This is a genomic window from Piscibacillus salipiscarius JCM 13188, from assembly GCF_001311865.1.
GTDB lineage: Bacteria > Bacillota > Bacilli > Bacillales > Alkalibacillaceae > Piscibacillus > Piscibacillus salipiscarius.
Genome location: NZ_BBCD01000006.1, coordinates 1 through 55,661 on the forward strand (window position 1 = coordinate 1; position 55,661 = coordinate 55,661).

Genomic DNA, 55,661 nt, shown 5'->3' on the forward strand with positions numbered 1-55,661 from the left:
AATTTGTTATTTCAAAACTGATAAATAAAGAGGTGCTCTAAAACACCTCTTTATACCACTTGGTAACTCCCATATTTACCACTAAAAAAGCTAAAGGACTACCATCTGTTAGTTTCAACTCTAGTACTTCCCCAATAAATAAAGTGTGATCACCAGCTTCGACACTTTTATCTACTTCACATATGACTGATGCTAATGAGTCTTGGATAATAGGAATCCCATATACCTCATCAAAGCTTACGACATCTGGATTGTCTTTTTGTCCTGCAAAATGCATCGAGACTTCTTTTGTTCGTCTTTTAAAATGCTAACAGCAAACTTCCCAGATTCTTTGATATAATCTAGCATTTTTGCATTATTGTCGATTGATATTGTAATGAGCTGAGGATCTAATGATACTGACATAAATGCATTTGCTGTCATCCCATGTGTTTGATCATTTACTTTAGTTGTAACGATCGTTACCCCCCGTTGCAAATTTTCCCATTGCATCTCGAAATGTACGGTTCTTCATCTGTTTGCCTCCTTCATATCAAACTTTTCGTTTATGGCTCTATAAAACTTAATTTCAGCATACTGTTCACAAAGTAACTTCTTACCAAACGTTTCTAAAAAATGGCCATCTGATGAATGACTTGTTTTCTTATAGATAGCTGGTATTTTATTTTTCCCTTGTATAATCATTACGTCGTAGTAGGTATCTTTTAGACAGTTTAAATAATCAGGTACCTCTAGCTTATAGACACCTTCTTTCTCTGTTGATTGAACAACTGGTTTAATAGAATATTGATTCCCTAAATAATACGGAATCATCTCAACCGCACCACTACTAATCAATTCTCTTATTCTAGTTGAACTTATTTTTTCATTATTAACTTTTTTCTTATCGATCACTGATAATTGATAGTCATACTGATCTTTTAATTCTCCTAGTAACTTGGCATTACCTGATGCTTTAAAACCGAATGTAAAATCAAATCCCACAACGACATGTTTAACAGTTAGTTTACATATATAGTTCTCTATAAAGTCCTGAGGTGAAAGAGAAGCGAAATCCATATTAAACGGTACTATATATAATCGTTCAACTCCGAGTGATTTCAACTTATCGATCTTTTCCTCAAGTGTCATAATATATTTGATGGAACCTCTACCTTTAATGACTTCATTTGGGTGAGGGGTAAAGGTCATCGCAGAAAATGTTAGATTGTTTCTCTTAGCTTGTTTATTCGCTTCATTTAAAAGCTCTTGATGGCCTAAATGAACACCATCGAAAAACCAATGGCCATTGACTGAGGTGACATCTCTAAAAAATCCTCTTTATACTGTAAATACACCATTTCCATCTTGGAATACCTCCAGTCGAACTAAACTTTTAGCTCTTGCTGTTCTGGGTTAAACCATGTGTTAGATGTCCAACCATTCAAATCATAGTCACTTAAAGCATCATCTACAAATTGTTTAAACAGGTTCATTTGACCATTAGATTCTGCGATCTTCAAGTTATCTAAACGTATCGCATCCTGATTACCAGCATAATTAATCTCATAAAGTTCATTTCTTCCACCAAATTCAGTTCCTATTGCATCCCAAACCATTTTTAGTAATTTCACTCTCTCTTCAGCTGAAATACCTCCAGACCCTTTATAATACTGGTCAAGATATGGGCGTAGTTCAGGGTTTAAAAAGTCTTTAGAACTTGATGGCAATTGTATTAAACCTCCTGCGACAACTTGTTCAAAAACTTCTTTAACTTTAGGCCAAACCATCGGGGCAAATGTACGATAAGCTGTAGCATACGTTTTATTAGGTAAGACGTAGCCTCCTGGGGCCTCTTCAGGATCAGTTGCCATTGCAGTTGAAATAGACCAGAACATATTTCTCCAGGCAATGACTTCACCAATTGCGGCCTGAACTCCTCTAAAGTTATTTGAGCCTGCAGATTCAGTCGCTTTCATTAACAATCCGACCATGAAATCCAGTTTTACTGCAAAACGTGTGCAGCCTTGGAAGGTATAGCGGTTTAACCAACCTGTTTGAGGTCTAAAACCATTTGTAATCTCAATATTTTTATAGGTTAAAACGTCTTCCCAAGGAATAAAAACATTGTCTAAAACGATAACTGCGTCATTTTCGTCAAATCGACTTGAAAGTGGATAATCAAAAGGTGATCCAGCTTTAACGGCAATTTCTTCATATGATTGCCTGCTGATGACTTTAAGACCTTGTGCATTCATTGGAACAAAGAATATTAAAGCGTGACTATCGTCACCTGGCATTAACGGCGCAAAATTAGCTACAAAGTTATAATGCGTTAATGCAGCTGATGTACCTACCATTTTGGCACCGCTTACAATTATGCCATCATCACGCTCCTCAACTGCACGAACAAACGTCTTTATTTTTTCAAGAGGTTCACTTCGATCCAATTGAGGATTCACAATGGTATGATTACAAAACGGAACTTCAATTTGGCCTTTCTTATACCAACGTCTTGCATTGTCCTCAAAACCTTCATAGAAATCTGCAAAAGGGCCGAGTGACCCTAAAAATGCGGCTTTATAATCAGGAGTTCTGCCCATAAAACCATAACTAAGCTTAGACCATTCTGCCATCGCGTCGCGTGCTTCCAATAATTCTTTTGAATTTCTTGCCGCTTTGAAAAATTTATGTGTTTTCGTACCATAGTCTGAATCTGTTGTTAAAATGTCTTTCTTATCAGGAGCATGTAAAGCATCATATAATAAAGAAACTGATTTAGCTGCATTTCGATAAGCAGGGTGCGTCGTTACATCTTCAACTTTTTCACCGTTTAAATATACTTCACGGCCGTCTTTAAGACTTTCTAGATATTCTTTACCTGTGTACATCCGATAACCTCCTAAATATTTAGAAAATTCTAATTAAAGGTTATCAAATAAACACCCTTCATTCTACGACATAAAATGTTCAAGTTAGGTCATTTAATCAAACAGAAATTGTCTAACCTATAATTCGAGTTCACCCTCACTTATTAAAAATTGCAAAGTGATGTAAAGTTGATGAGTGATTTCTGGGTTGCGTAAGTTATGTCCAGTAAGTTGTTCAATTCGTTTAACTCTATAACGAAGTCCACTCAGTGATAATGATAAGTCTCTCATGGTCTGCTCTAAGTTCCCTCCATTAGATAAGAACACATATAATGTTTTAAGGAGTTCACTTGAATGATGTTCTGCATGATATATAGGGTCTAGGAGTTGTTTAGCCTTAAATCTAACCGCATCTTTATTTGAAGAATCTAGTAACAGTCCAATGACACCTAGTTCGTCAAACTCTGTTACTTTGTTATGACCTTTTGTCATTTGCAAAGCCACCTTAGCTTCATGGTATAGATGGCTGGCTTGTTCAATTTGGTTATCTATTGTGCTAATTCCTATTGAATAACTTAATTCGGGTTCAGCTTGCTTTAAGTAACTAATAAGTGAGGAGAACTTTTCATAAGGTTCAGATTGAACCAGAACAATGATTTCACTTCCTTTTTGACCAATCAGTATATCTTTAGATTTTTTTAAAATAGTCTCTGACCCAACTAATTAAACGATCATTAATAGTAAATCGTGATCCTCAGCAGTCTGGATGTTTGAATATTTTAGAATGGCGATTTGAAATGGTTTGCTTAAGTCAATGCTTATAAAGGACCCACGTTTTAATATTTCTTGTTTAGTTAATGCTTGACCCGAAATAATCTGTTCTAAAAATTGACCTTTTACGCGTTCTGTTGCTTCAAACGCATTTTTCTCATTTAATAAATATAAAGAACAAACAGTTGCTACCCTTTCTAATATCATTTGGTCGGCCTTTGATAATTGCACTTGATCTTCCTGAATGAATGAACAGTAACCTAAAAGTTGTTCTTTTAAATAAATAGGAGTGACCATCCTGCAATGACTTCTTGTTTCTATGATCTCTGTTTGATCGTATTTTTCTACTATCTCATGTTCATAAATTTCTATAAGTCTGTCTTCCTGAATTCCTGAGTAAGCTATCGGATTAAAATGGACATCTTCTATTAATAATGGCACTTTCGTTTCATTATGTACGACACTCGCCATGTCTTGGAGGTCACTACCGTTAGCAAGTTCATCTGTTAGCAGTTTATGAATATGAAAACTACGAGATATAATGTTTTGTTCTTCAATTAGTTGTTTATACGTTTTTTTCTAACTCTTTTACGATAGCTTGATCTTGGTAGTATCTTAGCTCCTCCTTAATATCTTCCCCCCCACTCTTGCAGGGTTTTTCCTACATAAGAACAATGGGAGTCTCCCATTCCTTTACAGCTTACTTCTTTAAAGTAAACGGACTTTTGACAGATTTCAGAGTAATACCCACTTGCATAACCAACTAGTGTGTGACATACCGGAGAATTCGAGCAGCCAAACTGTTTAATGTATTCTTCAGCCTCATATGAATTTAGCCATTTACCTTCGACATGTATACATTGAACAGATTGATCTGAATTATAGTCAATACTAAAATGAGTTCTAACTACCTCTGTATAACCACGCATCATATGCAAAGTGGGGCCTTTTTTAAATGATTCTCTAGTGATAGCTTGTGATTTTTCTTCATTTTTTAGCGTCATTGACTCCTAAGTTCCATCCATATCGAATCATAAACCCTTTCATTCTCGACTCTGAAATGTTTTCTGATAAATCTTTAACCAAAGTTCCAAATACTGAAGGAGAAGTCAAGATCATACGTTCACCATCAACCATAATCTCTCCACGTTTATTAGATGTCATCTCAAGTTTATTATTACCCAAACTCAAACTCCCCCTATTCTTAATTGGCTGGCAAGAAATTGTGAACTTTCAACTTTATAAATAAAAATAAAATAATCGGTATTATAATTAAAAACAGTGATGATACTCCATACATCTCGGCAAAACCTAAGCTCTTTACGATAAAACCTAGCATCACTGAACCTATCGCCATCCCTAAATCCATGCCTGTTAAGAACATTACATTTGCAGTACCCCTCTTCTCTGCTGAAACTGTACTAACCGCGAACGCTTGCAGAGTAGGGTGCATAACTCCGTATGCGAATCCGTAAAATGCTCCCGCAACAACTAAAAACCAATCGAGTCTACGGACATTAATATAGCTAAGCCTAAAAACCCTGTTAGACTCGAGATGTAAATAAGTTTAATTCCATAACCACGATCGAATAATGAACCAGCGAAAAGCCTAGCTCCGATTATTAGTGCAACAAATGAAACAAAAAACCAAGTGATTTGGTCCTCTAAGTTTATTTCTCTACCTAAACCTTCTATAAAATTGAAAACACTACTAAACGTTATACATAACAAAACATAAGCGCGCAAGGCAGTATAGCCCGCTTATCAAACAACATTGTTAATTTATTATTTAAGGACTTTTGAGTTGCTGGGGTCTGAAAAGACTTTACGAAAATTAAGAACACAAGCATTAATACTACCAATATTGTAGTCACGATGATTACTGTATTGAACGAACTAGAATGGAATAACATTATGGCAAGCGCCGGACTTAAACTAGCACCTAAAGTCGTAGCTAATGCAAAATAGTTAAATCCCTTCCCTGTTTGTTTGGTTGGGATTATATATGAAACTTGTGTGGCTAAGATCGTGGAAATGATACCAAAATTGACTCCTTCGATGAATCTAATTAAGAGTAAAAAATAAATAGACTCCCGATCATAGCTCAACATAAGGCATATAAATAATAGAATGAGATTCAATATGATTGTTTTTCTAAAATTAATATTCAAAATATACAAGGATAAAACAAATCTAGTTACGATCGCGGCGGACATAAATGCAGTTAACATTAATCCTGCAATGGTAGGATTATTTGAAAAGCTCATGACATAAATAGGAAACACTGAATTAATAACATGTATCGAAAGAAAAAATAGAAGTGTGATAGAAATGATAACGATATATTGTGGTGTCCAGAGCTTACTGTTAGTCATGATCATAACCTACTCTCAAACATTCTTTATATGTATAAAAAGAAGCGGATTTTCATCCACTTCCCTATAACCCTAACGAAATATATTTCGTCTCCAAGTATTCTTCTATGCCGTAATACCCACCTTCACGACCTAATCCACTTTCTTTGAAGCCACCAAAGGAGCTTGTGGTGTCGATGGTGCACCATCATTTAATCCGACGATTCCAAAGTGTAGGGCTTCGCTAATTCGGAAAGCGCGGCTAATGTTTTCAGTAAATACATATGATGCTAAACCGAACGGAGTCTGATTCGCACGCTTGATCACTTCATCTTCAGCTTGAAAAGTAGTGACTGGTACTAGTGGCCCGAAGGTTTCATCATTCATGCACACCATGTCGTCATTTACATTTGATAGAACAGTTGGCTCAAAGTAGAACCCTTTGTTATCCTCGATTTTGGATCCACCTATTTCAAGTTTCGCACCTTGATTGACGGCATCCTGAACATGTTCATCTACTTTCTTCATTGCATCTTCATCAATTAATGGGCCAATGTCGGTTCCGTCGTCTAAGCCGTTGCCTACTTTTAGCTGTCTCACTTCTTCTTTTAATAGTTCTAAAAAGTCTTGTTCGACTGATTCATGTACATATACACGGTTAGCGCAAATACATGTCTGACCTGCATTTCTGAATTTCGACTGAATAACACCCTTAACGGCTTTCTTTAAATCAGCATCTTCCATGACAATTACTGGAGCGTGACCACCAAGTTCTAGCGACACTTTTTTCATCGTGTTAGCCGCATCACGCATAAGTAACTTCCCTACTTCCGTTGATCCTGTAAATGTCAGTTTGCGAACTCTGGAGTCATCTGACCAGGCTTTTCCGATTTGACTCGAACTACCTACAACTATATTGATGACGCCTTTAGGAATGCCTGCTTTTTCAGCAAGTTCTACTAGTTTTATAGCCGTTAGCGGTGTTTGAGTAGCTGGTTTAAACACAACGGTACAACCTGCTGCTAATGCTGGTGCCACTTTTCTTGTGATCATGGCAGCCGGAAAATTCCACGGTGTAATCGCAGACACCACGCCGACTGGCTGCTTTTGAACCAAGATTCTTTGTTTGGATGTGAGGCAGGGATAATGTCACCATAAATTCGCTTACCTTCTTCGGCATACCATTAATAAAACCATTCGCATACTTTACTTCACCGATGGCTTCTTTAAGAGGCTTACCTTGTTCTTCCGTCATGAGCTTACCTAACGTTTCCCTCTCATCGTCTATTAATTGATGCCAAGTTTCTAAGTATTGTCCTCGTTCTTCCGCTGTTAACTTTGACCAACTTTCTAAAGCCGCTTCTGCAGCATCAACAGCTTTAACGGCATCATCCTTTCCCGCTTTAGGTACCTGAGCAATCACTTCCTGGGTTGCAGGGCTCACGACATCTATTTTGTCTAGGTCCTGACCAAACCACTTTCCATCAACATAAAGCTCATATAACTTCGTCAATTCTCTCACCCTTTCTTTTTATAACGTTCATGAATATTATTTTTCTTATAGGTCGGAAACGTAAATTCATAGAGTTCTAGTGAAAAAGCTAAGTACCGTTCATCAAATAAATGACCGAGTTCTTTGGTAACAACATTATAAATCTCATCACAGAGTAATTTCTTCTCATCATCAGTTCGCCCCGTGCCGAGCTTAAGCGTACCGTGAATAAAGGCATCATTCTCTTCCCCATCTGCAACAACATAATGAGACAGTTCAATAGCTCTTGATCTTAGGCCTCCGATTGGAACGATATGGTCATGTTTAAGAAGTGCTTGATTGATTTTTAATAAAAGGCTTGATACGTCGATCTCTTCTTTTAGGTTATTCGTATATTCTAAAGTGAAATGCGGCATGGGATCACCCTCCTTCTGCCTTATTCGCCTACAATCGTATTGACCAGTCTTCCGATTCCTTCTACTTCCGTTACGACTTCGTCTCCTACTTTCGTGTCTACCGAACCTTTTGGTGTCCCTGTTAAAATTAGGTCACCTTCATTTAATGTCATAAAACTACTTAAGTATTCGATTAACTCGGCCACACCTAAAATCATGTCTTTTGTGGAGCCTTCTTGAGTTTTTTGACCATTCACAAACGTTCTAAGCTGCAGGTTCATAGGGTCGTCAATATCATCCTTCTCAACCATCCATGGACCAACCGGCGTGCAGCCATCACGGTTCTTCACTCTTAAGTTCGGGCGAAAATAGTTTTCTAGATAATCACGAATCGCATAGTCATTAGCGATGGTGTAACCTTTGACGTAGTCTAATGCATCTTCTTTGTTGACATTCTTAGCACTTTTCCCAATCACAACTGCGAGTTCACACTCGTAGTGCATAAACTCGACATCATTCGGTCTAACAGTTTTTCCAAGGTGACCGTTTACCGTATTTTTACCTTTAAAGAATACAAGCGGTTCTGGTAAGGGACTCGTAAATGAAAGTTCCTTGGCGTGATCAGCATAATTTAATCCAAGCGTAAAAATCGTTTGCGGTTCTACGGGTGCTAACCATTCGACTTCCTGTTCATCAAGTAATCTACCATCCCGTAATTGTACTTTCCCATCAACTTCAACGACATCGTGCACTCTTGATTCATACATTACCCTACCGTACTTCATCTGCACTCACCTCACGTGTATAAACATCGCTCTCTTTTACGACGTCATGTTCTAAAAAACCTACGTGTTCAACTTCAATTTTTACTCGGTCTCCTAGCCTCGCATACGGCTGATGTTCGGGAACCCCTACAAGCAGAACATCTCCTTCATATAACGTCATAAACTCAGTCACGTCTTCTAATAATTCAGGAATAGTTCGAATTAGATTATTTGTATTGTTTTCTTGTTTTAACTCACCGTTTACCCACACTTTAGTGGTTAATTGGTGCGGATCTTTTATTTCATCCCGTTTAACAATCCACGGCCCAATTGGGCAAAATCCATCTCTTGCTTTTTGCTTAATAGCTGGCCTGTAAACACTTGCAAAAGGCAAACTGACATCATTAACGACCGTGTAGCCCTCAATGTAATCAAGTGCGTCTTCAGCTTTAACCTTTGTCGCCGTTTGTCCAATGACTAACCCTAATGCAGCTCCAATTTGAACTTGCTCTTCTCCCTCAGGTAATGGAATGGGCTTCTGATGCGACGAAAATGTATTAACAGGTTTAATATAAAGAACCGGTGCCTCAGGCGGTTTTTGGTATGGCTTTTCATCCATTTCGGGTTTTAATAGCTCATATTCCCCTTTATAGTTGAGGACCGTTCCGTATAATGTACCTGATATGGGATTATCAAATGTTAATTGATTTATAGAATAGTTTTGGCCATTTAGTATCACTTGTGAGTTATCTAAATCTAATTTGCCTTCTTTTATTTGAGGAAAGCCTTGAAGCTTGAATTTTATGCGTGTCATTGAATGATCACCTCTTTCACATTATGTAAAAACATTTGAGGTAAGCAGGCTAACCTTAGCCAGCTTACCTAATAGTTTAAATTAATTTATAATCCTTTAGCGTCTGACGAATATCATCTTGAATACTTTCAGATGGTAGATCCATCGGCAATCTTAAGACAGGTTCAATTTTACCCATCATACCTAATGCCGCTTTAACTGGCGCAGGGTTGGTATCTTTAAATAACACGTCATTTAATCGCATCAATTCATAATGTAATTCTTGCGCTCTTTTTACGTCACCATTAAACCATGCATCGTGCATTTCGGCCACTTTCTTTGGCTCAACGTTCGCTGTTGCACTAATGGAACCTGCTCCGCCTATTGCTAGCATTGGATAACAAAGTAGCTCGATTCCAGAGAATAATAGAAAATCTCTTCCGCAATTCAGGAGCACTCGGTTAACATGTTCAAAGTCCTTATTCGATTCCTTAACACCTATAATATTTGGGCAATCCTTCGCAAGCTTAGCTAACGTTTCAACCTCTAAGTTTTTCGCGGTACGACCCGGTATGTTATAGACAATAATCGGAATGTCTACTGAATCCGCTACGGTTTTAAAATGCTTATAAAGCGCCTGTTGATTTGGCTTATTGTAATATGGAACGATTACCATCGCAGCATCTGCGCCCATTTCCTGCGCTTTCTTTGTTAAGTACATCGTCTCATCGTGGTTGGTTGACCCTGTGCCAGGCGCAAAAGGCACACGACCATTAATCGTTTTAGCTGCATTTTCCATAACTTGAACGCGCTCTTCAATCGTTAATGAACTTGGTTCCCCAGAGGTTCCTGTTACTGAAATAGCATGCGTCCCATTTTCTAACTGGTACTCGATCAGTTCTGATTGTTTTTCAAAATCAACTTCATAATTCGATTTAAAAGGGGTAATAACGGGCGTAATAGACCCTCTTAATTTCTGCTTAATCTCTTCATATTGCTTTGACATACTTAATCCTCCTAACTAGTGTTAAATCATAAATTGAGGTTTGGTCTTTTTAAGCTTCGGCTCACCTGTTTCAACCGGCTCTTCCGTGTGGACATCTAAAACAATCGACGCTTCATCAAACCAGCTATCAGGCGCTTCATGTCCCCAGAACGTTTGACGTAATGGGTCATTTAAGTCCCACTTAATTGGTTTAAAATCAGGATCACTGGTTAAATAATCTCCATTGTAGAGTTCAATGCGGTGACCATCAGGGTCTCTTAGGTATAAGAAAAAGGCATTTGATAAACCGTGCCTACCTGGTCCACGTTCAATGTTTTTCGCATAGCCCATTGAAGCTAAAACGTCGCAACCATCGATTAAACTCATTGGATCTTTCAACCAGAACCCAATGTGGTGTAAACGCGGGCCACTCCGTTCATAAACGCCACATCATGTACACTCGGCTTACGATGAAGCCATGCTGCCCAAATTTGTTCTTGATCATCAACGGTATATTCCGAACAAGCAAAACCTAAGTTATTAATGTAATAATCATAATTTTCTTGAACGTTTGTTACGGCACAGTTAAAGTGATCAATGCGTTGTACTTTGGCACCTTTATATAAGTCATAGCGTTGTAGTAGCCGATCAACTGAATCCATCTCAGCATAAAACTCTACAGGCAAACCTTGAGGGTCTTGAATGCGGAAAGAACGACCCAAAGCGTGCTGAGTTCCTTTTTCAAGCCATCTAACTTTTGTGCCTTCGTTTTCGAAGTAGTTTGCTAGTTTATCGAGATCCTCATCTGAATAAACCTTATAGCTCATGACTTCAAGCACAGGTTTTTCACGCTTTTTTAGGAGTAAACTATGGTGATTGTGTTCTTCAAGTCCTCTTAAAAAAACGCTTTCAGAATCAAGTTCAGTAACGATAAAGCCTAATGCTTCATAAAATTCTTTTGAACGCTCTAAGTCAGTTACGTGTAAAACGGCACGGCCACAACGAATAATATTTGAATTCATAACACTTTCTCCTTCCCTGTTTTATTTACCAAACTGCGGAATATGATGGTCTTTGACTGAAACATGAATAATCTGAGTCTCAGTATAAAATTCGAATGCGTAAAAGCCACCTTCACGGCCAATCCCACTATGTTTAGAGCCACCAAATGGCGTACGTAAGTCACGAACATTTTGTGAGTTCACCCACAACATCCCTGCATCAATGGCTTGAGCAACTCGGTGACCACGCTGAATATCTTTAGTCCAAACGTACCCTGCAAGACCATAACGGACATCGTTGGCTTTTTCGATGACTTCTTGTTCATCTTTAAACGTCATAACGGCAATGACAGGTCCAAAAATTTCCTCTTGGACAACTCGCATATTTTGATCAGCATTTAAAAGTAACGTTGGCGCAACGTAATTTCCTCTACTAAACTCTTCAGGGACCTTTCCACTATAAACCTCACAGCCTTCTTCTTTAGCAAGGTCAATGTAACCTTTAACATTATCGTAGTGATTACGATGCACTAATGGGCCAACTTGAGTGTCAGGGTCCATTGGGTCACCGACACGAATGTTATCAACACGTTGTTTAAGTTTATTAATGAAATCATCGGCAATATCTTCATGAAGATAAACTCTAGAGTTAGCCGTACAACGCTCACCATTAAAGGAGAATACTCCCCATGTACATGCGTCTAGTGCACGCTCTAAGTCAGCGTCATCAAAAATAACAATTGGCGACTTCCCGCCTAACTCCATCGAGAATTGTTTTAGTGCATCTGCACCATTTTTCATAATTTCTGAACCTGTCGTTGTTTCACCTGTGAATGAAATTAACGGAACATCTGGGTGTCTAACTAAAGCAGCACCCGCCGTTTCACCATATCCGTGAACGACGTTAAATACACCTTTTGGTAGACCTGCTTGATCAATCACTTCAGCAATGCGGTTGGCCGAAAGTGGCGACCACTCAGCTGGTTTTAATACGACTGTATTACCTGTTGCTAATGCCGGGGCGATTTTCCAAGTTTCAAGCATAAATGGCGCATTCCAAGGTGTAATAAGACCTGCCACACCAACGGGCTTGCGCACCGAGTAATTAATAAATTCATCATCAACTTGATAAGCTTCACCGTACAGGTGACTTTTGACCATATCCGCATAAAATCTAAAGTTTTTAGCTGAACGGGCTATCATTTTTCTCGTCTGACTAATTGGTAAACCTGTATCATACGACTCTAGCATCGCGATCTCTTCACTATGTTGTTCAATTAAATCACCGATTTTGTAAACGTAATCCAAACGCTCATCTAGTTTAAGCTGGCCCCACTCACCGTGAAAGGCATCATTAGCAGCAGCTACAGCTCGGTCGATATCCGATGCATCCCCTGATGCTACTAAATTAATTTTTTCATTTGTGTAAGGACTTAAGTTTTCGAAAGTTTCCTTGCTGCTAGCTTCGACAAACTCACCGTTAATGTACACCGAAATATCGTCGAGTTTCTGTTGTGCTGGTGCTTGATATTGAGTCACACGATCCTCTCCTTTTAATTGTTTGACAATTCTAACTATTATTTAAGTGTATTATATATGAAATTATATATGATTTCAACTTTTGTTTAGTTATTAAGTAGTGCGAATAAGTTGGGCATAAGAGTTGAGCGCAGGTGACGACTCCAGGTCGGCTAAAAGCAGCCACCGAAAGCGAATTACAATATATGCAAGGAAAACTAATTAACATAAAGAAATGCCCAGCTCAAGCGGGTGTTTAGATTAGAATCCCGCTTAATGCTAGAGCATTTCCTTTTCACTTAAACAGGTTGATAACTCCCATACTTACCTTCAAAAAGGCTAATGGGTTCCCGTCTGTTAATTTAATTTCTAACACTTGACCGATAAATAACGTGTGGTCACCAACTTCAAATGATTCTGCGACATTACACACAACGGCTGCAAGGGCATCGCGAATAACAGGAATCCCACTAATATAATCAAATTCAACAACACTTGGGTCATCTTTTTGCCCAGCAAAATGCATGGAAACTTCCTTCTGTTCATCCGTTAAGATGCTAACAGCGAACTGACCTGACGCCTTAATTCGCTCATACATTCTGGCGTTATGATCAATTGAAATAGTAACTAGCTTTGGATCTAATGATACGGACATAAACGCATTAGCGGTCATGCCATGAGTATCATCACCGACTTGTGTTGTTACAATCGTGACACCTGTTGCAAAACGTCCCATCGCATTACGAAATGTACGATCATCCATTGTCATCCTCCTCAGTCAGTTTTTATACGTTCAGTTTATTGCCAATGGCACTTGGTCTTGCGATATCTTCACGCTTCAAGAAATCTTTAACCATGTCTTTGTATTTTTCTTTATCATACTGATCAAAATAAGCCATCCCCATTTTGACCGGATCTCCGAAGAAGTAATATTCGTAATGAGTTTGGCGGCTACCAAAGGCACTCATTGTTAAATCCCAAGCTAAGCGGAAAATTTGAACGCGTTCAAAGCCTTCCACATTTTTACCTTGCATAGCGCGGTGTAAAATCGGTCCAATTTCTTCTGAGTTGAAGTCATCGTAGCTTGGAATACCCATCATGCCTGAAGCACCAAGGATTCTTAAAATTTCAGCTAATCGAGGGTACACTCTTGGGTACCAGTTACGAGCTGCATTTAACGCTTCAAAGTCTGGAGTCATCACACCCCACTGGTCCAGTTTAGCGTTGTGTTCAGCACGGAATAAATGGGATTTCATGTTCTCTAACGTCAGCATAATTTCAGTACCCTTGTCTTTGACATGCTGGAATCCATCAATTCCAATCGAGTCCATTAATGTTAATACAACACCTAATAAGAACTCTGTTTTAGCAATGTCTTTTGCTACTACCTGATGCGTCATGTGTACAACTGCATTTGTTTCAGCAAAAGCCCTGTTACAAATGGTTGAATCTTCTAATATAAAAATACGATCCCAAGGGACTAGCACATTGTCAAAGGCAACAATCGTATCTCCTTCTTCAAATTTAGAGCCTAACGGGTGATCATAGCTGTTTTTACCATAATCAAACGTCTCACGACTTAAGAATTTTAAGCCTGGCGTATTATTTGGAATCGCAAAAGCTAATGAATATGGATCATCTTTTTCTCCAGCTTTTTTTACTGTTGAAGGAAACACCATAATTTCATCCGTAATACCACCTTGAGTTGCAAGTAGTCTAATGCCATCCACAACTACGCCGTCATCGTTTTTCTCAACAACATGTAAGGCGACATTGGCATCTTTTGTTCAGCCTGAATTTTTGCCCGGTTAACCTGCGGGTGGATTAATGTATGCGTTAAGCTTATGTCATTCTCTCTTGCGTACTCTGCATACTTTCTAGCATTTTCAGCGAATAGTGGATTACTTTGACCGTAAAATTCATAGGCTGCTTCCATCGTCATGACTTCTGCATTTAAGTAGTCTGGAGATCGTCCCATGACACCTTTTGTGAAGTCTTGCCACTCCATAATCGCTTCCCTTCGTTCGATTAAGTCGTCAATCGTTTTTGGAAGCATAAACGTTTACTGACTAAATCGCCTGTCGTCGGGGATTTATACAACATTTTTTTCTGGTTTTTCGTGTTGAATATCGTAAAGTTTAGCCATTGATTGGACAACGTTTTTGAAGGCAGGATGTTCCGTCACGTCCTCTACACGTTCTCCTCCGATATAAACATTGTTTTTAGCTTTTTTAAGTCGTTCGATATACTCTTTACCCGTTTTTGCTGGCATAAGATCTCCTCCTCAAAACTTTGTAAGCGCTTTTAATACTTTATATTTTGAATATTAGCACGACTTTTGGTATATTAAAAATATCAATTATGTTATATATCTATATAAAAATATATGGGAGCTGAGTTAATCGATGGATTTCAAACGTTTAAAGTACTTCCATACGATTGCAATAGAGGGTCAAATTACGAAAGCCGCAAAAAACTTCACATTCAACAACCTCCCCTAAGCAAAAGCCTCAAAGACCTTGAAAACGAACTAGGAGTGACTTTGTTTGACCGTCAATCTCGCAAACTTGTTTTAACTGAAGCAGGTGAAGTTTTATTTAGAAAAGTAGAAGCAATTTTTTCGCATATGGATGATGCTGTAACAGAAGTTCGGGATGTAGGAGAAGGTTATGCTGGCCAGCTTGCGGTCGGCTGTGTTAAAACTTGCTTTTCTTATATTCCAGACAAACTTAATTTATTTAGGTCACAATTCCCAAACATTTCGTTCAGGTTAAAAGAGGGCGATTCTTATACTCTAGCTGAACATCTATTGAATCATGAACTTGACTTCGCCATCATAAGACTCCCATTAGACCTTGAACCTTTTGACTACCTGCACTTACCCGATGAAAATTACGTAGCTGTTTTACCAGAGGAATGGAATGAGCTCCATGATGCGTCTATAACGATGCAGCAATTATCAGAACATCCATTGATGTTATTGCACCGCATTAAAGGGGTAGGCCAATACGAAGTGATTTTAGATAAATTTAAAAGGCGAGGACTAAATCCTAACATTATATTGGATTGTCCAGATGTGGATATGATTCTAGATTTGGTTCGCTCAGGAGTTGGTGGAACCATAATTCCAGAATCGACTTATCACCATAAAAATGTTAGCGGGATTAACATGTTAAAAATTGAAGATGAGGAAATCCCGTCTAAATCAGCAATTATTTGGTCAAAGGATCGTTATTTAACGAAAAGTGCAAGGCGTTTTATTGATATGTTTGAAATGGATACAGCTCAAATAAAAATATAACCACACACAAGGGATTCGTTCACCCTTGGGCGCGGCTTAAACTTGACGTAAAATCATTAAAACTTGACGATTATTTTGAAAAACTTGACGTAAATCTCTAAAAAGTTGCCGATACAATTAAAAAACTTAACGATAACTTGCGAAAAGTTGACGTAAATTCTGCAAAAGTTGACGTAAACCTACCAACCAATCTTATCTAAATCTACAAAAGTAGGAATTAAAGAGTCATCATAAACGTCTCTAATATGGTTCGCTACTTCTTCTGTTTGATAAATGTCTACGATTTTCTGGTACGTTTCATTGTCCGCTTCACTCGACTGCGCGGCAATGATATTAATGTAAGGTGTCGCTGTGTCGTCCTCGACAAAGATTGAATCGTTAACAGGGTTGAATCCCGCTTCAACAGCTACCCCATTATTAATGACAGAGATTGCAACATCCGGTAATACTCTTGGTGTTTGAGCTGCCACGACAGGTTCAAACTTGAGATTTTTCGGGTTTTCTTGAATTTTATCTATGGATCCATTCCCGTCAAAACCTTCTGGAAGTCCGATCAAACCAGCCTTTTCTAGTAATAGCAAGGCGCGTCCCATATTCGTCGCTTCTTTTGGAAGGGCTACGGATGCTCCTTCTGGAATCTCTTCAACACTTTTGTATTTTTCAGAGTATATCCCCATTGGCGCAATGAGCGTTGCCGCAATCGGCTCTAAGTCTAAATTACGCTCTTCAATAAATGCATCAAAGTAAGAAACCGTTTGGAAAGCGTTAAGGTCAATATCTCCGTCAGCTAATGCTAGATTTGGTCTAACATAATCCGCAAATTCTACTAACTCTATTTCTATGCCTTCTTCAGCAGCTAGTTCTTTTACTTTTTCCCATATAGGAACACCAGAACCGTTTAACCCTACTTTAACTGTATCATCTGAATCAGACCCTGAACCGCACCCTGCTAAAACAATTGCCGATATTATTAATGCTAGTGTGATGTTAATTAATTTTTTCATGAATGTTTCCCCCTAAAGTTATAATCTTCGTAGTTTTTTTGATAAAAAGTTTCCAATCATTTGAACGAATTGCACAAGGACAACGAGTAGTACGACCGTCACAATCATAATATCTGTTTCAAACCTCTGATAACCGTATGCAATCGCTAAGTCACCGAGGCCACCGCCTCCAACGAAGCCAGCCATAGCTGAAGCCCCAACTAGTCCGATTGTTGCAATCGTTAAATTTAAAGTAATTGAGCTTAATGCTTCAGGTATTAGAACTCGATAAATAATTTGCCAGTTGGTCGCACCCATCGCTTGAGCCGCTTCAACCACACCTGTATTCACCTCAAGCAAACTACTTTCAACTAGTCTTGCGACGAATGGTGCTGAGAAAAACACAAGCGGAACGACAGCCGCCGCAGTCCCAATAGATGTTCCTACTATGAATCTAGTAACTGGCAAAATGGCAACGAGTAAGATAATGAATGGGACTGACCGAAATATGTTTACAATGACATTGAGTACATTAAAAACAGGTCCATTTTCTATAAGCCCACCCTCTCGAGTAACGACTAACGCAATGCCGAGTGGTATTCCAATTAAACATGCTAGAGCTAGAGATATAAACACCATTAGTAACGTTTCATTTGTTGCTTCAGCAATTCTTGGCCACATTTCAATAATATTAACGTCCATCTGACTTCACCTCCTGGATGATCACTTGTTGTTTGATATATTCTAATGCTCTTTGGATCTCATCATCATCACCTTGGAATTCGACGATTAAATTCCCGAACGGTGAGTCCTGAAGTTCCGTAATTTGGCCGTAAAGCACGTTCACTTCTAAGTCAAATTGTTTCGCTACATTGGATAAAACCGGCTGACTTGCTGATCCGTCCGTGAACGTCACACGGTAGATATAGCGTGTTTCAACTTGGTCTAAAATAGATTTTGGTATTTCGTCATTCATCACTGTCTGAACAAATTTTTGTGTTGTCGGATGTTTTGGTTGTGAAAATAGGTTAAAAATCGATCCCGCTTCAACCACTTTTCCATCCTCCATCACGGCTACTCGGTCACAAATTTCCTTAATAACATTCATCTCATGCGTAATTATTAAAATAGTTATGTTGTATTCATCACGAACTTTTTTTAATAAATTAAGAATGGATTTTGTTGTTTCAGGATCAAGAGCAGATGTTGCTTCATCACAAAGTAAAATACTTGGCGATGTCGCTAAAGCTCTAGCAATTCCGACGCGCTGCTTTTGCCCGCCAGATAACTGGTCAGGATAATGATTCGCGCGGTCGCTTAAACCAACGAATTCGAGTATTTCATTGACCCTTTCTTTGACTTTTCTTTTCGGTGCCCCAGCAAGCGTAAGTGGAAATGCGACATTGTGAAACACCGTTTTCGTCTCGAGTAAATTAAAATGTTGAAAAATCATTCCGATTCCGCGCCTAATGCTACGAAGTTTTCCTGATGATACTTGAGACATATCTTGGCCATCAATTAAGACTTTTCCAGAACTCGGTCGTTCTAATTGGTTCACAAGCCTAACTAACGTACTTTTACCTGCACCACTGAAGCCAATCACGCCAAAGATTTCACCTTTTTGAACCTCTAAATCTACCTGATTAACCGCCTTAAATGATGTTCCTTCGTGGTCAAATGACTTGGTGACTTGATCAAATCGAATCATCTATGTACCTCCTAAACAGTAAAAAACCCTCTCCCCTTATCCAATAGGAATAAGAAGAGAGGGTTGCCATCGTGTATGTAGCCCAGCTCTTCTTATCTTTCAAGCATTCACGACATACTTGCTGGAATTGGCACAGTGTCTGATCGTCATCAGACCCGCTGCCGAGGTTTCAAAGGGCCAGTCCCTCCACCTCTCAGGATAAGAAGAATATATATTTCGGTTTTCGTTATTTAATTTGTGATGTTATCCATCATAATCTGAATTTTAATCACTGTCAATATTTTTTTTAAAAATTATGTCGAAGCTATTCCGTTTGGGGTATACCAACAACAAGGATATCTACCCCGTTTTTCAGTTGATCTACCCCATTTAAAAATATATCTACCGTGAAATTTGTCGACGGAGTAAAAAACGCTTTTTAATCCACCCTATATAGCGAGATACTAACCGAAAGATAAAAAACTCCGCTCAGTGCGAAGTTTTTTTCTAGTATTTATTTACTCTTAGAGAGATAATCTACAATTCCCATGGCGCATACTTGAAGATCTAAGCTTAAATACTTATAAACCGTATGGCTGCTTGGTATGTTGTGTTCAACTAGATGCGTTGTGACAATATTGCTTAAACCATCTTCTACAAGTTTAGTTTTTTCTTCAAAAGAAGCATTAGGATGATCTTCAAAAACCTTTTCCCCAACCCCAACAAACGCGGTAACCAAAAACGGATTTGTTCATACACATGTTTCGGGTCTCGAGACCTACCGAAGTGACCGAAATATATTTGATCCACATTTAGGTTTTCAATTTTCTTAAGTGATTTTAGCATAGCGTCAGGGTCGAATTGATTTGGTGATGTCGATGGTAAAACAAAGTTTAGCCCTTCTGCTTGAGGATAGTGAACCCCTATCGTATCACCAGTAAAATGCCGTTACTTAATGAATCATGGATACTTAAGTGATGCTTAGCATGACCAGGAGAGTCGTAGAACGTAAGCACTCTTCCTCCTATATCTAGTGTGTCACCCTCACCCTTCTCCACTAAACGTTCTTCAGGAACAGGTACGATTGGATCAAACAGTTCATCAAACTGATCACCATAGACTGCCTTAGCCCCTGCAATTAATTTCGCCGGGTCTGCTAGGTGCCTTTTACCTTTTGGGTGAACGTAAACTGTCGCATTTGGACAATGTTCTAAAAAGAGCCCTACACCGCCCGCATGATCTAAATGAATGTGAGTTACAATAATGTGCTTTACATCTTTAGGGTCAAGATTTAAATCTTCAAGCCCTTTTAACAAGTGAGGAACAGACGGGCTCGCACTCGTCTCTACAACCGTCAGTTCATCTGCGTGTAAGACGTAAGCCCCCGTACGTTCTGGCATACTTAAATCATATAAATCTATCAACGTCATATCATTACCTAAATCAATTGGATGTGTCATAATAACCTCCTGTTTGTTTAGTTCTCTATTAAACCTACTTCGATTTATAATAGAAAAACCTTCTTTTTTAATTTCAGATAGTAGTATAATAACGATAAAAAGGACTGAAAAATATGGAATTTATTAAAGATCATGTATTCTCAGAGGAGCGATCAATCTCATACACGCTATTAAAACAAAAAGCCACAAACTTGCTATTGTATTGCCTGGCGCTGGGTATACAAGTCAGGCCCCATTACTTTATTATTCTACTGGTTTGTTTGTGAGTAAGGGGTTTGACGTTCTTCATGTGAATTATTCATACTCGGAAAATCAGCTTAAACAAATAGGTGCTGAAGGGTTGGGCCAAGATGTCAAACGAGTCATTAATCAAGTTGTTCAATTTTACGATGAAGTGATGGTTTGCTCTAAATCATTAGGAACTCTAGCTTTATCTCAAATTGTAGATGATTATAAACCCCAACTGTGCATCTGGCTTACCCCACTTCTGCAAAGGGACGATGTTTTCCATTGTCTTAAAATTAGTGAATTTGCAGGCCTTGTTGTTATTGGAGACCAAGACCCTTGTTATATAAAAGAACGCTATTCTGAATTAGAGCATAACCCTAACTTAAATATGACTCTAGTGAGTGGGGCTAATCATAGTTTGGAACTACAAGACAAGCACCCCACTGAGTCTATCAACATCTTAAAAAAATACCTTGCTCAATTAGAAGGAATACTAAATGCCTAATTATTTGACCTGTTTGGTTTAAAAACTTAAACTAAAATAATAGTAATTTGGTAAAAGGAGTGATCGTATGGCTACAGAACGCCAACAATTCTTCGAAAAATTTAATGAAGCGTTCATGACGGGTGATCTTGAGTTTATTTTAAACAGTGTAACAGATGATGTACGATGGGAAATGGTCGGCGATGACATGATCGTAGGTAAAGAAGCACTTAAAGAGGCTTTAGGTGGTATGAACACGAATGACACGTTTAAATTAAACATTCATCATACGATCACTCATGGAACAGCTGCCTCTGTGAATGGTGTGATCACCTTCACTACCAATGAAGGCGAAGATAAAAAGTACGGCTTTTGTGACGTTTATCAGCTCAACAGCTTTAAATCCGGGAAAATTAAAGAGCTTACATCCTATGTAGTTGAAATGGATTAACAAAAAGGCTTTTGCGAGGTTTCGCGAAAGCCCTTTTTATTGAAACTGGAATTGTGACACAAAATCTATAAATTCTGCTTCTAACGTATGATCGTATTTCGTGATAGCATATGTACTTACAATTGGTAATTTTAATTCAGGAAGATCTACTTGCACAATCCTGCCCTCCAGCACTTCCCTTCTAATGGTTGACTTCGGTAAAAAAGACACCCCAAGTCCACTAACAATGAATCGTTTCGTAATATGGTTCTGCGATACTTTCATTGTTTTGGTGCGTGGGAAAAGCGTCTGAATATCAGAAAGTAATGACTCCCAATAAACGGGATGATTGTGCGTTAGAAGGTAATAATCCTGTAGAACGTGCTCTGCCATTAGCCCAGGCGCCACCTCAGCATCGAACCCATCATGTGGTACGCAAAGAACAACTGGATCATCGTAGAGCTTATGTTGATGCAGCTGATCATCTTTAGTTTTTTGTAAAGTAAATCCGATATCAACCTATTCACTCATTACAGCATCATCAATTTGATTAGACTCCATAATTTCCACAGAAATTTCAACTTCAGAGTGATTCTCTAAATACTTCTTCAAAACAAAAGGCATGATCGTGTCAGCTATGAGTGGCGAGATGGCAAGTTTTAGACTTTTTCTATAGCCTTGCGCATACGACTGAATCTTCTTCAGCCCTTCTTGGTGTAATTCGAGTAATTGACGTGCTTGTTTTAAATAGATTCTTCCTTCTTCTGTTAACCGAACAAATCGTTTCCCACGTTCTAAAAGCGACACACCGAGTTCTTTTTCAAGAGACTTGATATGAACGGTCACTGTTGGCTGGGAGACATATAAAGCTTCAGATGCTTTTCGAAAATTCCCTAATTCCGCTACCGTGACAAACGTCTTCATCCATGATAGTTCCATATTTCGCACCTACCATTAATATTTTTAATTAAATTAATTAAATATATTTAATTTTATTAATTAATATTACATCATATACTAAAAGTAGACAATGTAAGGAGGTATGAAGATGATCTATAAAGGACTAAAGGGAGTTGTGTGCACAGAAACGAAACTTAGTAAAATTGATGGAGAGCGCGGGAAACTCATCTATGCTGGTTACTCAGCTAAAGACCTTGCCATATCTCGTTCATTCGAAGAAGTTGCATACTTATTTTGGTACGGTCAGTTACCAAATGAGAAAGAATTTAAATGGATTCAGGATCAATTTAAGGACAATCGAGAATTACCGTTTCATTTAAAAAACATCATCAAAAGCTTGCCACCATCACTAGAGATGCTTGATGTACTAAGAACTGCCATTTCAGCTGTAGAAGTAACATCTAATGAGAGGCCTTCTATTGACGATTCGATTAAGCTTACTTCTCTTATTCCAAGTATAATCGCTTATCGTTTGCACGCATTAGGAGTTAGATCATTTCCAAGTATACAACGTGATTTAAATCATGTGGCTCACTACTATTACATGGTGACAGGAAGGGAACCTAAGCAAGAATATATTAAACCACTTGAAACGTATATGATTTTGACCATGGAACACGGGTTAAACGCATCAACCTTTTCAGCCAGAGTCACAACTTCAACCGAATCTGATTTAGCATCTAGTATCGCATCAGCTATTGGCACAATGAAAGGTCCGTTACATGGCGGTGCACCGAGCGGGGTTATAGAATTCTTGAATGAGGCTTCTCAATCTGACGATATTTCAGATTTAATTCGGCATAAAGTTAAAAGTGGGGAAAAGCTCATGGGCTTTGGTCACAGGGTCTATCAAACATTGGATCCACGCGCTATGGCTTTAAAACAAATCGTTCATGAAAATCAGAAAGCTGACAAGTGGTTTGAGTTAGCGTTGAAAGTAGAACAAGTTGCGATTGATGTACTAGCTGAACTAAAACCCGGAAGAAACCTTTATACGAATGTAGAATATTATGCAGCCGCCGTCATGAAAGCTCTAGACATTGATTCATCGTTGTTCACTGCTACTTTTACAGCTAGCCGAATAGTTGGTTGGACTGCCCACGTAATAGAGCAACGGCAAGATAACACCATTTTTTAGACCAAAAGCTAAGTACGTAGGACCAACATTATAGAAAGCTTACCTGCAGGTTCACATGTTTTTCCTGCAGGTTTTTTGAGTTTACCTGCAAGTTTTAATCTTTCTTTTAAAACAATTTGAATCTAATTTCAGACGATTATTAAACTTTTAGATAATTATACATATTTTTCTGTTACAATTGTGTTAAATTGGGAAAAAGGATAATATAGGATTAAGGAAACTAAAACTGAGGTGGTTCCATGTCCATTAAGCTTGATTTAACAGACTTAGAACGTCGTAAACTAAGAAGTGCCAAGATTAAGATTGCGGATCTTCATTTGCTCCGTCCTGATGAATTAGCTAAAGCCATTCAGTGCACTGCTGAAAGGGCTAGGTTTTTGACTGTCTAGCGACGTTCCAGCAAATCCCTTCCATTGGTTACCGAATGGCTTATAACTTAGTTTACTATTTATACATCTACACTCTACACGAAATTAAAGATCATGATCCCCAAGAATTGTTTGATTGCCTGGAGCAACGAGCAGACGAGAAAATTGATCCATGCGTTGAGGATCAGATTCGTTGCGTTGTTTACTACGCCAACCACCCAGATAGCACCAAACAATGGTATGATTTCACCGAGCAACGTAAAGCTGACCGGCTAGCTTAATTAAAGAATTTTACTTAAGAATGATTGAGTACGTGGGTTTTGTGGGTTATCAAAGATTTGATTCGGATCGCCTTCTTCCATGATGACACCTTCGTCCATAAAGAATACGCGATCGCCAACTTCTTTCGCGAAGCCCATTTCGTGTGTTACAACAACCATTGTCATACCTTCATTAGCTAAATCTTTCATAACTTCTAGCACATCACCAACTAACTCCGGGTCTAATGCAGAAGTAGGCTCATCAAATAACATGACTTTTGGGTCCATCGCGAGTGATCTCGCAATCGCGACACGTTGCTTTTGCCCACCTGATAAGCTTTCTGGATAAGCCTCGGCTTTATCACCAAGACCCACTTTTCCTAATAACTTAGCTCCGTATTGTTTAGCTTCCGCTTCAGGCATGCCTTTAACTTTAACAGGTCCAAGCGTCACGTTTTCTAAAACCGTTTTATGTGGGAATAAATTAAAGTGCTGGAACACCATTCCGACTTGTGAACGCACTTTATTGATATCCACTTTGGGATCCGTTAATACATCTCCGTCAATTTCAACTTCTCCAGAAGTCACATCTTCTAATAAATTTAAACAACGTAAAAACGTACTTTTACCTGAGCCAGAAGGTCCAATAACGCATAATACTTCTTGAGATTTTATTTCCGCATCGATCCCCTTTAGTACTTCATTGTCACCAAACGATTTGTGTAAGTCTTTAACGGTAATCATTTATACATCAAGCTTCCTTTCTACATTACGTAAAATAATTGATGTTGGAATGGTAATAATTAAGTAAAAAATACAAACCATGATTAATGTTTCAAAAATTTCAAAGGTTGAATTATAATACTGTTTTGCCATATAAAGTACTTCACCAACAGCAATTACCGAGAATAATGATGTATCTTTTAAACTGATAATGAACTGGTTTCCTAAAGGTGGAATCATACGTTTAAAAGCTTGTGGCCAAACGATATAACGCATTGTCTGTTTCTCTGTTAACCCAATGGCACGGCCTGCTTCGTGTTGTCCCTTGTCTATTGAGTGAACGGCACCACGCACAATTTCTGCAATATAAGCACCGGCATTTAACGTAATGGCGATAATCGCAGATGTTAATGCGCCAATATTAACAGCTGTTAACCCATAGTAAATGAATAACACCTGAGCTAAGATCGGAGTACCTCTAATTACCTCTACATAAACGGTACTGATCCATCTAAAAAATATTGATTTTAGAAAGTCTTCCAAGCCCTGCAATGGAGCCCAAAATAAAACCAAGGAAAACACCCACTACGGTGATATATAAGGTTAATTGAATACCTTCCCATAAGTAGGGAAGTGATCTATAATAAGCTGAATCTAAAAAGCTTTCTATCATTGTTGTTAGATCTCTCCCTTTTTATAAACTATGTCTAACAAATTTTTCTTCTTAAATAGGAAAAATAGCGTAACAAGGTAAAACTTGTTACGCCTTGATTTCTGTTAGTCTAAGTGGTTATTCTTTTGGCGGTGCTTCACCAAACCATTTTTCGTAAATTTCTGCATAAGTTCCGTTTTCTTTCACATTAGCTAAGCCTTTGTTAATAGACTCAAGTAATTCAGGGTTTGAATCCTTTGGCATAGCAATACCATAAGGTTGACCTTCTAATACATCGCCAACAGTTTTCAGGCTGTCTGAAGCTTGTTCTTTAATATAAAACTGAACGTTAGGTAAGTCATATAACACCGCGTCTAAAACGACCACGCTCAAGATTCATATAAGCTGTTACGATTTCAGGATAAGCTGTAATCTCTGCATCAGTGTTGTCTTGTAGATAACTCTCACTTGTTGACCCTTGACGAGCCCCAACGTTTTTACCTGATACATCTTCAATTGATTCAATATCTGAATCTTGTGGAACAGCTAAAATTAAACCAGAATCATAGTAAGAGTCTGAGAAATCAATGAATTCCTTACGTTCTTCTGTGATTGAGATTCCAGCAATACCTATGTCGTGTTTACCTGATCTCATTGAAGCTAGAAGTCCATCAAATTGCATTGTTTGGAATTCAACTTTAAACCCTTGATCTTCCGCAATAGCTCTCAATAATTCAATATCGAACCCTACCATTTCACCTGTATCTGGGTTCTTATACTCAAATGGTTTGAAGTTAGCATCAGTTGCGACTGTGTATGTAGGCGTTTCTTCGCCACTACCACCGTCACCACTATTACCACTATCTCCATTACTTCCTTCACTTTCTGATGTACCGCATGCGGCTAATACACTAATCATAAAAGCCGCTATTAATAACAACATAAACTTTTTCATGTCCAAAATTACCCCCTGAAGTTTTTAATCTTACTATTAATATATTTTCTCATGTTCACAAATAATTCGAAATTCAGATAATTCATGAAAAAATTGAGTTATTTAACATCTAGGCGAGTTTATTCCACTAGAACTCTTTCATTTATACAATATCTAATAAATAAGTCCTAAAACTTAAAATCCTTCCAGATTTAGTCCCTCTAGTTAGCGATAATGGTTTATTTAAAACTCTTAGAAACTATAGGAGTATATTTTTTATTAGATAAATAGTATTGGTTCAATATAATTAAAATTTAATCATACGAAAAATCACTATTCAATTTCGCACAATGTTTGTTAACCTATAATTAAATAGAGGTTAACAATAGGAGGAGATCTTATGAATTATCAGAGTAAAAATCTAAAAATTTTTATCAATTGTGTAGTTTTTGCAGTCATAACTGCTGTTTTAGCCCAAGTTGAAGTTCCTCTACCGTTAGTCCCGATTAGCGGACAAACACTTGCCGTCGGGTTAACAGCAACTATACTAGGAAGCAGCCAAGGTGCATTAGCTATGATTTGTTATGCTACACTTGGTGCTATTGGTTTGCCAGTATTTGCAGGGTTTAATGCAGGAGCAGAGGTTCTAACTGGACCAACGGGAGGATACATTATAGGTTTCATAGTTGCAGCCTTCTTAATGGGGTACATACTTGAGCGCACATCATTCCGGCTAACGATGGCAATGGTGGCTAACACCGTTGGAATGGTGGTCATTTTACTGTTCGGTATGATTCAACTGAAATATGTTACTGGTTTAGGCTGGGGTGAAGCTCTTGATGCCGGAGTCTACCCGTTCATTGTGGTAGGTCTGATTAAAGCCTTCCTCGCAAGCTGGATTGGTATAGCTGTAAGAAAAAGGCTAGTTCAATCCCGATTGATCAATCCTTCTGAAAAAGCTGCAGCATAAAACAAAAGGCCTGAGTTTATAATAATTAGTTTTAACTTCATTTAATAAATTCTATAACTCTAATATTTAAAGTCCTTCCAGATTCAAATCTGGAAGGACTCTTTTTATTAATCTATTACGGATTTTACAAATTTAAGTTTTTGATCTGCGTACGACTTAACATCATTCACGTATTGCTCCGCTAAATTCACTTTCAACCGTTCATATTCTTTAGCTAATTGTGGGTTGTCATTTAACCGGTCTCTGAACTGTAAATGCTCGTGCCACCACTTACCGTCATACTCTACAACATGCAAGAAGTGCGTTTTTATATAATTCTCCTCTTCAATCTTAGGAAATTTGGCAAAGACTACTTTATCTTTCACCTCTTGCTTTTTTAACCTGAAATATTGACCTTCTTGCATTGTTCTCATCTCTAAATCCTTTGCGTTGTCTAATGGTTTAAGACTGACCATGATGTCTACATCGGTTTTGCCTTAATTCCATAAATCGCTGTACTTCCAATGTGCTCAATACCATCTATGTGTTTACCAACTAGCGACTCTAATAGCGCTTTTTCTAGCTGAAAGTTTTGCTTCCATTCTGGGTTGTGTGGAACTAACTTCACTTCATCTTTTTGTAAACCTAACACAAAATCCCTCCCCATATGGTATCTCTCTATGGTAAAGGGGTACAGGCAAAATAGTAGTCTAAATTTTCTTTAAAATTTATGGTATAATAGAATTGTAAAATGATTCATGTTCTCTTGTAATGACCTTCGCTGTTTAAGGGTCATTTTTTCCTCTTCCTATCGGCTGATCCCTCTTTTCCCAAACGCTTTCGCTTCTTTTATGGCTTCACTTATAAAAAACTTATGAATCAATTCGTTCATATTAATCCAGACACCCATTTTCCACGATTTGCTAATCTATGGTTAACAATATACAATGTTAATCATTATCTGAAAATAACATACCATTGTCTTATACATATCTTGGAGGGATTAAATTGAATAAAGCATTATTTTATGGCTTAGTTATGTCACTAATTGCTATAGTTGCTGGACTGGTGACAACTAGTTTAGATTTGACGTTTTTAGTTAGTGGAGTATGCGGAGTTGGGGCTTTATTATTTTCTGGTATGCTAACGGGTGCATTTGTGAGTGGCGACCGAAACCGGGCCAATTATCATGCATCGACCAATGAAAGCAAGCAAGATCGTCATAACTTGATGGTCAATGCCTTATGGTTTTCCTTACCTAATATTGTGACTGCTGCTGCAACCCTCGGTATATACTTAAGTTTCAATTAAGGAGAAAATATGAACATTAGACCCGTTACACAACAAGAATACGAATTTATTAATGAATTGTGTGAATTAAGTTACCATAAACCTTCGCAATGGATTGGATATCCGAGGGTTGAGAGCGTGGATGTTTTAAAGGCTGAGGTTAGCGAATATAACAACACGGTTGATAACTGCGTTAAGGTAATTGAACATCAATTGAAACCTATTGGGTTTACAGGTTATTTACATGAAGTTGGTGATGACGAAGCTTATATCATCGGACCCGTATTTCTAGAAACTTACCATACTATTAAAAAACGTCAAAGAAATACTAACAAAACTTCAGATGGAGTCGCCTTTTAATCTATTAAGAATAACAACACCTTCAAATAATACCGTAACTAATGCTGCTATTGATGGGCTATGTTGGAAGCAAACTAGTCAGCAACTAGAAATGGTCTATGAATTAAACCAATATGAAAGTTCAGACCACCATCTAGATGTAAAACCCATAGAAGACCAACTGATTCCTGATGTGGCAACACTTTTTGAAAACGTATTTAATTGGCACGAATCCCAAAATCAATTGAAGCATTATTTGAATGAGTTTGGAATGGATGCGGCTTGCATTTTCGAAGGAGAGAAGCTTAAAGGCGCGATCCTTTGGGATGCTGTTGAAGAGACTAACTTTGTTAGATTAGAAGATGTAGCCGTTGTGCCTGAAGCTAGACGACAAGGTATTGCGACAAAATTGATTGAACACGTCATACAAGACGCATCTTCTCAATCAAAAGAGGATATATTTTTAGCCGTTGATTTAGATCACGTAAATGCAATTAAACTTTATGAAAAAATTGGATTCAAACGTAATATGATTAATGTTTCATATGAAATAAAGTCCTAGACCACCAAACACGTTCTAGGACTTTTTTCTATTAATAAACTTTCTTTCGAGTTAAGGCTTGATTTAATGTACTATACGATTCCATCTTTTCAAATCGAACACCTAGATTGACCATTGTTTGAGCAACCTCAGGACGAATTCCGACTAATACGGCGTGCGTTCCGACTAGCTCCATCGATTCAACTATTTTAAAAATGTGACTGGCTACCATTGTGTCAATAACTGGTACCGCTGATAAATCAATGAAAAGCTGAGATAAATCCTGGCGGTTCGCTTCTGAAAGGGCAGTATTAAGTAAGATCTCTGCTCGCTCAGTGTCCACATTACCAACAACGGGTAACACTGCGGTTCCATTTCCTAATGGAACGACAGGTGCTGATAAGACTAAGAAATTGTCATGAGCTTCTTGAATTTTTGATTTATAAGAATCAATAAAAGCTGAAGTAAATGAGCGAATGCCTTCATCCATAAGCGGATCTAACCTATGTATTAAAGCAAAGACTGTTGATGCAGAGAAGTTTTGCTCTATGACAAAAGATTCGACTTCGTTCCAAATAGTTAATCTTAAGAAAGCAACTCTATCTAACACACTGGATAATTCAGCTCCATTTTCAATAGCCCAGTGACCTGTATTTTGTCCCCACCTAGTCATTTCGTTAAGGCTATCATCATAAGCATGACAAGCTTTAGCAAAAAACCAACTAACTCGGCCCGAAGCTCTAGTGCTTCTGCTGTATCCTCTTCTTCAGATTTCATATTTCTGGCAATATTATACTTATTCTCCTCTAACATGTCTCCAACTTGGAGGACCTCTTGTTTAACCGATTGAGTCATTCTTGTACCACCTTTAACTATGATTACTTAATTATAAACGAAATTTCCACAATAGAAAATAGACGACCCATTCATGAGTCGTCTATTTTATTCTCCAGATGAATCGTGGCCACCTGAGTCACCACTACCAGATGAAGAATCACCCTCTACGTCTAGCTCTATATTAACATTTTCGCTTTCCTGCTGGTCATCACTTGATGTGTTAAACATCGGAAATACATAATAAATTAAGAAAAATAGAATTAGTACGGTGATGATTAGAATTGATATCCATTTTATAGCTGTCGCTCCTGTACGATGCGGTTCTTCATGCCTTATACGTTGTTCTTCTCTTCTTTCATCAACCATGTTAACCCTCCTTTTTGAGTGTTGTTAAACAGTTCCCCATTAATATTTTTTCTAAACATTTCGTAAAAGGAGTAAAGCACATTAGCCCAACTTTTTGAATACTTTAGCTATGAGGAATAAAGGAGGATTAGTAATATGAATTATCAAAAAACCCTAAAAACATTCTTACTATAAGAATGAGAGCTTTTTAGACCAACCAAAGATGAATTACCCCTATATAAACACTAACTCTAAACTTATGTCCCAGCAATTAGACCACCATAAGAAAAACATGTTCGATCTATGTCAAAAACATCATTTATATCTCGTACAAGTAGAAACAGTTGATGGTCAAACCTTTGAAGGGATTGTTGATGAGTTTGACGAAGATGGCGTGACTTTGCTCGTACCTTCTGGGGAAAATGAACGCGGAGATGGCTTTGATGATGTTGGATTTGGGCCTGGTCCAGGATATGGTATGGGGTATGGTTATGGACCTGGGTTTGGTTCACCTTATGGGTACGGATACCCTAGGAGATTCCGCAGGTTCAGACGTTACCGCTATCCATTTTTTAACTTAAACCGAATTTTCTTTCCATTCTTTTTCTAAACACATGGTAACAACCCATGCAAGCCCGCTGCTTCTATCATTTAATGATAAGAGGCAGCTTTTTATTTAACAAGAGAAATCCCCATTCCAAAATTGGGCAAGCACTAGGTTGTCTGCCTATATTGATCCCTTAAGGAGGGAGATTATGAATGATTTTATTGTATATAAAGCAATTGGCGATTCACTAACAGTTGGAATTGGTAATTACTTCTCAAAAGGCTTCGTCAATCGCTATGCCCAAAGAGCTGTTGAAACACTACAAGTTCCAGTTCGTACAGAGGTTTTTGCTAAAATAAAATAACAAGCGGAGACTTATTATATAGAATACAAGACGAAAAAGTTCAATCACGACTCATGACGGCAAACATCATAACTATTACTGCAGGAGGAAACGATTTACTTCAGGCTAACAGAACATTTATGTATACCTATGACCCAAGCGTTTTTGATGAAGTAACAGTAGAGTTTTACCAAAACATGGCATCGATCCTATCAGAAATACATTACTTAAAATCACTGCATCCTACTCCTTATATGATACGACTAATCGGTCTTTATAATCCCTTTCCACACCTTTCATATAGTGATTTCTGGGTGCAACGGTTTAATAACATTTTGTTATCTTTCAGAGATGAACGCACGCAATTTGTTGATATTTATTCTTACTTCATATATGGCGGGGAGCACTTATTTAATTTTGGCAGGCTTCACCCGAACAAGTACGGGTATGAAGTTATCGCAGAAGCAACGGCCTCGTGTGGGTTTGAACCACTTAAACAGGAAATCGAATCTAATCAAAATGAAAACTCCACGGCCGAACTAAGCCGAGGAGTTTTCTTACGATTGACAAGAACCATCGTCACAGTATTCAGTTTTAGCTTGGTTATTGAGAACTTGAATTTTTGGCTGTTTTTTCTCTTCTTCGTGTACTTTTGATAATACATCTAAAAATACGTCAGTCGGCTGCGCCCCAGATACTGCGTATTTTTCATTGAATACGAAGAAAGGAACTCCTTGAACTCCAATTTGAGATGCGTCATGCTGATCTGCTTGAACCTTTCGTTTATACTTAGCTGATTCTGCAATTTCAAGCGCCTCTACTCGGTTTAAACGACCTCTTCGGCTAAATCCACTAGCACCTGATGATCTCCTACATCTTTACCTTCTGTAAAATAAGCACGCATTAAGCGTTCCATCATGTCATACATTTTACCTTGCTGATTAGCAAAATGGCTTAATCGATGAGCATCTTCAGTGTTAGTAGGAATAACCTGATCAAAGTTAAAGTCCAAACCTACTGTTTTCGCTTGTTCAGCCATTTGATCATTCATCCGTTTTCCTTCTTCATATGGCACACCATACTTAGTTGCTAACATTTCATGAATATCTGAATGACCACCTTTTTCAGCATTAGGGTCTAATTGATAACTTCTAAAATGAATTTGAATATTTTCCTGTCCAAATTGTTTCATGGCTTCTTCAAGACGTCTTTTGCCGATATAACAAAACGGGCATACAACGTCTGACCAAATTTCAATCTTCATATGACGACCTCCAACATTTTGCATCAGGGTCATTATTATATATTTCAATCTGAATTTCAATCAATGTGCTTTATTTCGAATTAATATGTCTCGAATCGTTCTCCTTAAGGTTTAATGCTTTTTTCCGATGAACAAACAATCGATTAAGCCCCTTATATAATAAGAATGCGGCTGCCATAAGTACCATTAAGGTTACAACATACATCATCATTTCCACCGCAAATCACCTCTTTTTGTACCTTATTCATAATATTGTACGTATGTAATCTTATAATTGCAAAACTATTGACTCGGGAGGATAAGCCCCTTTTTTGAAATCATAGATGATTTGCCAGGACTCTTGGTAGAAAATAAAAAACCTGACCCTTCATTAAGGATCAGGTTAAGACTCAGATTGTAGTTCTTTATTTTCTTCTTCTGTAAATGCTCTTGAACGGGTAAGGAACCGTTTACCTTCAACACCTTCTAATGAAAACATGCCGCCTCTACCATCAACCACATCTATTATGAGCTGCGTATGCTTCCAATATTCAAACTGGTTTCGGTGAATGTAAAATGGTGCTCCACCTATTTCACCCAAATAAACATCTTGATCACCAACAATGAGGTCGCCATCAGGGTAGCACATGGGTGAGCTGCCATCACAGCATCCGCCAGACTGGTGAAACATGATCGGGCCATGTTTTCCTTTCAATTTTCTATTAGTTCTAAGGCAGCATCCGTTGCGGTTACTCGTTGAACCATTTTATCCCGCCTTTCTTTTGAAAAAAGGAAGCCCATTCAAGAGGCTTCCCCTTTACTATTATATTCGTTCAGCCTTAGAAAAATCCTAATTTCTGAGGGCTGTAGCTAACCAGTAAGTTCTTCGTTTGCTGATAATGACTTAACATCATCTTATGGTTTTCACGGCCAACACCTGACATCTTGTAACCACCAAATGCTGCGTGTGCTGGATAGTCATGGTAGCAGTTTGTCCAAACACGGCCAGCCTGAATACCACGGCCAAAACGATAAGCTTTATTAATGTCACGTGTCCATACGCCAGCGCCTAAACCATAAAGTGTGTCATTGGCGATTTCCATAGCCTCGGCATCGTCTTTAAACGTTGTGACAGACAATACTGGACCAAAGATTTCTTCCTGGAAAATTCGCATTTTATTATGTCCTTTAAATACTGTTGGCTTAACGTAGTAACCATCTTTCATGTCACCTTCTTGTATGTTTTGCTCACCACCGATTAAACACTCAGCACCTTCTTGCTTACCGATATCTAAGTAAGATAAGATTTTCTCTAATTGTTCGCTTGATGCTTGAGCTCCCATCATCGTATTAGGATCTAACGGGTTTCCTGTATTAATTTCTGCAACACGCTTTAATGCACGCTCCATAAATTCATCGTAAATATCCTCATGGACTAGTGCACGAGACGGACACGTACAAACCTCACCTTGGTTAAGCGCAAACATAACCAGGCCTTCTATCGCTTTATCTAAGAAATCATCATCCTGATCCATCACATCTTTAAAGAAAATGTTTGGTGATTTTCCACCTAATTCAAGTGTTACTGGGATTAAGTTTTGTGACGCATACTGCATAATTAAACGTCCTGTGGTCGTTTCACCTGTAAAGGCAACTTTATCAACCCGAGGATTTTGGGCTAGAGGTTTACCCGTTTCTAGGCCAAAACCATTGACGATATTAAGGACACCTGCAGGAACTAAGTCTTCTATTAATTCCATTAAGACTAAAATAGATGAAGGTGTTTGTTCAGCTGGCTTTAATACGACACAGTTGCCAGTGGCCAACGCTGGAGCTAATTTCCACGTTGCCATAAGTAACGGGAAGTTCCATGGAATAATTTGTCCTACTACTCCTATTGGCTCATGAAAGTGGTATGCCACTGTATCATTATTAATCTCACCAAGAGACCCTTCTTGTGCTCGAATAGCGCCAGCAAAATATCTGAAGTGGTCCACTGCAAGAGGCAAGTCTGCATTGAGAGTTTCACGAACTGATTTCCCGTTCTCCCATGTTTCTGCAACCGCAAGCATTTCTAAATTCTCTTCGATACGATCAGCAATTTTATTTAGCATATTCGCACGTTCTGCAACAGATGTCTTGCTCCATTCTTCCTTAGCTGCATGTGCTGCATCTAATGCTAGCTCAACGTCCTCTTTTGTCGAACGAGGAATTTCAGTAAAAGTCTTACCTGTTACAGGCGTTACATTTTCAAAGTACTGACCATTAACAGGTGGTGTCCACTTCCCACCAATATAGTTTTCATAACGGTCCTTAAAATTTACAACAGCTCCATCTGTGTTTGGAAAAGCATACGTCATCATTATTCCTCCCTTTTTAGTATCAAAGACTAACCCTCAACACAAATGTATGCGCTTTCAATATTTATGTATTTTATGACAGAGTTAGACTTCTTTCTCACTATTTTAACAAAACTTAACTAAAAATTCAAAATTTTTAGTTTAATAATAGAACAAGCTTGTCCTACTAATTATACTTATGCTTCAACTCTTGAACTATGACTTTTTATCGGTAAGTCTACTAGATTAGTAATAAATTGTTTTAGGGCATTTCCTCCTATTAATGGGCCTTAGTTTCTCATGTTTGGTCCTTTAATTGAATGCAATGGTCCCTTTTTAGAAAAGTATGGTCTTTAAAGGTAGTTTTTTAGGCCTAGAATTTAGAATAATAGTCCTTTGTAATAAAAAAAGCTGACCTCACGTCAGCTTTTGATTACGTTCAATATTTTACTTATCTTTGCATGTTTTTCCGGGGATTCATCTAGATGTTTCCACAACAAATCTCCGTTCTCATCAAAAATAAGAGTTGCTCCTTGAATGTAGACATCTTGACTGGTCATAGATTTCTTCACAAACTTAGCCTGTTTTTCATCTTTAGGAATGATGTTTTTAAGCCTCCGAGTAATCACGCCTAAGGCTACTTTTGATAGTAATATAATCTTTGCTGGTCTTTTCGCTTTAATCGCTTTAAATGCTTGTCGGTCGGGATCGCCTACAATTTCAAATGGATACGGACCAAATGCATCTAGGAACTGTTTAATAAACGATGCCTTTGATGGTGCAACGGCGACAATCTGATAACCTTCACTTTCAATTTCTTCATACTGCTCACGCAACTGCGCGAGTAATTGGCGGCAAATTGGTCAACCAAGGTGACGTGTGAATACTAAGATAGTCTTTTCGTTTCGGATTAACTCGTTAAGTGTCGTTGTTCCGTTTTGAGTTTGAACCTCATAGTTAAGCTCCAATAACATGCCCCTCCCTTGTTTTCACTAATAATATATAACTTAGCACAATTAACAGCTGACTGACGAGGATGATCGTTGCTAGTGGTAAAATCGTGCTTGTTCCAAATACACCTACAATTGGTGCGACAGTGGCTCCGAACACGAACTGGAATAAGCCAAGTAGAGCCGATGCACTTCCTGCGTTCCGATCTTGCGTCTGCATCGCTAAAGATAAGCTCGTTGGGTTCATCATACCTGTACTTGATGTAATGAAAAATAAACCGATAATTACAAATATAAGTCCCCCGTCAAAAATGCGGCCGAAACGAGTGTCGTACCACCTGTTAATGCCACTAAAAACCCAATAACTAAAAGCTTTTCTTCATGCACTCGGTCTGATAGCCTACCAACAACTTGACTCATGGTGATAAACCCTAGTGCATTTAATCCAAAAATCATAGAGTAAGCTTGCGGGGACAACGCAAAAATGTCCTGCAAAATAAATGATGACCCTGAAATGTAAGAGAACATGGCTGCAGCCGCAAAGCCTTGTATAAACGCAAAACCCATGTAACGGCGATGCTTCATTAACTTCACAAAAACCTCAACGGTACTCCTAAGGCCGCCTTCAGAACGTTCCTTTACAGGCAATGATTCCTTTAATTTTATGATTGCGAGTGCCGTTAATATGATCCCAGCAACTGATAGAATAGCAAATAAGCCTCTCCAACTAGTAAATAATAAAATTTGTCCACCAATCATGGGTGCTAAGATAGGCGCCAAACCCATTACTAAAACTAATAAAGAAAACATTTTTCGTTAATTCAGATCCCGAATATAAATCACGAATAATCGAACGAGATATAACAATCCCACCAGCACCTGAGAATCCTTGAACAAACCTGGCCGCAACAAGCACCCAAATGTTAGGTGCAATCGCACAAACAACTGATGCTATGACATATATTCCTATGGCAATGATGAGCGGCTTTTTCCTTCCAAAAATGTCACTAAGTGCCCCAATGACAAGCTGTCCGAATGCAATTCCAAGCAAGCTTGTGGTTAAACTTAACTGAACTAATGACGGTTCAGTTTTTAACCCTTCTGCTAATTTAGGAAAAGCAGGTAAATATAAATCTATCGTTAACGGAACAAGCGCCGTAAATGCACCTAATAACAGAATTAGTCTCAAGTGAGAAGATCTTGATGCCATGAATTACACCTCTCTTTTATTGTCATAACGCTTATCCTATAACATTTTAAAATAAATTTAAAGTTTACTGTTTACTTTTAAAAACGAGGTGTATATACTGTGTATATAGATATAAACAGTATAACAGCCTGAGGATGTGAAAGAAATTATGTGGCAAAAGGCGCTAGATTTAGCATTATTTGAATGGAAAATCAAATTGACCAACAGGTTATTAATACAATTTATTACATTAATCACGCTTTTCGTTTATATGATAACCGTATTTAATGATGCACACTTTGAAGAACCAATACTAATATTCGAAATGTTGTTCATAGCATTTCTACTTTTGGGATACGGTTGGTCTACACCGATGGAATTTCAACTCCAAAGAATTAACGAAAATCATTATGCCTCTCCGGTGTTATTTATGTTACAGAATTTACCGATCAATAAAAGTACATTAATTAGAAGCCGCTTCTTATTATTTTATTTAAACTTAGCACCATTACTTATATTATTGTTCATACTATTTTATATTTCACCTGCGATTAGAAACGTTATGACACCTTATTCTTATTTTGTATTTTCCTTATTTTGGATTAGTTTTTCACTAAGTTTCGGCTCTTTTTTACCTGCGAGTGATATAAGAACTCGGCAGATGACCCAAGGAAAACTTCTATTCTATATCTTTAGTTTTATAGTATTCATTTCATTGATTACTCAACTTGGAGATTTCGTTTATGGAGGAAGTTTTATAAACTTAATTATCTATTTATCCAATCATGATCCATTTTGGTTAGCCTTATTTTCAATCACACTTATTCCATTAACTTTAGTTTTTGGGTTAAATATCTTCAAAAGAAAATATCAAAAGAAGACTATGACTTATCTTAATAAGGAGGATTAAATATGTGGAAGGAAGCTATTAATCTCGCTTTGTTCGAGTGGAAAATTGACTGGTTTAATCGAATCTTACACCAAATTTTATTACTAGCCGCATTACTTGTTTTCAGTTATGCCACTTATGAATCCATAATAGATGATGGTGGCTGGGGGTTAGATGTCATTTACTTTGCTTTTTTCGTTTGGGGATTTGGTTGGTTGACTCCAAAGGATTTCCAGTATCAAAAGGTTAGCTCTCACACTTATGCATCACCAGTGTTTTTTATGTTACACAAATTACCGATTCAAAACAGTACGTTAATTAAGAGTAGATTTATCATTTTCTATATCAACGCTTTACCGATTTTGGTTTATTTTTTATAGGTTTATACTTTTTACCTATTCTTAAGAATGTCTTTACAATTGAAGGGTACTTAGCTTTTGCACTTATGTGGGCTAGTTTAGGATTAAGCCTTAGCGCCATCTACCCTGCAAGTGATTTAGGGGATCGCAATGTCACAAACAGTAAATTGATTTTATTTTCATAGGTATATGGATTACATTATCCATTTTGATAATACCGACTTATATTTTTACGATGATGGGTTAATTAATCTAACAATTGATATAGCCAATCAGTGGCCACTAGTTGTATCAATTATCTCAGTACTAATCATACCGGTTTCGAATTGGGCTTGGATTAGATATGCCAATTCTAAATTGAAATTAGAAGACTTTGAATTATAGGAAGGAGTGGGCGACTTGGAATTACCTATTAAATTATCCGAGCAATCTAGAGAACCAATCTATCACCAGATTGAACATCAAATTAAAGCCTTGATTGCTAGTGGACAATTAGAAGCTGGCACGTCACTCCCTTCCATTCGCGCTTTATCAAAAGACTTGGAGGTGAGTGTCATTACAACGCGGAGAGCTTATCAAAATCTAGAATATGAAGGCTTTATTAAGACTTTACAAGGAAAAGGCACGTTTGTTGCTGATATTAATGTTTCGTTAAAAAAGGAAATTAAAGAGGACACGGTTGCTAATGCACTGCGTAAAGCTATTGGGACCGCATACCAGCATAACTACTCTAAAAAGAAGTTAAACGTTTATTTAATCAATTACTAGACGAAAGTGAGGGAGAATCGTGAGTTATTCAATTGAAGTTAAGGATCTTCAAAAAACAAGAGATGATTTTGAGTTAGGGCCATTTAATTTAAATATAGAACCTGGTTTAGTAACGGCTTTAGTTGGTAGTAATGGTGCTGGAAAAAGTACACTTCTTAAAACAATCATGAACTTAGTGAAACCTACCTCTGGAGATATTCGTATATTAGGAAGTTATGTTAATCATACTGAGTCTTGGAAACAAGACATTGCCTATTTACCACAAAACAAGTTAGGGCATGACCCTTTTAATGGAATGCAGTTAAAAGAATTAGTGTCATCACTTTACCCTAATTGGGATGAAGCACTTTTTAAACGAATAGTTAAAGATCTCGATGTCAATCTTAAGAAAAATTTTAAGAATTTATCACCAGGTGGACAGCAAAAGCTTGCACTAGCCTTGACCATTCCAAGAAATGCGCCAATCATAATTTTAGACGAACCGACTTCACACATCGACATTGTATCTAAAACCATTCTTTTAGATTTGTTAGCAGAGTGGATGGAGGACGGTGAACGCACCCTCATTTTAGCGACTCACCAAGTTGAGGATATCCGAAAGCTTGCCGATATGGTTGCGATCATGAAAGACGGTAATCTTTTAGCTTATAAAGATAAGGAAGCCCTCATCGAAACATATACTCAATATTGGATGGTAGACCCACTTCCAACCGAAAGTCTACCAGGTGAAGTAAGACGAAAAGGAAGCAAAACGGTTATTACGAATGATGAAACTGAGTTAGAAGATTATTTAAGTCAACATCAATTGAAGTGGTTAAACAAAGAAACACTTAATCTAGAAAATACGATCTCATTGATGTTAACAAAATAAATAAGAATAAGGGGAGAGAGAGAGTTGGAAAAAGCCTTAAGCGTTAAGAACATACAAAAGTCATTTAAAAGCACAAAGGTTTTAAAAGGAATTTCATTCGATGTGCATAAAGGTGAAATTATGGCTATTCTTGGTCCTAATGGTGCGGGTAAATCCACAACCATTCGGAACATTATGGGAATTATGTATCCTGATGAAGGAAACGTTACTTTCCACGGACATAATGGAAGTGACATCCCGCGTCATAAAATCGGTTATTTACCGGAAGAACGTGGCCTCTATAAAAATGTAAAAGTGATGGATGTACTTCTTTATTTTGCGAGTTTAAAAGATTATCCAAAAGAAAAAGCTAAAAAACGTGCCCTCTATTATTTAGAGAGACTTGGATTAAAAGGTAAAGAAAATGTCTCGGTTGAAGAACTGTCTAAAGGGATGGGGCAAAAAGTTCAATTTATCGGGTCGATTATACATGAACCAGAGCTTTTAATATTAGATGAACCGTTCTCTGGATTAGATCCTGTGAGTCAGGATGTTTTCAAACATGAAATTAAAGAGCTTGCCAATAATGGAACGGCCATTTTACTAAGTTCTCACCAAATGAATCTTGTTGAAGAAATGTGCGATCGCTTATTTATGATTAATAAAGGTGAAAAAGTCATATACGGCTCAATGGACGATGTCAAAAGAGAATACGCTAACTTTAAATGTACGATTCGTGGCAGAAATGAAGTGGCAACACTTGAAGGGCTTCCAGAAGTCACACGAGTTGAACAAAGTGGTGATATTTCAGTATTGTATTTAACTCACGATGTTCAAGCGACAAACTGGTTAAAACAGCTCCCAGAGTCACTTGACGTACAAGAGTTATCCGTTGACCGCGTGTCCTTACATGAAATTTTCGTAGATATTGCAACAGACCAATCATTAGCTGAGGAAGTAGGTGCTACCCATGCGTAATAGTATTAAAGTTGCTAAGTGGGAATTTAAGCGTAACGCAAGGAACAAATCGTTTATCATTTCATTATTTTTAACACCTTTACTATTTGTGATTTTTGCAACAGCACCAACCTTTTTAAGTAACTTAGGTGATGAAGAAGAAAAGGCTACCACGGTTTACTTTAATGATCAAGTTGGGGTGTATGAAGCAATCCAACCTGTCATTTCTGAAGGTGATTTTGTTTCATGGGAAGTTATCGAAACGGATAATGGGCCTGAGCAAATGAAGAAAAACGCTTAGTGAAGAAGAAGACGCTGCGTACATTCAAATTAGCGAAGACACGTTAAATACCGGTACTGTCAGGTATATGGTTGGAGATGACGTCGATCAATCGTTTAAAAATGAGATGAATGTTTTACAGCAGCCAATTAAGCAAGCACAGCTACAAATGGCTGGATTATCGACTGAACAAATGCAATTAGTTCAGCAGCCAGTAAATTACGAGGAAGCAAGTGTTAAGGAAGAGACTGAAACTATTCCAATGGAAGAGGCTGGTGGATTCCCGTATGAGCAGGCTATTCCTAGCATTTTGCAGGGCTTGTCTTATTCTCAATTGTGATCTCAGGTATGATGATCTTCCAAAGCGCTTCACAAGAAAAGAAAGATAAAGTCGCCGAAATTATATTGTCGTCAGTAACAGCTGTTGAACTAATGCAAGGTAAGATCTTGGGGTATTTCAGTCTCGGGCTTCTACAAGTAGGTGTGTGGATTGCACTTGTTACACCCTTTGCACTTTGGAAACTTGATGACATTCCAGTCCTTGAATATTTATTTGTACCAGAGACATTGTTGTTACTAGTGATTGCGATATTAGGGTACTTGTTATTTGCGGCACTATTTGTAGGACTTGGAGCAACTATAGAAGATGCTTCTACTAGCGGTAACTTCCAAGGGTTAGTGATGATGTTACCATTCATTCCATTCTTCTTAGTCGCACCTATTTTCAGCAATCCGAGTGGAATAATAGCACAGATTGCTACGTATATACCGTTTACGTCACCAGCTGTCATGCTCATGCGATTAGCTGTATTAGATGAGTGGCCTTGGGTTGAAATTTTAATTGGTCTTGCGATTCTAATCGTGAGTATTTGGATCTTCATGAAGCTAGCGGGTAAGATCTTCCAAGTGGGAATTTTAATTTATGGTAAAAATGCTACACCACAAGAGATATGGAAATGGTTAAGAGCATAGAGTAGAATATGTAATAAAAAACGCTTACAAAAGCAACTGCATGTGTTAATTAATAGTATATTAGGAGGTGAAATAATGAATACATGTGAAAGTTGTCAAAGTTCGTTGTCTGGTAGCGACTTAACTCTTCCTTGGGAAGACGGAGATAATGCTTATGCATACGTAACATGCCGACACTGTGGACATGAGAATATTAAAGAAGGTTTTGGTGAAGATGATTAAAATTCTACATTGTCTATAACTCTAAACTGTTAAAATGTTTTTATTAACGAAGCGTTTCCAATGAATTATGTTTATCAAGAAATAAGTTTCTTAAAATATTATCCATACAAAAAGTACCATAGAACAGTAGTCTATGGTACAGATTTTATACTTCTTAATCTTTTAAAAAGAAATGCCCTCCCTTTCCGCAGGCGACAGCTGGAGTTTGAGGCGTTTCTTTTTTTATTTATTCTATAAAACTCTTATCAACTAAATTTGTTAAATCTGGTTTTTCGTCTAAGAATCCTAAGTCATGTGAAGAGTTTGCGAAATCTTGAAGTACTTCTCCATTGACTTCATACGTGAATGTGATACGCTCCCATGCACGGTCAATGACCTCACGAGATAACTCTTGGTCTGTAATTTCTTTGATCTTATCTATTGCAATCGTTTTTGATTCATCTGGATTGTTTTGAATAAACTCTGTCGCTTTCTTGTGTGCATCTACAATGCTTTGAACTAGTTCAGGATCATTTTCTATTAACTCATTAGATGTTACGAAAACAGCTGCTGGTAAGGTTTCACCATATGCAACATCAGGTGTATCAATTAACACTTCACCCGTTCCCTGTTCCTCAATAAATGATGCCCAAGGTTCTGGAACAGTAGCCGCATCGACATTCCCCGTTTTAAACATGCTAGAATAAGTAGCTGGTTTACCTGTTACGTGCTTCATCTCACCACCAACACGGTCAGATGTCATTCCATATTCACCTTTCATTAATGCTTCAAACTGAACATCATGTGTACAACCAACACGTGGTGAAATAAATGTTTTTCCTGCTAAGTCTTCCGGAGATTCAATCCCAGCATCTGGGCGTGCCATGATGACAGTACCACCTGTTGATCCAGCGGCAACGACACTTACTTTAGCCCCGCTTGTAAAATGATTCATTGCAGGTCCTGGCCCTACAAGTCCTGCCTCAATATCTCCCGTTTCAAGAGCTGTCATAAACGCTGATCCGTCAGGAAAATATTGATATTTCACTTCAGTACCATCAGGTAACGTCTCTGAATATAAATTCTTCTCTTCAGCCACCATGCCGGCTACGTGGTTAATGTTTGGAAAATAGCCAATAGTGACGGTATCATTCGAACCATTTTCAGCACTGGAACTACCGCATGCAGCTAATACCACACCCACTAGTAATACCATGCCTAACGTTAATATTTTTTTCATTTATAAAAACTCCTTTTTATGATTTTAAAAGTCCCCAACGTTTAGGACATTTTTCTCTAATTTAGAAAAGACTAATTGATCCACTAATGCACCGATGACACCAATAATGATAATAATTCCAATGACTTGATCCATTTTGGCAAAATCAGATGCGAATTGTAACGAGTAACCAAGTCCTGGCCCATTACTTAATAATTCCCCTGCCATCAGAGCTCTCCAGCTGAATGCCCAAGCGAGTCTGATTCCAGTCATGTAATACGGGATACTTGCTGGGACTTCAACTCGGTAGAATAATTCTGGTCCTTTTGTTCCCATAGTTCTTGCAGCCCTTACTAGCTGCGGTGGTACGTTATGAATAGCAGACCTGACGTTTAGGGCCATCACAAATGTTCCGCCGAGCACAACAACGAAAATAACCGCAAATTCAGTAAAACCAAATAACATTAAGGATAACGGGACCCATACGATACTCGGAATACTTTGAAGGGCGATTAAATACATTCCCGCTGTTTCATCAGCTTGACGTGATTTCCCAAGCAATACCCCAAGCAAAGTCCCTATGATTAGTGCGAGTGACATCCCTATGATTAAGTGTTTAAAACTTGCTCCTAATGCGACTAGTAAACTCCCATCCATAAATCCATCATAAAGTGATTGAAAGACTTTAAAAGGTCCAGGTAAAACAACTTCTGGAAATACCTTTAAGGATACAATAGCTTGCCAGATACCAACGACGACAACTAAAAATGATATACGTTTAATGGCTAATTTCATGATCTAACTCTTCCTTCAACACTTTGTTAATTTCATCTTTAAGCAGTTCCATTACCTGGTTTTCAAGCTCAATCACTTGGGCATCATCACGCTTTCTTGGCCTTGGGAGATCGACTTTAAAATCTGCGATTACTCTGCCAGGGCGCGTACCCATAACGACCACTCGGTCTGATAGCTTAATAGCTTCCTGAATACTATGAGTGACAAACAAAATGGTCTTTTTCGTTTCAAGCCAAATTTTGGTCAGCTCATCATGCATAATGTGGCGCGTTTGTTCATCAAGTGCCCCAAATGGTTCATCCATAAGTAAAACTTTGGGATCCATCGCTAGCGCTCTTGCGATAGCAACACGCTGCTGCATTCCACCAGAAAGTTCATACGTATAATGGTTTTTAAACTTACTTAAATGCACCATTTAAGGAAATGATTCACGCGCTCCTCTGCTTCTTTTTTGACAAAAGTTTTTTAATCGGATACATCACATTCTCTTTAACATTTAACCATGGAAACAAGGAAGGCTCCTGAAAGACCATTCCACGGTCTGGGCCTGGCCTTTTGATCTCACTACCTTCTAGAATGATCGCACCTTCAGATATATCTTCTAGACCTGCGATCATCGATAATAGGGTTGATTTACCACAACCGGAAGGGCCCAAAATGGATACGAACTGATTTTCTTCAATAGATAATTTTATATTGGAAAACACTTCGAAACTTCCTTGTTCTTGATCTTTAAATGTTTTACCAACTTGATCTATGTTTAAGAACATCTTTTCACCTAATTTCTAATAATTCCTATAAAATTACTTGGTTTTAGTTACAGTATTAAATTATACAACCGAGACAAGAAATGTGTCAACTTTTTGATTAGTTTGGGCAGTCAGCAAATAAAAAAGCCTAGCGTTGAGCTAGACTTTTTTGTCACTTTAAATTGGACTTGAGTTTCGATATTATATTTTTGTTCATTGTAATTAAAGTCAGCATAACCGTATACTTCATAGAACCCTTTTGGAAAGTCGCCATCCATAACCTCTTGGATGAATTCCTTAAATGCACTGGAATCCTGACCAGAAAAACCACCAGAACCATTATATTCCTCTCGTAGTGGCTCTCCCTTTTTCAAAACAGTTGATAACAACGGTTCATTCATTCCATAACCAATTTCATATTCTCTCGTTAGTTCTTTCATTGGGAAGAAAAACGGTGAAGCCGCATGGGTGATTTTAACTTGTGCTTGATCGCCAACATACTCAAGCTCCGCATAAATCTTCACTTCTGAACCGTCTTCATACGCTGCTTTTTCAGTTACTAAACGGTAGATGAAATCGTCTTCTTGAACTTCGCTCTCAGTTCCTATTACCTCGCGCTCGTTCAATTTTCCATCTGAAGGGTCTGTTGATGCCCCGCAGGCTGTGAGCATCACTGCAATCCCAAGTAAAACTAATAACTTTTTCATCCCATCACCTCTATAAACTTAGACGATAACTTAAAAAATTGTTACAAATGATGCACTTTTTGGGTGAATACCTATATCTTGTAATATACGACTATGAAGATGAGGTGTTTTAAAATGGGAAACCCAATTGTAACTGGGACCAGCACGAATAATACGGTTTCGGTTAATATTGATTTGTTTCGCTACCCTGTCCGTTACATTAAAGTTTACTTAGGGGGAGATTTGGTCGGCACATTCCACCCTATTTCTGATTTCCATTTAAGAAATCCTGATCATAAACCCGTTAAAGTTGCGCTTATTTTTGCGGATGGTGATAAACATGAAACAGTTATTTTGGGAGGTAAAAAAAGGCAACAAATTCATCGACAAAACTTTCTGCCGGGAGATATCCTGATAGCATCTGACAACTTTGGTGACTTCCCTCCACCTGGGTACATGGGACACTCTGCTCTAGTTCTTAATAATCGAGAAATTATAGAAGCAACAACGTCGATGCCGCAAATTAGGCAATCTACCATTCGTGAATTCGTTGATATTCACCCGAAGTATATGCACTTACGTTGTCTTGACCAAAATGTCGCCAATGAGGCTGTGGCTTTTGCTTATGAATACTTACAAATGTACCATAACAATTTACAAAAAGGCACGGATGTCCCAACGTTTTCATTAACTCCACTTGTTCCACTTGATGACCCATATAATTCGATTTATTGTTCAAAACTTGTATGGCTATGTTATTACTACGGAGCTGGTGTTGACTTAAATAATGATTACTTCCTTTTCTCCCCGGAAGACTTATCGACGTTAGAAAACAGTGAGTACTTTAATGTTATTTTTAAGCATCCGGAGTTTGAGTTTAAACTCAATTCATAATTAGACTTCCCCGGACACAGGGGGATTTTCATGTATTAAAAAGGGCTCTGCCACTATTGGCGAGCCCTTTGATCGTATTAACGATGACTTACTTCTACTTCCATGTCTAATCCATTTGTTGCTTCATCTATAGTTTGAAGGGTTGATTTCTTTCTCTTGAAGAACGAAATAACCTTATCTGCTGCGTATAGTACTAGGAAGGTTAGGAAGACTGTTAAAGATACTAAGATAAGAGATGTTTCCATTACCCTCATCCCCCTCACTCAAATTTTGTTGTTTATTATGATTTACATGTATATAATACCAAATTTTTCGGTAATTGCAACCTTAACGATTAATTTCTTTAATAAATTTGTGTATTCTCCCATATAGATTCAAATACTCCATATTTAAAATCACTTTAAAGTTATAAAGGATTGAATTTTCTAAAAGTTTTAAAACTGGTTCTCCAGGGGATTGCTAGATTATTTACCTTGTCATTTCCCGGGAAATTTTGTCGAATGATTAAATGATTGAATTACATTATTCTTTGCATTGGAGGCAGAAGAGTTTTTAGGACATTAGAAACCATTTATGGGACATTGGTGATTAATGTGAGGAATCGAACTTTGTCGAATAGGGGTATTCGTCCTTGATTATAAGACATTTAAGACGTATTATAGGACATTTCAGTTAAAATATGAGACATTCGGACATAAAAAACCAGCCCCTATTAAGGAGCTGGGTCGTTTTATACGTATTGTTCAAAAAATTCGAGCACTCGTTCATAGACTTTAATTTCATTTTCCTTTTTCGAAAACCGTGTCCTTCATCATCTAATACAAGGTATTCAACCTTGGTGCCTTGTTTTTGTAATGCTTCAACAATTTGATCTGACTCAGCCTTCACAACACGCGGATCTTTAGCGCCTTGTATGACCAGCATTGGCTTAGTCATGGAGTCTAAATAAGTAATCGGCGAGTCTTCAGTGAACTTCTCTTTATCTTTTTCAGGGTCTCCTACCCATTGCTTCATCATTGGCTTCCAGTGTTCTGGAACCGTCTCAACGAAACTAAATAAGTTACTGACGCCGAATATATCAACAACTGCTTTAAAGTATTCAGCGTGCCTACCATGAAGAAGGAGTGCCATATAACCGCCATAGCTTCCTCCCATAAGAAGAATTTTATCTCGATCAGCATAGCCTTTCTTAATTAACCATTCTAAACCTTCAACATTATCAAGGCGTGGTCCGTAACCCCAGTCTCCTTCAATGACTTTCGTAAATTTAAGACCGTAACCGGTTGAGCCCCTGAAGTTTGGTGTAAAGATGCTATAGCCCTGGTAAATTAAGAACTGAAATAACGCTCTAAATGTCTGTCGTTCAGCTGCTTGTGGTCCTCCGTGAGGCCAAAGAATCACATGACCATTATCGTTTTCAGGTTTTGCCTTGAAGAACATCGCTTCAATTTCTGTTCCATCAAATGATGGATACGTGACGACTTCTGGTTCCACCATTTCTTCCTTCGCAACTCCAGGAACACCATAGTTCGTTAAGTTTTCCCACTTTCCATTCGTAAACTTATAGATGTTGGTAGGAACCGTAGCTGATACACCCATGAGATACAAGTTGCCAGATTCAGCAATCTTCATCTGCATGACAACACTGACTGGGAGGATGAGTTCTTCCAATGTGCCGTTACCTAAATCAAAGCGATATAACGTATCTTTGACACCTTTTGAACCACCAATATATAGTGAATTAGTCGACTCATCATATTTAACATCTGTTAGTGAAATGCCATCAAGTTCTTTAACTTTTGAAAACTCTTTGTTTCAAGGTCGAATTTTGCGAGATACGAAAAATCAGCATTATAAGTTGTGGTGAAGTAAATTTCTGATTCAGATGCATAGGCGAGCCCACTAAATGTATGCTGTTCATCTGTTTCTGGAGTTAAACGCATATGCTCCCCATCTTTGTATACAAAAGCTAACTGGGAAGTATTCGCAAACATTTTCATGTAAGTAAAACTCGTCTCTTCAGGGCTTAACTTAGCGAAATATGTTGGCGCTCCGTCACCTTCTAACACCACTTCTTCTGTATCATTTTCTATATCATACTTATACGTCTTTAAAAATGTCTGGTCTTCTTTGTTAGAGGTATAGTAAATCGTTTTCCCGTCATTAGATAATGACGGCATCATATGACGGTTGCCTTCAGATATCCTAACAGGCTTTAATTCTCCGCCCTTGGTTGGGATGGCGTAAAGCTGAGTATTTTCATCACCATCTTGGTCAGATTCTATCAAAATAAAACGACCTTCTGAATCATATTGAATGGACCCTGTGCTCTGGTTATGAAACGTTAATGGATATGGAAATGTGTTAGGTAGATCCATTGCCCATAAATTATATTTTCCATTTAAGTTTGTAGATAAAACAAGCTGTGATTCATCTGGACTTACACTAAATGACTGAATGCCATACGTTTGAAAAAATTGTTTTACATCTGGTTTGTTAAATTTCATATTATTGAAACCTCCCTTTTAGTCTCTTCTTAAACTTATTCGACATAGAGTCTCAAAATCCTACGGCAATCGAAATGTTTTCGCAGGTGTTTTTATTAGGAAAAATAAGGTAAAATATGGACTAAGAATGGAGGTCTTTGAGTTGAAGAAAATCGTAGGCTTTAGTTTAATGTTAGTTATAATTATCGGTTGTACAACCGACACCTCAGAGGAGCCACTAGAGACCACTAATGAACCTGAAACAGAACATTCGCTTGAGGAAAAAGAAAGCATTGAGCTTGAAGAAAATGTGACGACACTTGCTGAAAAGCTGACAATCCCTTGGTCGATTGCAAAATATGAAGACTCGTTTTATGTGACTGAACGAGGCGGAAAGCTTTTGAGAATTAGTGAGAACGGCCAAATCACCAATCAGGAGCTTAATTTAGAGAGAGAGATTCTACATTATGGTGAGGGCGGACTACTTGGGCTTTTATTACATCCTAATTTTGCCGAGAATAATCATGCTTACATTTATCACACCTATCAGGAAGGGGACCAAATTTTTAATCGAGTCGTTTTGATAGAGAATGACGGTGAAAGCTGGCAAGAAGTAGAAGTGTTAATCGACCAGATTCCGGGAGCACGTTTTCATAATGGCGGGAGAATTGAGTTAGGTCCTGACCGTAAGCTATATATCACAACCGGTGATGCAACGGAGCGCAAGCTTGCTCAAGACCAATCAAGTCTTGCAGGTAAAATATTGCGAATGGATCTTGATGGAACAATCCCTGAAGACAATCCATTTAATGATTCGTATGTTTATTCGTATGGTCATCGTAACCCCCAAGGCATCACATGGGGTGATGATGGCACGATGTATAGTACTGAACACGGTAATAGTGCTCATGATGAGATCAATATCATTGAGCCTGGCAAAAACTACGGATGGCCAGTAATTGAAGGCGATCAAAAACGCTGATGATATGAGTCCTCCCCTTTATCATACGGGTAACACAACCTGGGCACCATCTGGAATTGCATACCACAATGGAAAAGTGTATATCGCGGCACTACGGGGATCTCAGATTATTGCCTTCGATACCGAAACGAAGAAACCTACTACCTTTTATGAAAATAGCGGTCGTATGCGAGATATTTGGATCGAGGATGGTTACCTTTATACCATTACAAGTAATCGAGATGGGCGTGGGAACCCAGATCAGACAGATGATCAACTGATTAGAATTAAATTAGAATAGTAAAGTACTCGTGAATAAGCGAGTACTTTTTTGTTTTTGTTTTGTCAGATAATTATAAATTTTTGTTATAATATAGGTAAGTATACATAGAGAGGGGAATGACATCATGCGTGAAGTTGTAATTGTTGAAGCCGTCCGGACACCAGTCGGACGAAGGAACGGAGTATTAAGTGGAGTCAGACCAGATGATTTAGCTGCTCTTACGCTCAAAGAGTTGGTCGATCGAGCGGGAGTTGACCCTGCGATGATTGAAGATGTCATCATGGGCTGTGTTTCACAAGTTGGTGAGCAGGCTTTTGATATCGGGAGAATGGCAGCGTTAATCGCAGGTTACCCAATTGAAGTTCCAGGAACGACGATTGATCGTCAGTGCGGATCTAGTCAGCAAGCCGTTCACTTTGCGTCCCAAGCTATTTTAAGTGGTGACATGGACGTTGTGGTCGCAGCCGGTGTTGAAAATATGTCTCGTGTTCCGATGTTTTCTAATATGCAAGGTACAGACCTTAGCCCTAAGCTAACTGAAAAATATGAAATGATTAACCAAGGATTATCAGCAGAGCGCATTGCTGAAAAGTGGGGTTTTTCTCGTGAACAGTTAGATGAGTTTTCACATGAGAGTCATCAGAAAGCAATAAAGGCTCAGCGTGAAGGTCGGTTTGACCAAGAAGTCTTTCCAGTAGAAGTCACAGTGGAAAACGGAGTTACGCACACGGTTACACTCGATGAAGGGCCAAGACCGGAGACAACACCTGAGAAGTTAGGTGAGCTTAAGACCGTCTTTAAAGAAGATGGGGTCATCACGGCAGGTAATGCGAGTCAGATTAGTGATGGATCTGCAGCATTGTTACTGATGACTCGAGAAAAAGCAGATGAACTTGGGCTTAAGCCTCGTTTTAGAGTTTTAGCTCGTTCTGTGGTTGGCTCGGATCCATCGATGATGTTAACAGGTCCTATACCAGCTACTGAAAAAGTTTTAAAAAAGGCTGGCCTTAAAATTGACGATATTGATTTATTCGAAGTCAATGAAGCTTTTGCTTCTGTGCCATTAGCATGGTTAAAAGAAACAGGCGCTGATCAATCAAAGTTAAACGTAAACGGCGGAGCAATTGCTCTAGGTCATCCGCTTGGCGCTAGCGGTGCAAAGTTAATGACCACACTCGTTCATGAGCTCGAACGTACAGGTGATCGTTATGGCTTACAAACCATGTGCGAAGGTCACGGTATGGCCAATGCAACCATCATCGAGCGCTTGGATTAGGAGGATATTTTATGGAACTGAAAGATCAAGTCGCTTTGGTTACTGGTGGTGCCTCTGGTTTGGGGGAAGCAACTGTACGACAGTTAGTCACTAAAGGTGCCAAAGTTGTGGTCGCGGACCTTCAAAAGGATAAAGAAAACATGTTATCAGAGGAGCTAGGGGAAGAACTAGTTAAGTTTGTCAAAACCGATGTGACTGATGAGTCAAGTGTCAAAGAGGCTTTAGAGGTTGCGAAGGGAATGGGAAATCTCCGAGTTGTTGTCAATTGCGCTGGAATTGGCGCTGCTATGAAAACGGTAGGCAGTAAAGGCATTCATGACCTAGCTACTTTCCAGAAGGTCATTCAAGTTAATCTTGTTGGAACGTTTAATGTAATTAGACTCGCTGCAAATGTTATGAAACATTTGGATGCCAACGATGGCGATGAGCGCGGTATTATTGTAAACACCGCTTCAGTTGCGGCCTATGAAGGTCAGATTGGGCAAGCGGCTTATAGCGCATCCAAAGGTGGGATTGTGGGAATGACGCTACCAATAGCGCGTGATTTATCACCATACGGTATTCGGGTCATGACCATCGCACCGGGATTATTTGATACACCTCTTTTCGAATCGCTTCCGGATAAAGCTAGAGAAGCACTTGGAGCTATGATACCTTTCCCGTCTCGGTTAGGTTACCCTTCTGAGTATGGAAAGCTTGCGATTAGCATTATCGAAAACCCAATGCTTAATGGTGAAGTTATTCGACTTGACGGGGCGATTCGAATGCAGCCGAAGTAATAAATGAAGGGAACTCGCTTATTGCGAGTTCCCTCTTTTGAATCTTAACCACTTGTCTATGGGCGTTAATCCGAATGCTATGGGTGTTAGTCATTTTTTATAAACGGAAACCCTCATTTTATGAACGGGTCTTTCGTTTTTATGAACGGTTATTCGATTTTTATAAACGTAACTTACCATATTATGAACGGCTCTTTAACTACCGCTCACCTCTACACCAAATGCTCTTGAAGTTTCTCACGTAATGCATTCTTCTGGAACTTGCCAACCGATGTTTTTGGTAGTTCCTCCATAAAGATGATATCATCCGGAATCCACCATTTCGCAAACTGTGGTTTCAAGAACTCCATAAGCTCTGCCTTATCGACTACCGCACCTGGCTTAAGAACAACGGCTGCAACAGGACGCTCCTGCCACTCTGGATGAGGTACACCGACAACAGCCGCTTCAAAGACAGCATCGTGTGCCATAAGGGCATTTTCTAAATCAATGGTTGAAATCCATTCTCCCCCGCTCTTTACCAGATCTTTCGTACGGTCTGTAATCTTAATCGTTCCTTCTTCATCGATGGTGACAATGTCACCTGTATGAAGCCAACCATCTTTAAAAGCCTCATCAGTCCGATCATCTTTATAATACTCATCTGCAATCCAAGGTCCACGAACGAGAAGTTCACCCATATCTTGACCATTCCATTCAATATCACCATCGTCGTTTACTGCCTTAATTTCAAGACCTGGCACGACACATCCTTGTTTAGCCCGTATCTGAAGTTTTTTCTTCTGTCGGTAAGTCTTCCTGATAACTTTTAAGTCGCGACAACGTCACCAGTGGTGTTGTTTCAGTCATTCCATAAGCATGGACAAATGGAATGTTATGTTTCTCTTCAAATGCCCTGATCATACCCATTGGCGCAGCTGATCCTCCGCAAAGGACGGCACGCAGCGAGCTCATATCATATCGCTCTGCATTCGCATCTAATTCTTTAAGTAAACCAAGCCAAATAGTTGGGACGCCAGCTGTAATCGTAACATTTTCAGAGGTGATGAGTTCTGCTAATAGTTCTGGTGTGAATGATGGTCCTGGCATCACTTGAGTTGTTCCAAACCAAGTTGAGGCAAAAGGTAATCCCCATGCATTAACGTGGAACATCGGGACGACAGCCATACACACATCCGCCTCTGATAAACCACCAGAATCCGCTAACCCCATCGCTAAACTGTGAAGTGTAATCCCGCGGTGAGAGTACACGACACCTTTTGGTTTACCAGTTGTAGCTGACGTAAAACACATCCCTGCAGGTGTGTTTTCATCTATGTCTTTTACAAACTCAAAATGCGGGCTAGCTTCAAGTAATAAATCTTCATATGAATAAATCGGGCTTAAGGGCGTGTCAGGTAGCTCTTCATCTGTCATGATGATAAAAGCCTTTACAGTTGGAATGTGATCTTTAATGGCTTCTAAGAGGGGTAGAAACATCGGGTCAACTAATAATACTTTATCTTCAGCATGATTGATAATGTGTGTGATATGTTCTGCTGATAATCGGATGTTGATCGTGTGTAAGACGGCACCCATCCCAGGAATGGCGAAGTAAGCTTCTAAGTGGCGATGGTCATTCCAAGCAAGTGTGGCGACTTTATCGCCTCGTTCTACTCCTAAGTTTTCTAGTGCACTAGCTAAACGTCTTGTCCGTTCTCCGATTTCTTTGTACGTCAATCTGTGAATTCCAGAATGAGTGCGTGAGATCACCTCTTTTTTAGGGAAAAGCTTCTCAGCCCTCTCCATCATTTGACTAATGAGTAATTTACCTTCCATCATATGGACCCTCTCCTTTAATAGTTTATATCACTCGCCGGTATTGACGAGGTTGTTCACACTTTTGGGTCTTGACTTAAGAGGTCAGCATGCTCATTTAATTTCGCTATACGATTACTTTTAGTTAAACTATGGTGACTTGTTTGAACAAATGATTGCCCATCAAGTATATGGACTAAATCACGATCATTAACATAATCATCTTTTAAGACTTCACTAATCTCTAATACAGGAAACAGACAACAGTCATATTGCTTACCGATTTTAATCCAGTCTTGAAAGTCTCTAGCACGAAACAGCCTCTCAATATCTGCATGAATTTCTGGTCGTTTTAATTGATTCGGAAAATCATTTAACCACTGCTTTTCACCTACAGCTTGGCAAACGCTCCAAAACTTATACTCTAAAGCTCCAAGGACCATAAAACGCCCATCTTTTGTTTCATAAATCCTGTAATTAGCATACGAGCCATTTAGCACTGGTATTCCAGACTCAACTCCGGCTATGGATGATAACATCGCATGATTACCCATCATAGAAAAATGGCGTCAGTCATGGCAAGATCAATATAACTTCCTTCTCCTGTTCGTTCTCTTTTGAAAAGAGCAGACAAAATCGCTTCACTTGCTACCATTCCTCCAATTAAGTCGGCTACAGTCTGAGTCGGCATAACAGGACGCCCACTTTCATCTTTAAATTGACTTAGAAAACCGCTCATCGCAACATAATTTAAATCGTGACTACCTTGGTGAGAGTATGGACTGTTTTGGCCAAACCAGTAAGCGACAGGTAGATGATATCAGGGTTGATGTCTTTCACCTCTTCGTAACCTAGACCTAATCTGTCCATTACACCTGGTCTGAAGCTTTCCACTACGACATCGGTGTCTTTTAACAGATTATAAACCTTAGAACGACCTTCATCACTTTTAAGATCAATGGCTATACTTTTCTTCCCACGGTTATTCGCAGCAAATAAGGCACCGTCAGCCATTTGC

General features: G+C 38.4%; 62 protein-coding genes, 16 pseudogenes and 1 riboswitch (1 of these 79 running past the window's edge). Of the genes and pseudogenes, 29 read left to right on the top strand and 49 right to left on the bottom strand.

The annotated features are described in order from the left end of the window. Window positions 1-37: 37 nt before the first annotated feature. The 20 genes and pseudogenes from JCM13188_RS05550 to hpaB form a co-directional block, all read right to left on the bottom strand. Window positions 38-492, bottom strand: a pseudogene (locus JCM13188_RS05550) (flavin reductase family protein). An 18-nt stretch (window positions 493-510) separates the two neighbouring features. Then, window positions 511-1,218, bottom strand: a pseudogene (locus JCM13188_RS05555) (hypothetical protein); the annotation flags it as partial. Window positions 1,219-1,367: 149 nt separating this feature from the next. Continuing rightward, window positions 1,368-2,870 carry a 4-hydroxyphenylacetate 3-hydroxylase family protein gene (locus tag JCM13188_RS05560; protein WP_054752709.1) on the bottom strand — a complete coding sequence of 501 codons (1,503 nt, stop codon included), beginning with the start codon at window positions 2,868-2,870 and terminating at the stop codon, window positions 1,368-1,370. 117 nt (window positions 2,871-2,987) lie between these two features. Then, window positions 2,988-3,341 carry a PucR family transcriptional regulator gene (locus JCM13188_RS05565; RefSeq protein ID WP_054752711.1) on the bottom strand — a complete coding sequence of 118 codons (354 nt, stop codon included), beginning with the start codon at window positions 3,339-3,341 and terminating at the stop codon, window positions 2,988-2,990. A 9-nt stretch (window positions 3,342-3,350) separates the two neighbouring features. Then, window positions 3,351-3,554 (bottom strand): annotated as a pseudogene (locus JCM13188_RS20465) (hypothetical protein); the annotation flags it as partial. A gap of 18 nt (window positions 3,555-3,572) precedes the next feature. After that, a complete protein-coding gene (locus tag JCM13188_RS05570; RefSeq protein WP_054752713.1) occupies window positions 3,573-4,091 on the bottom strand; it encodes a hypothetical protein in 519 nt (172 codons plus the stop codon). A gap of 155 nt (window positions 4,092-4,246) precedes the next feature. Continuing rightward, complete coding sequence (locus JCM13188_RS05575) at window positions 4,247-4,624, bottom strand: 4-vinyl reductase (RefSeq protein ID WP_054752715.1); 378 nt, start codon at window positions 4,622-4,624, stop codon at window positions 4,247-4,249. Continuing rightward, the gene (locus JCM13188_RS05580) at window positions 4,608-4,805 is read right to left on the bottom strand and encodes a XylR N-terminal domain-containing protein (protein ID WP_054752717.1); all 198 of its coding nucleotides are present in this window, start codon (window positions 4,803-4,805) and stop codon (window positions 4,608-4,610) included. Before JCM13188_RS05580 ends, JCM13188_RS05575 begins: the two co-directional genes overlap by 17 nt. Window positions 4,806-4,824: 19 nt before the next feature. Next, window positions 4,825-5,073: an MFS transporter gene (locus JCM13188_RS05585; RefSeq protein ID WP_054752719.1), complete on the bottom strand. Its 249-nt coding sequence runs from the start codon at window positions 5,071-5,073 to the stop codon at window positions 4,825-4,827. A 38-nt stretch (window positions 5,074-5,111) separates the two neighbouring features. Then, complete coding sequence (locus tag JCM13188_RS05590) at window positions 5,112-5,366, bottom strand: hypothetical protein (RefSeq protein ID WP_279401439.1); 255 nt, start codon at window positions 5,364-5,366, stop codon at window positions 5,112-5,114. Next, window positions 5,339-6,001 (bottom strand): MFS transporter, encoded by a 663-nt coding sequence (locus JCM13188_RS20470; RefSeq protein ID WP_369404842.1) that lies wholly within the window; start codon window positions 5,999-6,001, stop codon window positions 5,339-5,341. Before JCM13188_RS20470 ends, JCM13188_RS05590 begins: the two co-directional genes overlap by 28 nt. Window positions 6,002-6,059: 58 nt before the next feature. After that, a pseudogene (locus JCM13188_RS05600) lies at window positions 6,060-7,487 on the bottom strand (NAD-dependent succinate-semialdehyde dehydrogenase). A gap of 5 nt (window positions 7,488-7,492) precedes the next feature. After that, a complete protein-coding gene (locus JCM13188_RS05605; protein ID WP_054752725.1) occupies window positions 7,493-7,882 on the bottom strand; it encodes a 5-carboxymethyl-2-hydroxymuconate Delta-isomerase in 390 nt (129 codons plus the stop codon). Window positions 7,883-7,902: 20 nt separating this feature from the next. Next, window positions 7,903-8,646, bottom strand: coding sequence for a fumarylacetoacetate hydrolase family protein (locus JCM13188_RS05610; protein ID WP_054752727.1), 744 nt, complete (start codon window positions 8,644-8,646; stop codon window positions 7,903-7,905). Continuing rightward, entirely contained in the window at window positions 8,633-9,439 is an 807-nt protein-coding gene (locus tag JCM13188_RS05615) for a fumarylacetoacetate hydrolase family protein (protein WP_054752729.1), read from the bottom strand. Before JCM13188_RS05615 ends, JCM13188_RS05610 begins: the two co-directional genes overlap by 14 nt. A gap of 76 nt (window positions 9,440-9,515) precedes the next feature. Further along, window positions 9,516-10,424, bottom strand: coding sequence for a 2,4-dihydroxyhept-2-ene-1,7-dioic acid aldolase (gene hpaI / locus JCM13188_RS05620; RefSeq protein WP_054752731.1), 909 nt, complete (start codon window positions 10,422-10,424; stop codon window positions 9,516-9,518). A gap of 21 nt (window positions 10,425-10,445) precedes the next feature. Then, window positions 10,446-11,425: pseudogene (hpaD, locus tag JCM13188_RS05625) on the bottom strand (3,4-dihydroxyphenylacetate 2,3-dioxygenase). Window positions 11,426-11,446: 21 nt separating this feature from the next. Then, window positions 11,447-12,943, bottom strand: coding sequence for a 5-carboxymethyl-2-hydroxymuconate semialdehyde dehydrogenase (hpaE, locus tag JCM13188_RS05630; protein WP_054752735.1), 1,497 nt, complete (start codon window positions 12,941-12,943; stop codon window positions 11,447-11,449). A gap of 274 nt (window positions 12,944-13,217) precedes the next feature. Then, window positions 13,218-13,685: a flavin reductase family protein gene (locus JCM13188_RS05635; RefSeq protein WP_054752737.1), complete on the bottom strand. Its 468-nt coding sequence runs from the start codon at window positions 13,683-13,685 to the stop codon at window positions 13,218-13,220. Window positions 13,686-13,707: 22 nt separating this feature from the next. Beyond that, a pseudogene (gene hpaB, locus JCM13188_RS20475) lies at window positions 13,708-15,194 on the bottom strand (4-hydroxyphenylacetate 3-monooxygenase, oxygenase component). Between the two features lie 114 nt (window positions 15,195-15,308). Between hpaB and JCM13188_RS18095 the strand changes: the two are divergent. Together JCM13188_RS18095 and JCM13188_RS05645 are read left to right on the top strand one after the other, a co-directional pair. Next, window positions 15,309-15,455 (top strand): annotated as a pseudogene (locus JCM13188_RS18095) (hypothetical protein); the annotation flags it as partial. A 9-nt stretch (window positions 15,456-15,464) separates the two neighbouring features. Beyond that, window positions 15,465-16,223, top strand: a complete 759-nt coding sequence (locus tag JCM13188_RS05645) for a LysR family transcriptional regulator (RefSeq protein ID WP_279401484.1) — start codon at window positions 15,465-15,467, stop codon at window positions 16,221-16,223. A gap of 179 nt (window positions 16,224-16,402) precedes the next feature. Here JCM13188_RS05645 and JCM13188_RS05650 read toward each other — a convergent pair whose 3' ends face one another. From JCM13188_RS05650 to JCM13188_RS05665, 4 genes and pseudogenes are all read right to left on the bottom strand, one after another. Then, complete coding sequence (locus tag JCM13188_RS05650) at window positions 16,403-17,227, bottom strand: MetQ/NlpA family ABC transporter substrate-binding protein (protein WP_054752741.1); 825 nt, start codon at window positions 17,225-17,227, stop codon at window positions 16,403-16,405. Window positions 17,228-17,245: 18 nt separating this feature from the next. After that, window positions 17,246-17,908, bottom strand: a complete 663-nt coding sequence (locus tag JCM13188_RS05655) for a methionine ABC transporter permease (protein WP_054752743.1) — start codon at window positions 17,906-17,908, stop codon at window positions 17,246-17,248. Next, window positions 17,898-18,914, bottom strand: coding sequence for a methionine ABC transporter ATP-binding protein (locus JCM13188_RS05660; protein WP_054752745.1), 1,017 nt, complete (start codon window positions 18,912-18,914; stop codon window positions 17,898-17,900). Before JCM13188_RS05660 ends, JCM13188_RS05655 begins: the two co-directional genes overlap by 11 nt. A gap of 89 nt (window positions 18,915-19,003) precedes the next feature. After that, a riboswitch (SAM riboswitch) is annotated at window positions 19,004-19,119 on the bottom strand. Between the two features lie 288 nt (window positions 19,120-19,407). Continuing rightward, a pseudogene (locus tag JCM13188_RS05665) lies at window positions 19,408-20,353 on the bottom strand (MBL fold metallo-hydrolase). 202 nt (window positions 20,354-20,555) lie between these two features. Between JCM13188_RS05665 and JCM13188_RS05670 the strand changes: the two are divergent. Together JCM13188_RS05670 and JCM13188_RS05675 are read left to right on the top strand one after the other, a co-directional pair. Further along, window positions 20,556-21,086, top strand: coding sequence for an alpha/beta family hydrolase (locus JCM13188_RS05670; protein WP_369404843.1), 531 nt, complete (start codon window positions 20,556-20,558; stop codon window positions 21,084-21,086). Between the two features lie 67 nt (window positions 21,087-21,153). Beyond that, window positions 21,154-21,516, top strand: coding sequence for a nuclear transport factor 2 family protein (locus JCM13188_RS05675; RefSeq protein WP_054752747.1), 363 nt, complete (start codon window positions 21,154-21,156; stop codon window positions 21,514-21,516). 36 nt (window positions 21,517-21,552) lie between these two features. On the opposite strand, the gene JCM13188_RS18100 is transcribed toward JCM13188_RS05675, so the two are convergent. Next, window positions 21,553-22,008: a substrate-binding domain-containing protein gene (locus JCM13188_RS18100; RefSeq protein WP_369404856.1), complete on the bottom strand. Its 456-nt coding sequence runs from the start codon at window positions 22,006-22,008 to the stop codon at window positions 21,553-21,555. 6 nt (window positions 22,009-22,014) lie between these two features. Beyond that, a complete protein-coding gene (locus JCM13188_RS18105; protein WP_279401442.1) occupies window positions 22,015-22,434 on the bottom strand; it encodes a LysR family transcriptional regulator in 420 nt (139 codons plus the stop codon). 109 nt (window positions 22,435-22,543) lie between these two features. Between JCM13188_RS18105 and JCM13188_RS05685 the strand changes: the two genes are divergently transcribed. The 3 genes from JCM13188_RS05685 (at window position 22,544) to JCM13188_RS18115 (ending at window position 24,242) form a co-directional block, all read left to right on the top strand. Further along, window positions 22,544-23,593, top strand: a complete 1,050-nt coding sequence (locus JCM13188_RS05685) for a citrate/2-methylcitrate synthase (protein WP_279401443.1) — start codon at window positions 22,544-22,546, stop codon at window positions 23,591-23,593. Window positions 23,594-23,832: 239 nt separating this feature from the next. Next, window positions 23,833-23,982, top strand: coding sequence for a hypothetical protein (locus tag JCM13188_RS18110; RefSeq protein WP_279401444.1), 150 nt, complete (start codon window positions 23,833-23,835; stop codon window positions 23,980-23,982). A 35-nt stretch (window positions 23,983-24,017) separates the two neighbouring features. Continuing rightward, complete coding sequence (locus tag JCM13188_RS18115; protein WP_279401445.1) at window positions 24,018-24,242, top strand: helix-hairpin-helix domain-containing protein; 225 nt, start codon at window positions 24,018-24,020, stop codon at window positions 24,240-24,242. Here the strand turns inward: JCM13188_RS18115 and JCM13188_RS05690 are convergent, their stop codons facing one another. The 3 genes and pseudogenes from JCM13188_RS05690 to JCM13188_RS05705 all read right to left on the bottom strand — a co-directional run bounded on the left by JCM13188_RS05690 (window position 24,243) and on the right by JCM13188_RS05705 (window position 26,551). Further along, window positions 24,243-24,965 carry an amino acid ABC transporter ATP-binding protein gene (locus JCM13188_RS05690; protein ID WP_054752749.1) on the bottom strand — a complete coding sequence of 241 codons (723 nt, stop codon included), beginning with the start codon at window positions 24,963-24,965 and terminating at the stop codon, window positions 24,243-24,245. Beyond that, entirely contained in the window at window positions 24,966-25,517 is a 552-nt protein-coding gene (locus tag JCM13188_RS05695; protein ID WP_439646614.1) for an amino acid ABC transporter permease, read from the bottom strand. A gap of 217 nt (window positions 25,518-25,734) precedes the next feature. Continuing rightward, window positions 25,735-26,551: pseudogene (locus JCM13188_RS05705) on the bottom strand (transporter substrate-binding domain-containing protein). A gap of 379 nt (window positions 26,552-26,930) precedes the next feature. Between JCM13188_RS05705 and JCM13188_RS05710 the strand changes: the two are divergent. Further along, complete coding sequence (locus JCM13188_RS05710) at window positions 26,931-27,500, top strand: biotin transporter BioY (RefSeq protein ID WP_054752752.1); 570 nt, start codon at window positions 26,931-26,933, stop codon at window positions 27,498-27,500. A 107-nt stretch (window positions 27,501-27,607) separates the two neighbouring features. Here the strand turns inward: JCM13188_RS05710 and JCM13188_RS20485 are convergent. Further along, window positions 27,608-28,146 (bottom strand): annotated as a pseudogene (locus tag JCM13188_RS20485) (GrpB family protein). A gap of 341 nt (window positions 28,147-28,487) precedes the next feature. Here JCM13188_RS20485 and JCM13188_RS05720 point away from each other — a divergent pair. From JCM13188_RS05720 to JCM13188_RS05730, 3 genes are all read left to right on the top strand, one after another. Further along, complete coding sequence (locus JCM13188_RS05720) at window positions 28,488-28,790, top strand: DUF5316 domain-containing protein (protein WP_054752754.1); 303 nt, start codon at window positions 28,488-28,490, stop codon at window positions 28,788-28,790. A gap of 117 nt (window positions 28,791-28,907) precedes the next feature. Further along, window positions 28,908-29,129 (top strand): hypothetical protein, encoded by a 222-nt coding sequence (locus JCM13188_RS05725; protein ID WP_279401447.1) that lies wholly within the window; start codon window positions 28,908-28,910, stop codon window positions 29,127-29,129. Beyond that, entirely contained in the window at window positions 29,113-29,670 is a 558-nt protein-coding gene (locus JCM13188_RS05730) for a GNAT family N-acetyltransferase (protein WP_054752757.1), read from the top strand. The genes JCM13188_RS05725 and JCM13188_RS05730 overlap by 17 nt, the downstream gene beginning before the upstream one ends. Window positions 29,671-29,701: 31 nt before the next feature. Here the strand turns inward: JCM13188_RS05730 and JCM13188_RS05735 are convergent, their stop codons facing one another. From JCM13188_RS05735 to JCM13188_RS05745, 3 genes are all read right to left on the bottom strand, one after another. Next, on the bottom strand, window positions 29,702-30,322 hold the full coding sequence (locus JCM13188_RS05735; RefSeq protein WP_054752759.1) for an STAS domain-containing protein: 621 nt from the start codon (window positions 30,320-30,322) through the stop codon (window positions 29,702-29,704). Further along, window positions 30,319-30,504, bottom strand: a complete 186-nt coding sequence (locus JCM13188_RS05740; protein ID WP_054752761.1) for a hypothetical protein — start codon at window positions 30,502-30,504, stop codon at window positions 30,319-30,321. The genes JCM13188_RS05735 and JCM13188_RS05740 overlap by 4 nt, the downstream gene beginning before the upstream one ends. 87 nt (window positions 30,505-30,591) lie before the next feature. Further along, window positions 30,592-30,852: a hypothetical protein gene (locus JCM13188_RS05745; protein ID WP_054752763.1), complete on the bottom strand. Its 261-nt coding sequence runs from the start codon at window positions 30,850-30,852 to the stop codon at window positions 30,592-30,594. Between the two features lie 202 nt (window positions 30,853-31,054). On the opposite strand from JCM13188_RS05745, the gene JCM13188_RS05750 reads away from it, so the two are divergent. From JCM13188_RS05750 to JCM13188_RS18130, 3 genes are all read left to right on the top strand, one after another. Next, window positions 31,055-31,441 carry a hypothetical protein gene (locus JCM13188_RS05750; protein ID WP_279401448.1) on the top strand — a complete coding sequence of 129 codons (387 nt, stop codon included), beginning with the start codon at window positions 31,055-31,057 and terminating at the stop codon, window positions 31,439-31,441. A gap of 145 nt (window positions 31,442-31,586) precedes the next feature. Beyond that, window positions 31,587-31,742, top strand: a complete 156-nt coding sequence (locus JCM13188_RS18125) for a hypothetical protein (protein ID WP_279401449.1) — start codon at window positions 31,587-31,589, stop codon at window positions 31,740-31,742. Window positions 31,743-31,765: 23 nt separating this feature from the next. After that, window positions 31,766-32,377: a GDSL-type esterase/lipase family protein gene (locus tag JCM13188_RS18130; protein ID WP_304609740.1), complete on the top strand. Its 612-nt coding sequence runs from the start codon at window positions 31,766-31,768 to the stop codon at window positions 32,375-32,377. Here JCM13188_RS18130 and JCM13188_RS20490 read toward each other — a convergent pair. The 7 genes and pseudogenes from JCM13188_RS20490 to JCM13188_RS05775 form a co-directional block, all read right to left on the bottom strand. Further along, window positions 32,279-32,527: a DsbA family oxidoreductase gene (locus tag JCM13188_RS20490; RefSeq protein ID WP_369404857.1), complete on the bottom strand. Its 249-nt coding sequence runs from the start codon at window positions 32,525-32,527 to the stop codon at window positions 32,279-32,281. The two genes, JCM13188_RS18130 and JCM13188_RS20490, sit on opposite strands and share 99 nt — an antisense overlap. A 20-nt stretch (window positions 32,528-32,547) precedes the next feature. Continuing rightward, a complete protein-coding gene (locus JCM13188_RS20495; RefSeq protein WP_369404846.1) occupies window positions 32,548-32,985 on the bottom strand; it encodes a DsbA family oxidoreductase in 438 nt (145 codons plus the stop codon). 70 nt (window positions 32,986-33,055) lie between these two features. Further along, a complete protein-coding gene (locus JCM13188_RS18135; RefSeq protein ID WP_279401451.1) occupies window positions 33,056-33,202 on the bottom strand; it encodes a hypothetical protein in 147 nt (48 codons plus the stop codon). A gap of 165 nt (window positions 33,203-33,367) precedes the next feature. Further along, window positions 33,368-33,729 (bottom strand): annotated as a pseudogene (locus JCM13188_RS05760) (DUF779 domain-containing protein). Window positions 33,730-33,803: 74 nt separating this feature from the next. Next, entirely contained in the window at window positions 33,804-35,324 is a 1,521-nt protein-coding gene (gene exaC, locus JCM13188_RS05765; RefSeq protein ID WP_054752767.1) for an acetaldehyde dehydrogenase ExaC, read from the bottom strand. 401 nt (window positions 35,325-35,725) lie between these two features. Further along, on the bottom strand, window positions 35,726-36,163 hold the full coding sequence (locus JCM13188_RS05770; RefSeq protein ID WP_279401486.1) for a peroxiredoxin-like family protein: 438 nt from the start codon (window positions 36,161-36,163) through the stop codon (window positions 35,726-35,728). A 97-nt stretch (window positions 36,164-36,260) separates the two neighbouring features. After that, window positions 36,261-37,463 (bottom strand): annotated as a pseudogene (locus JCM13188_RS05775) (multidrug effflux MFS transporter). A gap of 136 nt (window positions 37,464-37,599) precedes the next feature. Between JCM13188_RS05775 and JCM13188_RS05780 the strand changes: the two are divergent. The 10 genes from JCM13188_RS05780 (at window position 37,600) to JCM13188_RS18160 (ending at window position 42,739) form a co-directional block, all read left to right on the top strand. After that, window positions 37,600-38,352, top strand: coding sequence for a hypothetical protein (locus tag JCM13188_RS05780; RefSeq protein WP_279401452.1), 753 nt, complete (start codon window positions 37,600-37,602; stop codon window positions 38,350-38,352). A 2-nt stretch (window positions 38,353-38,354) separates the two neighbouring features. Next, the gene (locus JCM13188_RS05785) at window positions 38,355-38,711 is read left to right on the top strand and encodes a hypothetical protein (RefSeq protein ID WP_054752772.1); all 357 of its coding nucleotides are present in this window, start codon (window positions 38,355-38,357) and stop codon (window positions 38,709-38,711) included. 168 nt (window positions 38,712-38,879) lie between these two features. Next, a complete protein-coding gene (locus JCM13188_RS18140; RefSeq protein ID WP_279401453.1) occupies window positions 38,880-39,074 on the top strand; it encodes a hypothetical protein in 195 nt (64 codons plus the stop codon). Between the two features lie 15 nt (window positions 39,075-39,089). Next, a complete protein-coding gene (locus JCM13188_RS05790; RefSeq protein WP_054752774.1) occupies window positions 39,090-39,458 on the top strand; it encodes a GntR family transcriptional regulator in 369 nt (122 codons plus the stop codon). Between the two features lie 19 nt (window positions 39,459-39,477). Further along, the gene (locus JCM13188_RS05795; RefSeq protein ID WP_054752776.1) at window positions 39,478-40,329 is read left to right on the top strand and encodes an ABC transporter ATP-binding protein; all 852 of its coding nucleotides are present in this window, start codon (window positions 39,478-39,480) and stop codon (window positions 40,327-40,329) included. Window positions 40,330-40,353: 24 nt separating this feature from the next. Next, entirely contained in the window at window positions 40,354-41,286 is a 933-nt protein-coding gene (locus tag JCM13188_RS05800; protein WP_054752778.1) for an ABC transporter ATP-binding protein, read from the top strand. Further along, complete coding sequence (locus JCM13188_RS18145) at window positions 41,279-41,566, top strand: ABC transporter permease family protein (RefSeq protein ID WP_279401454.1); 288 nt, start codon at window positions 41,279-41,281, stop codon at window positions 41,564-41,566. Before JCM13188_RS05800 ends, JCM13188_RS18145 begins: the two co-directional genes overlap by 8 nt. 67 nt (window positions 41,567-41,633) lie before the next feature. Next, entirely contained in the window at window positions 41,634-41,885 is a 252-nt protein-coding gene (locus JCM13188_RS18150; protein WP_279401455.1) for a hypothetical protein, read from the top strand. An 8-nt stretch (window positions 41,886-41,893) separates the two neighbouring features. Further along, window positions 41,894-42,517: an ABC transporter permease gene (locus JCM13188_RS18155; RefSeq protein ID WP_279401456.1), complete on the top strand. Its 624-nt coding sequence runs from the start codon at window positions 41,894-41,896 to the stop codon at window positions 42,515-42,517. A 75-nt stretch (window positions 42,518-42,592) separates the two neighbouring features. Further along, window positions 42,593-42,739 (top strand): hypothetical protein, encoded by a 147-nt coding sequence (locus tag JCM13188_RS18160; RefSeq protein WP_279401457.1) that lies wholly within the window; start codon window positions 42,593-42,595, stop codon window positions 42,737-42,739. A gap of 226 nt (window positions 42,740-42,965) precedes the next feature. Here the strand turns inward: JCM13188_RS18160 and JCM13188_RS05810 are convergent, their stop codons facing one another. The 4 genes and pseudogenes from JCM13188_RS05810 to JCM13188_RS05825 form a co-directional block, all read right to left on the bottom strand. Then, a complete protein-coding gene (locus JCM13188_RS05810; protein ID WP_054752779.1) occupies window positions 42,966-43,958 on the bottom strand; it encodes an ABC transporter substrate-binding protein in 993 nt (330 codons plus the stop codon). A 16-nt stretch (window positions 43,959-43,974) separates the two neighbouring features. Then, a pseudogene (locus JCM13188_RS05815) lies at window positions 43,975-44,732 on the bottom strand (ABC transporter permease). Continuing rightward, window positions 44,716-45,502: pseudogene (locus JCM13188_RS21730) on the bottom strand (ABC transporter ATP-binding protein). Before JCM13188_RS21730 ends, JCM13188_RS05815 begins: the two co-directional pseudogenes overlap by 17 nt. A gap of 110 nt (window positions 45,503-45,612) precedes the next feature. Continuing rightward, complete coding sequence (locus JCM13188_RS05825; protein WP_054752781.1) at window positions 45,613-46,188, bottom strand: hypothetical protein; 576 nt, start codon at window positions 46,186-46,188, stop codon at window positions 45,613-45,615. A gap of 114 nt (window positions 46,189-46,302) precedes the next feature. Between JCM13188_RS05825 and JCM13188_RS05830 the strand changes: the two genes are divergently transcribed. Then, window positions 46,303-47,061 carry a hypothetical protein gene (locus JCM13188_RS05830; RefSeq protein WP_054752783.1) on the top strand — a complete coding sequence of 253 codons (759 nt, stop codon included), beginning with the start codon at window positions 46,303-46,305 and terminating at the stop codon, window positions 47,059-47,061. Window positions 47,062-47,138: 77 nt separating this feature from the next. Here the strand turns inward: JCM13188_RS05830 and JCM13188_RS18165 are convergent, their stop codons facing one another. The 3 genes from JCM13188_RS18165 to JCM13188_RS18175 all read right to left on the bottom strand — a co-directional run bounded on the left by JCM13188_RS18165 (window position 47,139) and on the right by JCM13188_RS18175 (window position 49,568). After that, entirely contained in the window at window positions 47,139-47,306 is a 168-nt protein-coding gene (locus JCM13188_RS18165; RefSeq protein WP_279401458.1) for a hypothetical protein, read from the bottom strand. Between the two features lie 427 nt (window positions 47,307-47,733). After that, entirely contained in the window at window positions 47,734-48,732 is a 999-nt protein-coding gene (locus JCM13188_RS18170; RefSeq protein ID WP_279401459.1) for an alpha/beta hydrolase family protein, read from the bottom strand. Between the two features lie 98 nt (window positions 48,733-48,830). Then, a complete protein-coding gene (locus tag JCM13188_RS18175) occupies window positions 48,831-49,568 on the bottom strand; it encodes a TolB family protein (protein ID WP_279401460.1) in 738 nt (245 codons plus the stop codon). A 142-nt stretch (window positions 49,569-49,710) separates the two neighbouring features. On the opposite strand from JCM13188_RS18175, the gene JCM13188_RS05840 reads away from it, so the two are divergent. The 4 genes from JCM13188_RS05840 to JCM13188_RS05850 all read left to right on the top strand — a co-directional run bounded on the left by JCM13188_RS05840 (window position 49,711) and on the right by JCM13188_RS05850 (window position 52,846). Next, window positions 49,711-50,529, top strand: a complete 819-nt coding sequence (locus JCM13188_RS05840) for a PQQ-dependent sugar dehydrogenase (protein WP_279401461.1) — start codon at window positions 49,711-49,713, stop codon at window positions 50,527-50,529. Further along, complete coding sequence (locus JCM13188_RS18180) at window positions 50,507-50,809, top strand: PQQ-dependent sugar dehydrogenase (protein WP_279401462.1); 303 nt, start codon at window positions 50,507-50,509, stop codon at window positions 50,807-50,809. Before JCM13188_RS05840 ends, JCM13188_RS18180 begins: the two co-directional genes overlap by 23 nt. A 106-nt stretch (window positions 50,810-50,915) precedes the next feature. Beyond that, window positions 50,916-52,067 carry a thiolase family protein gene (locus JCM13188_RS05845; RefSeq protein ID WP_054752785.1) on the top strand — a complete coding sequence of 384 codons (1,152 nt, stop codon included), beginning with the start codon at window positions 50,916-50,918 and terminating at the stop codon, window positions 52,065-52,067. A gap of 11 nt (window positions 52,068-52,078) precedes the next feature. Next, window positions 52,079-52,846 (top strand): 3-hydroxyacyl-CoA dehydrogenase, encoded by a 768-nt coding sequence (locus tag JCM13188_RS05850; protein WP_054752786.1) that lies wholly within the window; start codon window positions 52,079-52,081, stop codon window positions 52,844-52,846. A 212-nt stretch (window positions 52,847-53,058) separates the two neighbouring features. Here the strand turns inward: JCM13188_RS05850 and JCM13188_RS05855 are convergent. Both JCM13188_RS05855 and JCM13188_RS20510 read right to left on the bottom strand, forming a co-directional pair. Then, window positions 53,059-54,667, bottom strand: a pseudogene (locus tag JCM13188_RS05855) (long-chain fatty acid--CoA ligase). Window positions 54,668-54,720: 53 nt separating this feature from the next. After that, window positions 54,721-55,661 (bottom strand): annotated as a pseudogene (locus JCM13188_RS20510) (CaiB/BaiF CoA transferase family protein) (it continues 125 nt past the right edge of the window).

What these genes read in the sequence shown, in the direction of transcription:
- JCM13188_RS18160 (WP_279401457.1), top strand. Translation starts at nt 42,593, where the DNA reads ATGAATACATGTGAAAGTTGTCAAAGTTCGTTGTCTGGTAGCGACTTA.
- JCM13188_RS05710 (WP_054752752.1), top strand. Translation starts at nt 26,931, where the DNA reads ATGAATTATCAGAGTAAAAATCTAAAAATTTTTATCAATTGTGTAGTT.
- JCM13188_RS05635 (WP_054752737.1), bottom strand. Translation starts at nt 13,685, where the DNA reads ATGGATGATCGTACATTTCGTAATGCGATGGGACGTTTTGCAACAGGT.
- JCM13188_RS05740 (WP_054752761.1), bottom strand. Translation starts at nt 30,504, where the DNA reads ATGACTCAATCGGTTAAACAAGAGGTCCTCCAAGTTGGAGACATGTTA.
- JCM13188_RS18115 (WP_279401445.1), top strand. Translation starts at nt 24,018, where the DNA reads ATGGCTTATAACTTAGTTTACTATTTATACATCTACACTCTACACGAA.
- JCM13188_RS05565 (WP_054752711.1), bottom strand. Translation starts at nt 3,341, where the DNA reads ATGACAAAAGGTCATAACAAAGTAACAGAGTTTGACGAACTAGGTGTC.
- JCM13188_RS05560 (WP_054752709.1), bottom strand. Translation starts at nt 2,870, where the DNA reads ATGTACACAGGTAAAGAATATCTAGAAAGTCTTAAAGACGGCCGTGAA.
- JCM13188_RS18150 (WP_279401455.1), top strand. Translation starts at nt 41,634, where the DNA reads ATGGTTGGAGATGACGTCGATCAATCGTTTAAAAATGAGATGAATGTT.
- JCM13188_RS05610 (WP_054752727.1), bottom strand. Translation starts at nt 8,646, where the DNA reads ATGAAGTACGGTAGGGTAATGTATGAATCAAGAGTGCACGATGTCGTT.
- JCM13188_RS18155 (WP_279401456.1), top strand. Translation starts at nt 41,894, where the DNA reads ATGATGATCTTCCAAAGCGCTTCACAAGAAAAGAAAGATAAAGTCGCC.
- JCM13188_RS05605 (WP_054752725.1), bottom strand. Translation starts at nt 7,882, where the DNA reads ATGCCGCATTTCACTTTAGAATATACGAATAACCTAAAAGAAGAGATC.
- JCM13188_RS05575 (WP_054752715.1), bottom strand. Translation starts at nt 4,624, where the DNA reads ATGACGCTAAAAAATGAAGAAAAATCACAAGCTATCACTAGAGAATCA.
- JCM13188_RS05660 (WP_054752745.1), bottom strand. Translation starts at nt 18,914, where the DNA reads ATGATTCGATTTGATCAAGTCACCAAGTCATTTGACCACGAAGGAACA.
- JCM13188_RS05810 (WP_054752779.1), bottom strand. Translation starts at nt 43,958, where the DNA reads ATGAAAAAAATATTAACGTTAGGCATGGTATTACTAGTGGGTGTGGTA.
- hpaI (WP_054752731.1), bottom strand. Translation starts at nt 10,424, where the DNA reads ATGTCAAAGCAATATGAAGAGATTAAGCAGAAATTAAGAGGGTCTATT.
- JCM13188_RS05730 (WP_054752757.1), top strand. Translation starts at nt 29,113, where the DNA reads ATGGAGTCGCCTTTTAATCTATTAAGAATAACAACACCTTCAAATAAT.
- JCM13188_RS18175 (WP_279401460.1), bottom strand. Translation starts at nt 49,568, where the DNA reads ATGAAATTTAACAAACCAGATGTAAAACAATTTTTTCAAACGTATGGC.
- JCM13188_RS05570 (WP_054752713.1), bottom strand. Translation starts at nt 4,091, where the DNA reads ATGGCGAGTGTCGTACATAATGAAACGAAAGTGCCATTATTAATAGAA.
- JCM13188_RS05735 (WP_054752759.1), bottom strand. Translation starts at nt 30,322, where the DNA reads ATGACTAGGTGGGGACAAAATACAGGTCACTGGGCTATTGAAAATGGA.
- exaC (WP_054752767.1), bottom strand. Translation starts at nt 35,324, where the DNA reads ATGACGTATGCTTTTCCAAACACAGATGGAGCTGTTGTAAATTTTAAG.
- JCM13188_RS05655 (WP_054752743.1), bottom strand. Translation starts at nt 17,908, where the DNA reads ATGGACGTTAATATTATTGAAATGTGGCCAAGAATTGCTGAAGCAACA.
- JCM13188_RS05685 (WP_279401443.1), top strand. Translation starts at nt 22,544, where the DNA reads ATGATCTATAAAGGACTAAAGGGAGTTGTGTGCACAGAAACGAAACTT.
- JCM13188_RS05675 (WP_054752747.1), top strand. Translation starts at nt 21,154, where the DNA reads ATGGCTACAGAACGCCAACAATTCTTCGAAAAATTTAATGAAGCGTTC.
- JCM13188_RS18140 (WP_279401453.1), top strand. Translation starts at nt 38,880, where the DNA reads ATGGATTACATTATCCATTTTGATAATACCGACTTATATTTTTACGAT.
- JCM13188_RS05690 (WP_054752749.1), bottom strand. Translation starts at nt 24,965, where the DNA reads ATGATTACCGTTAAAGACTTACACAAATCGTTTGGTGACAATGAAGTA.
- JCM13188_RS18105 (WP_279401442.1), bottom strand. Translation starts at nt 22,434, where the DNA reads ATGGAACTATCATGGATGAAGACGTTTGTCACGGTAGCGGAATTAGGG.
- JCM13188_RS18110 (WP_279401444.1), top strand. Translation starts at nt 23,833, where the DNA reads ATGTCCATTAAGCTTGATTTAACAGACTTAGAACGTCGTAAACTAAGA.
- JCM13188_RS05745 (WP_054752763.1), bottom strand. Translation starts at nt 30,852, where the DNA reads ATGGTTGATGAAAGAAGAGAAGAACAACGTATAAGGCATGAAGAACCG.
- JCM13188_RS05785 (WP_054752772.1), top strand. Translation starts at nt 38,355, where the DNA reads ATGTGGAAGGAAGCTATTAATCTCGCTTTGTTCGAGTGGAAAATTGAC.
- JCM13188_RS05650 (WP_054752741.1), bottom strand. Translation starts at nt 17,227, where the DNA reads ATGAAAAAATTAATTAACATCACACTAGCATTAATAATATCGGCAATT.
- JCM13188_RS18165 (WP_279401458.1), bottom strand. Translation starts at nt 47,306, where the DNA reads ATGGAAACATCTCTTATCTTAGTATCTTTAACAGTCTTCCTAACCTTC.
- JCM13188_RS05750 (WP_279401448.1), top strand. Translation starts at nt 31,055, where the DNA reads ATGAATTACCCCTATATAAACACTAACTCTAAACTTATGTCCCAGCAA.
- JCM13188_RS20470 (WP_369404842.1), bottom strand. Translation starts at nt 6,001, where the DNA reads ATGATCATGACTAACAGTAAGCTCTGGACACCACAATATATCGTTATC.
- JCM13188_RS05830 (WP_054752783.1), top strand. Translation starts at nt 46,303, where the DNA reads ATGGGAAACCCAATTGTAACTGGGACCAGCACGAATAATACGGTTTCG.
- JCM13188_RS05825 (WP_054752781.1), bottom strand. Translation starts at nt 46,188, where the DNA reads ATGAAAAAGTTATTAGTTTTACTTGGGATTGCAGTGATGCTCACAGCC.
- JCM13188_RS18145 (WP_279401454.1), top strand. Translation starts at nt 41,279, where the DNA reads ATGCGTAATAGTATTAAAGTTGCTAAGTGGGAATTTAAGCGTAACGCA.
- JCM13188_RS05585 (WP_054752719.1), bottom strand. Translation starts at nt 5,073, where the DNA reads ATGCACCCTACTCTGCAAGCGTTCGCGGTTAGTACAGTTTCAGCAGAG.
- JCM13188_RS05845 (WP_054752785.1), top strand. Translation starts at nt 50,916, where the DNA reads ATGCGTGAAGTTGTAATTGTTGAAGCCGTCCGGACACCAGTCGGACGA.
- JCM13188_RS18125 (WP_279401449.1), top strand. Translation starts at nt 31,587, where the DNA reads ATGAATGATTTTATTGTATATAAAGCAATTGGCGATTCACTAACAGTT.
- JCM13188_RS20495 (WP_369404846.1), bottom strand. Translation starts at nt 32,985, where the DNA reads ATGAAGATTGAAATTTGGTCAGACGTTGTATGCCCGTTTTGTTATATC.
- JCM13188_RS05850 (WP_054752786.1), top strand. Translation starts at nt 52,079, where the DNA reads ATGGAACTGAAAGATCAAGTCGCTTTGGTTACTGGTGGTGCCTCTGGT.
- JCM13188_RS05615 (WP_054752729.1), bottom strand. Translation starts at nt 9,439, where the DNA reads ATGACACGCATAAAATTCAAGCTTCAAGGCTTTCCTCAAATAAAAGAA.